Genomic DNA, 57671 nt, shown 5'->3' with positions numbered 1-57671 from the left:
AATTCTATACAGCTTCTTACAGAATTATGCGCAACTCAAATCAATTGAGATACTATTTTTTAGGGAATCCGTTATTTGATCTGATTTAGTTTGAGCAAAAAAACCCAATCTGCCAGTTAAGTAATAATTAATACCTAAAGCAATGAGATACCCCATACCGAGCAGTGCAAGTGCCATCGCTGTTTCAGCCAATATCCAATGAGCATCACGATGAACCGTTAATGTCTTTTTTGCGCCGTTAATATCTGACAAACATTTTTTTCGATATCGTAGCAGAACGGATGGATTAAGATGATCCTCAAGATACTCTGTATTTCGAGTAATTGTTTTTACCAAATGCTGCATTACATCTGCTGCAGCAATACAATTTCTGTTACGTAAATCCTTCTCTTTATTTCTCATTATATTCAAGTGCTTTTTTATGAGGATAATCTGTGATTTAATTTTCTGTTCAAACTCATTTGAACAGGAAATTTCATATTGTGTTGCATCCTCATCTTTATAGCGTGCCCTATCAATTTTTGAAAACAGAGTAATTACCTCATCTATTGATGGTCTGTCTAAGGGGTGTTGTGCCAGCATACTACTCAGGCACCCTTTAATTTTGTTTTGATCTGCCTCATCAAGGTACAATTGAATTTCAGGAAGAGAAAACAACTGTTCATTGGTGGATTTGGTTTTTATATAATCATAATCTTTTGTACGATTGATGTAATAATTCTGATGATCATCACCCCATAAATAACTTAATACCCTGCCTGCTGAATAAATATCTGAGCTGGTTGTATATATAGGTTTATTCTCAAACGATTCTGGTGAACGATAGGCTCGAGTACCAAGCCTTCGAAAATCTTGTTGCTCCTGATCCAATGCAAAACCATAGTCAATCAAGATAACCTTGGGAGGATCTTGACTGAGATCAATCATTATATTTCCAGGCTTTATATCTCTATGTACCAGTTTGCGTTCCATAACTTGTGATTTGATTGCATTCAAGATGGCTAAGGATATTTCAAGACGTTTATCAATGGATAATCGGGGAATTGTATCACGAATTCTTGAGCGTTTTTGGGGATTTAATATACTTTCAAGTGTATAACCCTTTGCCTGCTCAATAATCAAATAACTCTTTTTACCACTAACATGCTCAGAAAAAATGGGATTCTTAACGCGTAAATGTCCTGCCTGAACCAGTTTCTCATATTCATTAAATACAGATTGCGTCTTATCTATATCACTATGATCCTGAATTTTAACCAGTTTAGCTCTTCCAGATTTAGCCTGTATCTGTCTTTCACCATATCGAATAAATGTAGCAATAATTGGATAAACTACTGCAAAACCGCCCTTGCCAAAAGGAGTTTTGCTGGTATCAAATATTGATAATTTATATCCGGACTTACCCTCTTTTCGCTGTCTCTTAATGAACGACTGGGTAAAATTGAACTTATATTGAATATTATTAAAGGTGTATTCATAATTTTGATTACTGTGCCACACCCCATCTGAGGCACTGCTCTGTAGAAAGGAATTTAGAACCAACTCATCATCACTACTTCCTGCATTCCAGTTATAAAATTTTTCTGGATTAATAGTAATTTGCATCATTGGAATCATAAATGGTCATTGAGATGAATGAGATCAAGAGTGTTTATAATACAGTAGCCCTGAATAATTGTTAAATTATTTGAACTCATCGATAAATTCTCATTCAATCTTTCATTAATTTATAGTATAAAATGAATTTTTTATATCAAGGAGAGAGTTGTGAGTAAACTGAATGCTGGTGGAATGGCGGCAATTGAAACTGAGCGCGCAAAACGAAGAGACGAAATAGCAACCTTAGTATCAAAACCTTTTGACTCAAGTAATGTAGAACAGCAAAATACATTGAAAAAATACATTAATGAGTTTGAATACAGCGCAAACCAAATGTATGTATATCAGGCCTTAAGCAATGGTTTAAAAGCTTGGGGAGCTTCATTTGTTGTCGCCAGATTTTTACCCATACCTGATTTTATTAATCCAATCCTGTCCGCTTGTCTATACTTTGGTGTTTCCGGTTTTATTCTTGAGCGATTCAGTATTTCTGATTTTTATAATCAATTAACCGAGATGAAACAACTGTATAACTGGTGTTTAAAAAATGGTAATGCACATTATGATGAACGCATTGATAATACTCAAAATCTTTTAAACCCGGATATACAAAAAATGATACAATTAATGGCGCCTTTATGTACAACCGAGTATATGATGGCCTGGCCTAAAGAAACAGAACGGGTTGAGGAAAGTCCGAGTTTAGTATCCAATGTCTTTTCATTCGGTTATACATTAGTAACCTCACCTTCTTCTTTTTTCCAAAAATCGCCACAGCCTAGCGGTGACCAGCAATTAAGGTTACATGATTTAAAAACAAGTGTTGAAACACGAAGATTAGATCTCAATGCCTATACTGGATTTAAGCAAGCAATTGATTACTTCATGACAAACCTGACCAATACTGATTACAAAGCATTGTTGTGGTCAAAATGGGAAGATTTAAAGAAGATGGCGCCTGCTCCTGTCACTGCCCTTCTTTCTTCTCCTAAAATGGATTAATAATGATACCAACCGGCCAGTTTTTAGGGTCGGTTGGTATAGTGATAATTTAATTGATGTAAGATAAAGGTTGAATAAAATGGCATGTATTTTTACCAATAAACCACTACTTGAGAATGAATACAAACGCTTATTTTTAGAAAAACTATCAACCCTGCCGAAATTAAAAGAGTGTTTATCGGCTCGCTATGACAAAAAGGAAATTACTGATACTGAATTAAAGGGGCTTTTTTCAAATAATCATAAAAAGATATTTGATTTTATTGGACGCAGTAATGAAAATCGACTTCGTCATTTTTTTGGACACTCAGCACAGAGTGATTTTCGCGACGCGCAAATAAGACTGATAGATCGATTAATACTTGACAGCATCCATTTTGAAATAATCAACATGCTGATGTTACAGTTCGCCAATGAATACACCGACAATCAAACAGAAATTGAGAAAGAGTGGCAAAACGAACTGGAAGATCATGCGAAACTTGGTTCGCTACCGAAAATAGTTATTATTCAAAATGCAATTAAATCAATTAAAAACAACGTATTTAAAGATCTGGTTTTCCCTGAAAACAAATCTGTCGCCCTTTTTCATTTGAAAGGCCAAAATGTCAGCCCTAATGAATACGTATTTATAAATTGGTTATCTCTATCAAATACCAAGTCACAAGTTAAAACAGATCACTCTATTTATGCCATTGTAGCTGCTGCTCTAATTGCATTATGCGCGTTTGCTTTTTTTATAGTTTCATGGAGTTTGAAGGGAGCCACGACTGCAGGAATTGGGGTAACTTTTGCGACATCACTAAATCCTGCTAGTTTTGTTGTCGGCCTGTTTATTGCACTGCTATTAAGCGGTTTGATAAGTTATGCTTGCTCTAAGTCGATAAAAGGTACGATTGATACTATTGATCCGTCACTATCCAGTCCAGAACAATTCCCAAATCGACCGTCTACCGAGTTTATAATCAGTAAATTACCCAAAAAAGAACAGAATGAGACATCGCATAATGAAACTCGAACAGATGGATTTAATGCATTATTTTCTAATACTAAAATGGTGTTAGAAGATGCTATTCATAGTGAAGGACTGGATACGAGACTAAATCCAAATCTATAAATGCTTCGCTCTACAATGTTTTTCATTAAATTCACTCACAGATACTTCTGTCAAATATGTGTTTTTGGAGAAAAAGCCCGTGGTTTCTGAAAAATTTCTTACCCCGGCGTTAGGTACAACTCTTGTTGATGATTGGTTATTTTCAGATGACGAGCTGCAGACCGCATTGACTGTTTGATCAGATGTCTCAAAAGACTGAGTTTTATTGTTAACACTACTGAGAACACACCAATCATAATCAATATTGCCAAGATCTATAAACGTTTGTTTAACATCTGCAACTGCCTTAACCATTACATATTTGTTGCCAGAATAAGTCCCTTCTGATTCCGCCTGTAACTCGCGCACTACTACTGGAGCACCGGTTTGTTTACAATATTTTGCTGCAAGTACCAGAGTTTGATGAGTTAATTCGTTCACTAACTTATCATCTATAGAACCTAGCAGGTTTTTAAACACTGACTGTACATCTTTAGAAATAGATTCCAAATTTGAAAAACAACGAATTAAATCTGCATTATGAACCAATTTAAATAATTGCTTAAATACTCCGATTTTGATTTTATCGACTTCGGTAAATGGCTCAGAAAATTGATTTTCCAATGGAACTGGACTCTTATAATCAAAACTACTCACAATCGCATCTACTAGTTTTGAATTATACCCCAACTTTAACGCAATTATTCTAAAAATTTCGTGCGAACGATGACTATAACCTGGATCACTTGACCAACCGGTTTCATTGGTTCTCCCGGATCGATATAAAAACAAAGCCAACTCGAGACAGCCCCTTTCCTCATCAGTAAGCATCAGGACTGGAGCTAAAACATCCGGAGCAAGTAGTTCTATTGTAATAAAGAGCATACTGTTTAGCACTGAATTAAGTAATTGAACCAAACGAATGCTGTGTGCAGTCCCATGATTTGGACGAAATACAAATTTATTCCAACGAATGTCATATTCCAGGGGCATATCCACGTAGGGTACTTCGATAATGTCTTCGGATAGAAGTTGAAATAATTTATATTTGATGAGCTCCGCATTGGGTAAGGTCCAATAGGCTATAAATTCGTTGAGTTTTCTATGAGAAATTAGAACGGGACGATTAAACTCCCCTGAGTTATGTAAACCATGAGGTAAGTCTATAAGCTCACGATCTGGCCCTATTAATATAAGGTCTGTAAGTTCATTACATTGGGTATCGGTTAAATCTAGATTCAACGGAACACCAACCTTCAAATGATCCAATCGAACAACAGATGAATAATTAAGTTCGTTTAGATATCGAGTCAAAATATGATTCAATGCGTCCAAATCTGTTATTTTTATATATTTTTGAAATTCATTTTGTATATTTAAAGCAACAATATTTGAATCTACTAAATCTAATTTAATCGTAAACATTCCATTTCCTTTTTCTCTGCCCAGAGCTAAAGACAGTATTTGGTTGGGTCTTGCTCAGAAATACTCAATTAGTACAAACTCATTCAAGAATCAAGATCTTGCTATATAACAGCGAGCATATTGTATCAAAAATGAGCTAAAAATTCCACTAAATAATATAAATGAATATAGATGAACCTTAATTCGTAGTGAATGCCAAAAACGAAGCGCTACCAGGCTCAGAAAATAAAAAACACTCTACTTCATCTTCTGCAGGTACAACATCCCTTTTAACCACATGCTTGCTCAAATCACGATCGCCCTTGATGAAGCTACCAAAAAACTTGGGACTATACTGAGATTCAACTTCTAGCGCTTCTTCATCAAGATCCTGTGTTGGTCCTTTAACAGCCATCACCGACAATTCATTAACAGTTTTTTCAAACTCATCACGAAGTTGATCCTCCATATTAAGATAGTTGGTAACAACCAAATGTTGAGCAATTTCAGTGGTTAATAATTTGGGAACGAACAAGCGTACTTGTAATGTATGCTGGTTTGGTACTTCACCACCAGAGGCTTTTAATTGCACTAAGGTTTCAAGAGCGCTTGGATTGTCATTGTCTACGATTCCATTTTGTTTTGATATATAGGCAATCTCATCAACTAAATGATGTGGAATTAAATATTGATAGAGAACCCCTTGTTTCCCAAAGCGTTCATCTGTAACCAGTTTATTAAACTTGGCGAACAACTCCTCTCTTAGTGCTTCCTGTCCAATCAATAAACCCATTTTGTCTAAAATAGTATTGATTAAATGTTTAAAATCCAGTTGAGTGACCGATGAATTATTATAAAAATAATCAACAGTAGATTCATCAGATGCATAATCTGCATTTTGCCATAGGCTCGGATTACAAGATAATAAATGCCATAAATTATATTCACTATTATCCAATGCTTTATCTTGAGACATAATATATTTGATGCGATCGATACTATCACAGGGTTTACCCGAGGGTTTTGATTTAATCCCACGTATCCAAACAATAGGATTGGGACCTTCAGTCAACTGTGTTAATTTCCTACAGAACAGATCCAACGCATAGCTAGCTTTGGTCGTTGAGTGATATACACTGACATGAGTGTCCAGATGTTGCTGTTCTAAATTAATGCATCGAGCTGTCGGTATCATATCAATACTTTTTCTATCCCATCCCTCAACGTAGTCAATATCCTGGCCTTGTTTATTATGCGCTTTAAGAACAAAGGAACCTGAAGTCTTATTAAATTGAGTATGATGCTCATGCTGAATCCATAATTGTGTCGGTGGTATAAAACCAGGATTACATTCTGGCTTCACACCTATCAACCGAAAAAGCACTAATTTAGGATAATTGGCTGATTCTACAGCCAATTTTCGATTTCCTGTAGTATTGAATGCTTTGGACTGTGCTCCACTGACAGTGGCTCCTGTCAGTTTACAAAGAGTTACAGCATATGACAAAAATTGATCAGAGATGGCACTGACTTTAACTTCAGGATCAAGCAACTTGCTTAATTCTTCTTCGATAGGTTTTTTTATCTCTTCATAATTCTCGAAACATCGAACCAAATCGCTTTCATGACTTAACTTCAATAGCTTGGTGAATAAATGTGCTTTCTCTCTGGTGTCTTCAATACTATGATTGTTTAGTTTATTTTTAATTGTAATTTCTTTATGATAATCAAAACAATTTGCCATAAGATCAACTAACACAGGATTAAATTCTAATTCCAAAGCAATTTGTTTAAATAGAGCTGCAGATCGAGGTCCATAAGTAAGATCGCCCTGCCATCCTGACTCATTTGTTCTACCCGAGCGAAATAAAAAAGCCGCTAACTGCAAACATGCGCTCTCTTCAGCAGAAAATGATTGAGCAAGGAAACTGTTCTTCTTATTTCCATTCAACCGAATACAGGTGAGATAATTAGTAGCTAATTCCATTTGCCTGATGGCGTGAGTTGTACCATGATTCGTATGAAAGGCTACATTAGCATGAAATTGTGAAAAATCGTTAGGTTCATCTACATAGGGATTTTCAATAAGATCTTTTGATAAGTGTTCATAAAGGGAAAATTTTAATTCTCTGGGAGATTCCCAGTATCTGTGGAATCGCTCAAGGCTCCCATAAGTAAATAGTACTGGTAATTTTTTACCTGTAGGCGAATGCTGTAGATCAGTTGGCAGTATCACTGCTTTTTTACTTCTACCAACAGATAATACATGATAAAAACTGTCTTCAAGCGATACAGAATCCAGCTTTAATTCATAGGTTTGATTCGATGCCAAATCCAGTTCTGGTGAATCAACTTTATTATCAGAAAACCATAATTGTAGATCAGAAATTAAGGTTGGAACATCCGTTTTCTTAATGTATTTTACAAAGTTATCATTAATGATTAATTTACAGAATACTGAAGTTGGATCACTCAAGGAGAATTTTATCATAATAATATTTATACACCTAGATTAAATAAAGAACAATCCGTGAGATTATATCAAAATATTATTAAGTATTTCTTAACAACTGTAATTAAGTAAGATTTGAGCGGTAAAGCTGCTACGTAAATAAAATCCTCGTGGCAAAGTCTTCACTTTATTTCCTTCTGCATCATAACAAAAACATAAAGACTTACCGTGTGCTGCTTTTGGTCTGACTTGCAAATAATTTCCAACTGCTGCATTAATGAGTTCTAGATCTCCAGTACTGATTTGCAAAGTCAAATAATCCCAATCGGCTGACAAAACAGCCTCCTCCTGCTCATTTGGTGACCATAAAAATCCTTTCCCTATTCGACGGTGTTCAAATGGAATGTCTTTGTCTCCTTCAATGGGGATCCATAACACTCGCTTCAGCTTGGCATAACACTGTGATGACTTCCAGTTTTGGTGATTAATCGTCAATAATGGGATGGACGTAACAAAAGTTGATTCTGCCGGCTTCCCTGATTTCGCTATGGGCAGAGTCTTAAGCTCGATACTCAGTTGCTGGAAATCAGGTTCTGATTTATTGTTGGCATCAGTTCCCAAGGCAAGCTCAAGAGCCATACCAACCCACCCTTTTCTGTGAACTGGATTAGAGGGTATCGCTAATTTTAAAACCATACTTAACTGAGCAAAACTTAATCCTTGAAGACGGTTACTTCGTACGAGTAACTCCTCCTCAGTCTTGGGTGGTTTGATTTTTGGGGTAGAAATCTGCATGTCCTTCTTTAAACTCCACAGTAATCGGTTCGATCGGTGGCTTGATCCCTGCTGCTTTGAACTGTGCTGTAATAGCAAACAAAACCTTGGAGCGTATTTCAACACGATTATGTGCCTGAACATTGATGAAGTAGCGTGCCTCAAACTCAATTAATGCCGTATCAATTTTCTTTAAAAAAACCTGTGCGGGGGGATCACCTACTATTTCAGGAATGATGGCAAGAACATCAAGAATCAATTGTTGAATCATGACCGGATCATCGGCTCTACTGACTTTAATTGGAATTACTGTTCTGACGATTCCATCCTGGTGAGTCCAGTTAGTAAAGGGCTTATTAAATGTTTCCGCATTGGGTATTAATACTTGTGTATTATCCCAGGATGACACGCGCATTGAGCGGATGCCAATGTGAGCAACCTGACCTTCGTATTCACCTATGGTAATTAAATCGCCTTCCCTTACAGGACGCTCAATAAGTAGCATAATTCCACCCACTATGTTTGAGGCGAAATCACGTAAACCAAATCCCATACCTACTGCCAAGCCCCCCAAAATCATGGACATACCACTAAAATCCAGACCCAGAACATGCAAGGTGATAAAACTGCCTAGCAAGATGACAGCGTATTGGGTAAAAACAGATAAACTATTCCGTATCCCCACATCCTTGGCGTTTTTGAAAAGCCAGCGATAGCAAAACTCGCGTGTCCACTTTGCAGCCCAAACAAAAATTGCCAAGAGAATGAAAAACTCTATAACGCTGAACACAGTAATATGTATTCCAGTGAAATTAACAATACTGTACTGTGCCAACTTTTCAATGCTAATAATAACCAATGAGTCAGAATGCCAGCCAAACAACTGAAATAAAACAAGAACACTCAATAAAAATAATACAATACGAAGAATTCCATCAAGCGGCTTGAGAAAGACCTCAATCCACAACCAACCGTTTGTTAATGACGAAATCATCCATTCAGATAAAAGCTCCAAAGCATCGAATACTAATCCTCTGGCAAGAATGTACCCTACAAGCACAGTAAGAATGTAAGCCTGATAACGACTCATAGTCCATGCTAAATTTACAAACCCCAATAAACCAATAATCGCCGTTGTAAATAAAGTGATGGGAACCAGAATAACTAAAAGTGAAATAGCATTTTTAAAATACCTTTTTTTACCTTTTAACAAAGGTCGTAGCAAATAAGGAATAACATCCTTGCTTTTCCATGCGACCAAAGACACCGCAAGAATAAACAACATGAATAATCGGTTAAAAATATCCTGAAGCAATAAATTCAATGGAAGTATGTGGCTGAATACCATCAACGCAGTAGTCCACCCACCGAACAGTAACAACCATTTAAGCCGATAATACAGTTTTACATCTTTCCCGGAAGAATCAGAAATTCGCTCTAATAAGACTAACCGTGCAATTAAAATTAACATCCGAAAGGTAAACCAGACTGTAATCAAATTAAATAACAGTTGATAATTGGAGAACGAAATATTGGTAATATAAAGTACAACCCACAGCATAGTAAAGATACAGAGATAGGGCACATTTCTTTGTACCAGGGTCAAAGCACCATCATAGAGATAACCTGTTAATCGGGATCGTTCTTTATCACTTCTCAGCGTTTTCAAAAATCGGTTTAAAATATAAAAAATACCAATGATTAAACCCAGTGCCGTCCATAAAATGGCTAGCGGTAAAGAGTCCAGCCACGTATAACTGTCATAAACCTTCAATGTTAAGGTTTTAAGGTATTTATAAAATAAATTAGGCATATCAATCAGCTTATGCAGTATTATAGGCCAGCTATTAATATTGTATTCTGCAAGGGATTGGCGCGATGAAATCTGTTTTTTAAGTTGATTTTGATAGTCATCCAGACTTTTAATCAATTGGATTTTTTGGGCTTCCGCATCCTTAATTTGTTCTTTAATATCAAGTTGCAATGAATTAAGTGATTTCTTCAGTTCCGGTTTTATTGAGAGACTTGCTTCTGTATTTAGCGTTTCTAATATCTGTTGTAACGATTTTTCTATGGTTGCGTATTGATTAATGGATTCTCTATAAGTATCTGTCACAAACTGCAGTGTTTTGGTATCCGAATTGTTTAATAATAATATTCTGGCTTTAACTACTTTTTTCTGAACCGATAATGCATCCAGATATTGATGAATTATTGCAATATGTTGATTATTAATAAATAAACGTGTTTCATGATCAATTTGTTCATCCGCATTGCGTTCCGGTTGCATACCACGCTGTTTAAATACATTATTTTGGTATAATAAGCCAAGCTCCTGATTCAACTCTGTTCTCAAGGTCTTGAAGTGTACTAATTTTTGTTCAAGCTCAAAATTAGATTTCCAGAGTTTTAATTTCTTAATTTCATCGGCTAACACGATTTGAAACTGTTTTGCCAAATCGAGATTCTCGTTGATCAACTCTATAGTTTTTTTATTTACTGTCAGTAAAGTTTCCACTTTACCAACCCGTTCCTGAACAGTTACTTCTCCATTAGCAATGGGTAACTGCTGTAGATGTTTTAAACGTTGATTTAGATAAATTTGTTGTTTGTTCTGGTTTTCAAGAAATCCTTCAAGGCTTTGAATTTTAGCATTGGTCATGGTCAGCAAAGCAGATGTCTGCTGCATTTTAGTGTTGTACTGCTGCTCATCCTGAGGCGCAGTCTGTTGCTTGGCATCATTTATGGATATGGTTAAATGTGTTTTTTCCTGAGCTAAATACTCCACAAGAGTGGCATTGATTTGTTTATCGGGTAAGGTAACGGGTTTTGACGACGGCGCAGAGCTTATCTGCCCACTCAGCCCCAGGCACAGCATGAAAAAAAATAAAGGCATACACCACCAGCTCTTCAAGCTGGAGGTGTATCGAAACAACTTATTTTGTCGTAGTTGTAGGTGCAAGTCGTATTCCCAGTTCATTCAGTTGCGCATTACCTGTAGGAGATGGCGCACTCGTTAAAGGACAGGATGCTGTTTGCGTTTTTGGAAATGCAATGACATCCCTGATGGATGCAGAGTCAGTAAGCAACATGGCTAATCTGTCAATTCCTAAAGCAATTCCACCATGTGGCGGAGCACCAAATTGCAACGCATCTAACAAGAAACCAAATTTCTCTTGAGCCTCATGTTCATCAATGCCCAGCAGATCAAATACTGTCTGTTGTAATAAAGGCTGATGAATTCGAATAGATCCGCCACCAATTTCATAACCATTGATTACGATATCATATGCTTTGGCTAAAGTGTTTGTTGGGTTCGCACGAAGCTCTTCTGGTGATAAATCCTGTGGTGAAGTAAAGGGATGGTGCATGGATTGTAACCGATTGTTCTGATGATCCATCTCAAACATAGGCCAGTCAACTACCCACAATAACTTCCAATCAGCACTCAACAAAGTTCGATCATGTCCGAGCTTCACTCGCAAAGCACCCATCGATTCATTCACTATATGAGTCTTATCAGCACCAAAGAAGATAACATCACCGGTCTGGGCACCTACTCTTTTAAGAATAGATCCAACAGCTTCTTCGGAGAGGAACTTTAATATGGGTGACTGCAGTCCAGCCATTCCATCTTCCAGATTATTTACTTTAATGTAGGCAAGACCTTTAGCTCCATAGATACCTACAAATTGTCCATAGCCATCCAGGTCCTTACGACTCAGGTCACAGCCATTTGGAAGTTTTAAAGCAACAACTCGTCCATCACTGGAATTTGCAGCAGTTGAAAATACGTTAAAATCACAATCTTTTACTAAGTCAGCAACATCAATCAATTCCAGAGGGTTACGCAAGTCAGGTTTATCACTACCAAAGCGTTGCATTGCCTCAGCATAAGACATTCTGGGTAATTTCTCTGGTAACTCTATATTTAGGATGTTCTTGAATACAACTTTTAATAGGCCTTCAATCAATTTCAAAATATCTTCTTCATCGATAAATGCCATCTCAATATCAAGCTGAGTAAATTCAGGCTGCCGGTCAGCGCGTAAATCTTCATCGCGGAAACAACGGACTATTTGATAATATTTATCAAAACCGGACATCATCAATAATTGTTTGAACAATTGAGGAGATTGAGGCAATGCATAAAACTGTCCGGGATGAACACGTGATGGAACCAGATAATCACGGGCACCCTCAGGAGTGGCTTTAGTTAACATGGGCGTTTCAATATCAAGAAAATCTTGTTGATTCAGATAGTTACGTATGCAACTGGTTAACTTATGTCGTAACATGAGTTTATTCTGCATTGAAGTACGGCGTAAGTCGATATATCGATATTTATAGCGCAAATCTTCATTAACAATTTGGTGATCATCGGGTAAAAATGGTGGGGTTGGCGACTGATTCAGGATCTCCAGCCTGGTTCCGATTACCTCAACTTGCCCTGTAGCCATTTTATCGTTCACCATTCCTTCTGGTCGATTACGAACGATACCTGTAACACGAACGACAAATTCAGATCTCAATTTTTCGGCAATAGAAAATGTATCCTGGTTCTCAGGCTCATAAACCACCTGGAGCAAACCGGAGCGATCACGAACATCAAGGAAAACAACTCCGCCATGATCACGTCTATGATGTACCCACCCACATACAGTGACTTCTTGATTTAAACATGATTCATTCACAGTTGAACAGTAGTGTGTACGCATAAAACCACCTTTATATTTTTATTGTGTTTTTGCCAATGCTGCCAACTGCGTTGGTCTGCATTACGCCGAGAGATATTATAAATTTTAAAGCTTCGTCTACAGTCATATTTAATTCTATTGCATCCTTTTTTGGAACCATCATCAAAAAACCGGATGTAGGATTAGGTGTTGTAGGAATAAATATTGAGACCAATTCTTCATTTGCTTTTGCATTAATTTCTGATTGCCCAGCTCCTGTCTGGAATCCTACACTCCAGACCCCCTGTCGTGGGTATTCAATTAGTAATACTTTGCGAAACGCTTCACTATTAGAAGACAATACGGTATGGATTATTTGCTTGACCGCATTGTAAATCGATCGAACCAATGGAATTCTTGCAAGTATTGATTCGCCCCAACTCATTAACCTTTGACCAAAAAAATTGGTCGCGAATATTCCTGTGGAAATGAGTAACAACAACGATATAACGACGCCTATACCCGGTATATGAATACCCAGTAATTGTTCGGGCTGGTATGCTTTAGGAACTAAAGCCATTGTATTATCGAGCAAATCAATAATAAAACGAAGTACGCCTATTGTGACCAATATGGGTAACCAAACTACCAGACCTGCCAGCAGATATCGTCGTATAGATACAGACTTCACTCAGAATCACCTTTTGTTGATTTTGATGAGTCAGCTGTTTTTGCGGAAGTATCCTTGCTTGCGGCATCAGCAGTCGGAGAAGCAGCGTCTTTCTTTGATTCGGAAGAAGTCTTCGGCGCTGAGCCTTTATCTTTGAAATCCGTTGCATACCAACCTGTACCTTTTAGTTGGAATCCAGCAGCCGAAATCAATTTGACCACTGTGTTTTCAAAACATTTAGGACACTGTGTGACTGGTTCATCTGTGTATTTTTGCATCAAATCAAAATGATGATGACAACTTGTGCATTGATATTCATAAATTGGCATCGAAAATGGCTCCGTTAACTTCAAATAACCCTGATTTAACCTTGTATTATAACCAAGTAGTGAAAGATGAACAACCTTTAAAATGAGATAGGTCCTGATGAATAAGCAAGAAATGCCTGAATGTACACGAAGACAGAAATTGAAGCTCTTCGATGTACCTTTTCAACTTGAAACAACGGGTCAAGGGTTAATATTGGATAATTGAATATCAATCAGTTCACTGCCAAATGGGAGAGTCGCTAATAAGGGGTACTCCAGAAGGTTTTTTAGCGTTTCAATATTCTCATCCAGGAGTAACATATCCGGATCGAGGCAATTAGCTATCCATCCAGCACACTTAATATTATGTGTCTTAAGAGCCAGTCCAGTGAGCAATGCATGATTAATACAGCCTAATTGCATACCAACAACTATAATAACGGGAATCTCACTTGTCTTCAGGAACTCTATCCATGTATCACGATCATTCAAAGGGACCATTAACCCTCCAGCCCCTTCTATAAACATAATATCCGCTTCCTGTACTTCCAAACCCAAACAATACTGAGACAATTCATGAATATCCAAAACTTCTCCGGCATCCTGGGCTGCCAAATGAGGAGAGACAGGTAGTGGAAAACGCCAGGGATTAATTTGATCCATAGATAAGGAACTATTTTGCATCAAATGCTGTGCATCAGAACTTACTAATTGATTCATGACTACAGAACAGCCACTAGCAATCGGTTTTATAGCTATCGCATTTGAAAAATAATCAACTAATTTACCTGTGACGAATGTTTTTCCACAATCAGTATCAGTGCCGGTTATAAAATATCGTTTCATTGTATAAATCCTGAAAACTGTTCAATAAATACGTCTGTATGGGATAAAAACGGCATATGTGCTGCTTTATTAAACAGAACGTAGTTAAAATCCGGGTATATTTTCTGCATATAATGCATGGTCCTTACCGGAGTGATAGGATCCAAACGTCCAAACATAAAGCACGTTGGTGTGTTCAGTGAGTTTAACCCAGGCCTAAGATCCCATTCATCCAGAATTTTAAGTCCAGATTCCAACCCACTTTTAGAAGGAAGTACTCCAGAATTAAATTCAAATTTATGCTTATTTAATTGGAGGGTGACAAATTCCTGCAGTGTTTTATTGATATCCAGTGAAAGATTTTTATAGAAATGAGCGAATACCTCTCTGGAAACACCTGGCCATTCAACGTCAGAAATAAATCGTGGTGAACTGGTTATATTCACTAACTTTATTACCCGCTCTTGCTCCTCTATTGCCAGCCGGGTAGCAAATAATCCCCCCAAAGACCATCCCGTCACAATGAATTTGGGTGGTAATCTGGAGAGTAAGTTCGACTTAAAACTATTCCAATCCTGCAGGGGACTTAATCCAAATCCTGGTAAATCAACCAATATCAATTGGTAAGACTCTTCAAAATAAGGTATTAGAAACTTCCAAACCTGACTGTCGAAACCCCATCCATGAAAAAATACCAAAGGTATTCCAGTTCCATAACTAGTGATGTGTATAGTCATAAATTTTATCTAATGTTGTAAACAGCTTATTAATATGCTCTTCCTGATGATTGAAATTCAGAATGATACGTAATCCTGTCTGTTTGATATTGACGGTTGGAGACCGTATAGGCGAACAACTGATTCCAGCTTTTTTAAGCTCGCGATCATAATGTAATGCTAAATGAGGGCATCCTAATTGAAGTTGTTGAATTGGGGAGTTTGAATCGCTCCAGTGTAATTGAGAGTTGTTTATCTGCCTTTTAAAATGGTCAATCAACTGAGATAATCTTCTTCTTCTATCATCTGCAAGCACGACCACATCCAGCGTTTTAAGTAAACCATAACTAAAAGCAGGACTTAAAGCGGTGGAATAGATTAGGGATCGCGCTGCTTGCAATAGCGCAGTAATCCATTCTTTTTTTCCAGCAACCAGAGCGCCTTGAGAAGCGAAAGATTTTCCAAATGGAATAACTCGTAAGGGCACTACATTCTGAGACAGGCCATGGTGCGCAACGGCCCCCTTGCCCTGTTCACCTAAAATACCAAAAGAATGAGCTTCATCGACTAACAGTACCGAGCGCGCGCCATCACACAGCTCAGATAAGCCAGACAGTGGCGCAAGGTGTCCACTCATACTGAATATCCCTTCTGTAATGATAACATTATCATCATCCCTGTTCTTTAGTTTACGGACAAGATCCACCATATCATTATGCAGGTACCGGGTGAATTGAACTTGAGATAAAAGTAATCCATCATAAATAGAAGCATGTATCCCTTTATCTATAAGACAATGGACTTTAATTTTGCCCATTAAAGAGGCCACTGCGAGATTTGCTGCATAACCTGAAGAAAATAAAATACAGTCATCAACAGCCAATAACTCCGCGAAAGCCCGTTCGACTGCCTGATGATTCGCATGATAACCGCTCAGTACCATTGATCCGCCACTGCCAGTTGGATGCATGGTATAGCCCTCTTGATAGGCTTTAGCGATACGATTATCTGTACTTAAAGATAAATAATCGTTGCTATCAAAATGTATCAGAGCAGTAGGCGCCGATTCAGTTACTTGACGAGTTCTCAATAATCCTTGTTGACTCAAGCTCTCAGTATAATCTGTAATTTTATGATTTAGAGTCATTAAACCATCTCGGTTAAACCCAGTTTATTAAACAGCGCCTTATCTTTAACTCTCTGAGGATTTTCTTCAGTTAATAATTTATCGCCGATGAAGACAGAATTTGCGCCTGCAAAGTAGCATAAGGCTTGTAATTCATCGCTCATTTCAGTTCTTCCTGCCGTTAAACGGATGGCACTTTGCGGCATTAATATTCGTGCAGTAGCTATAGTTCGAACCAATTCGATGCCTTCAACTGGTTCTGCCTTGGCAAGTCGGGTTCCCTCAACTGGAATCAGGCGATTAATCGGCACACTCTCTGGAGGAGTTTCCATATTGGCTAAAGTGAATAAAAACTCAATTCGATCTTCTCGTGTTTCTCCCAAGCCGAGGATGCCGCCACAACATACATTAATTCCAGCTGCCCTAACATGCTCCAATGTATCCAGTCGGTCAGTGAATTTACGGGTTGTAACTACTTTTTCATAATAGGAAGGTGATGTATCAATATTATGATTATAATAATCAAGCCCTGCTTCTTTTAAGCACTTAGCCTGTTCCTGATTCAACATCCCCAGAGTCATACAGGTTTCCAAACCGAGCGCTTTAACTCCCTCTATCATTTCTTTTAGTTCAGGCATGACTTTATCAGGTGGGCAACGCCAAGCGGCTCCCATACAAAATCGTTTGGCACCACCATCTTTTGCTTCCTGAGCGCTTTTCAGAACATCGGTTACTGACATGAGTTTTTCTTTCTCAACATGAGTTTTAACATGTCCACTTTGAGAGCAATAGCCACAATCCTCAGGACATGCTCCTGTTTTAATACTGAGCAAGGTTGCAAATTGTAACGAATTTGCATCATGGTGCGCTCTGTGCACAGTATGTGCCTGATGCAATAAATCATTGAATGATTGTTGATAAATCGCTGCAATCTCAGAAATTGTCCAGTTTTTCTTAGCCTCAGTCACAACTACCCCCTTTTATTCATAATAATGAACATGATAAAGTCACGCCAACACTTGTCAACCAAAATTTGAAAAAATGGTCAACGTAAACAAACTCATTTCCAGAGATTTAAAACACATCTGGCATCCCTGCTCCCAAATGAAGGACTTTGAAACGTGTCCACCAGTGATCATTGAACGAGCACAGGGGAGCTATCTCTATACGAATCAGGGTCCAATGATCGATGCAATATCCAGCTGGTGGTGTAAATCCCTGGGGCATGGTCATCCTGCTGTACTGTCCGCAATTAAAAATCAAATGAATTATTTTGAGCATGTGATAGGTGCCAATACAACTCATCCTTTGATTGTAGAGTTGGCGGAATTATTAACTGAAATGACCGGTAAGCAACATGTGTTTTTTGCCAGTGACGGCGCCAGCGCAGTAGAAATTGCAATGAAACTGGCAATTCATGGAACGCAAATAAAAGGATTCAAAAATAAAAATGAATTTATTGCGCTCAAAAATGGATACCATGGAGAAACGCTGGGCACCATGAGTGTCAGTGATTTAGGTCTATATAAGGCACCTTATGAAACTTTTGGAGTAACCTGTCATTTCATAGACAATATTCCTTATCTATCTTCTCAAAAAGATCCCTTATGGAATAATTGCGACGAGCATTGGTCTGCTGTGATGAATCAACTGGAACAGATCAGTGATAATGTCTGCGCTGTTATTCTCGAGCCAATTATCCAGGGAGCCGGTGGCATGCTGTGTTATAGCCCTGCTTTTTTAAAAAAACTGTCAAGCTGGACTCAATCCAAGGGCATTTATCTGATCGCTGATGAAATAATGACTGGAATGGGACGTACGGGTGAATGGTTGGCATGTCATCATGCTGGCATAGAACCCGATCTGATCTGTTTATCCAAAGGATTAACTTCAGGAACTTTGCCCTTGAGCTGTGTCATGATTGACAGCGAAATATTTGATCTTTTTTACGCTGATTATAAATCAGGTAAATCATTCCTGCATTCCCACACCTACAGCGGTAATCCTCTGGCAGTATCTGCCGCTCTGGCCACAATTAAAACCTTTCATAATGAGCAGATAATCAATAAAACCAAAGCATTAGGTGACATAATGCTCCAAAAAATACATCAGGTATCTGAGCGATCAGGCAAGTTAAATAATATACGTGGATTGGGCGCTTTAGTTGCTGCCGATTTAATCAGTGCGGGTGATTATCGTATTGGCAATGAAGTCTATCAACATGCATTAAACTTTGGCGCATTAATTAGACCCATTGGGAATACTTTATATTGGATGCCTCCATTAAATACTGAACCAGAAACTATTGGGAAATTAGCTGAAATAACACTAAACTCTATAGAGGCGGCCTATTTTAAAGCTCACAAATATGAGTAAGGTATTAAAAGAGATATCACAACTTATTGTAAAGCAATTCAATTATTTTTGGATTTTAATCACTATTCTCGTACTTTTATTTTCCCTGTACACCAATTGGCATTTAAGTATAAACAGGACTTATAAAAAAATTACAGATGTAGCGACATTGGTAAGTAATCGTGTTGATGGATTTATAGAAGATTTGTTTCAGGAAGTGTATACCTTGCCAGTATATGGAAAAAGCTTTACTGATTGTAAATCCGGCTTGTATCCCTATTTAGAGCATATTACTTTAAATAATGAGAATATTGCGGGCATTTCGATAAGTGATAACCGTCAACAATTAATATGCTCTTCATTGCCGAATAACGAATCAATCATCTCATCAACAACTCATGCTCGTACCCTGACAGGACCTTTTAAATTGCCCCTGTTCGATCAGCCGTTATATCTGGTCCAGCAAAAAATGGGAAACTATCATATTGGGATACTTGTAGTATCGTCTATTTTGCAAAATATACTCAAAATATCAGATAAAAATGTGAATTCAGTGGCCTTATATAATAACTTCGAAAAAAGAAACATCATTCGAGTTGAACGTACTGATGATAATAGAAGCTGGAAGTTGAGTCAGCTCATCAATGAACAAACGCCAACCAATACGAAAGAATTGTATGTTATTGATAAAACACAAAGTATTGACGGAGTGGTCGTTGTTGTTTTTGAGAATCATCAAACATTAATTAGTAACCTACTGTATAGTGAACTACTGGTAACCTTAATTATATTATTGAGCTCTGCCCTCATATATCACTTATTAAAAAAAGTGATTTCAAAGCGCTACTCCTTGCAGGGAGCTATTAAGCTTGCGATAAAAAACAATGAGTTTTATCCCGAGTACCAACCACTGTTTAACTGCAAGAAAGGTTCATTTACAGGAGTAGAAGTCCTGGTGAGATGGAGAGATAGCGAAGATCAGCTCATTATGCCCGATTTTTTTATAGCTGAGGCAGAAACAACCGGGCTTATAGTACCTTTAACACTACAGATTATCGAAATTTCATTGAGAGAAACACAATTCATACTGCAAGAAAACAGCGAATTTCATCTTGCATATAATCTTTCAGCACTCCATTTTACAGATCCTTCTTTTTTTACCGAGTTCGATCTACTCGCTCGACAATTCGCCATATCTCCCAGCCAGATCATCTTTGAGATCACCGAGCGAGAATTGTTAGATAAAAATAACAGTGTGTTCATCGGAACCATGAACCGATTAAGAGAAGTCGGCTATTCACTGGCCGTTGATGATTATGGCACGGGACATGCAAGCATCAGTTACTTGCAACATTTTCCATTTAACTATTTAAAGATCGATAAACTGTTTGTGCAAGCAATAGGTACCAAAGCAATTACAGAATCTTTAAATGATGCCATAATACAGATGGCTAAAGGTTTAAACTTAATTATTATCGCTGAAGGTGTGGAGACAAAAGAGCAAGTCGATTATTTGTCAAACAATGGAGTACGATTTCTGCAGGGTTGGTATTTTTCAAAGGCATTACCTATTGATAAATTAGTAACTCTTTTAAAGGGAGAAAAAGAATGAACTATTATACTGGTTGTTTGCTTGTTTTGATTTGCTTACCTGGTTTAGGAATTTCGGCTCCTGTTAATGAAAACTCCAGTTATTGGCAGTGCATGACCCAGGACAAAGCGAATAAACAATGGACGGCTAGAAACGGTTATCAAAAAGTTGCGCTGAACATCGCCTTTGCCATGTGCAAAAAAGAGAGTGAGTTTCCTACCAGTTGTAAAGCATCCAAATCCAACTGTGAAGGATTCTACATGGGCATGAGTACAAAACCCTTATGGCGCTGTACTGCTATAGATCATACTGCCGCACCATGGAACAGTAATTTTTACCCTCAGCGAGATGATGCCGCTCTAGCAGCTGAAGCTTATTGTAAAGAAAACAGCAGCGTTCCTGATACTTGCTATATTAATATGGTGACCTGTAGAAACTTTAATGAAGGATTGAACTATCCATGATTTATAGTATTGGATTAACAGGTAATATAGCCAGCGGCAAAACAACCGTTGCGCAGATTTTTTCTGAATTGGGAGTTGAGGTTTTAAGTGCTGATCACATATCAAGAGAATTAACAGCAAAAAACACTGTTGCGTATTATGAGATAGTTAAACACTTTGGCCCAAAGACTCTTTTGGAAAACGATGATATTGATAGAAGACACTTGAGAGAACTCATTTTTACTCATCCTGAAGAGAGGCTCTGGCTAGAAAACTTGTTACATCCGCTTATCAGGAATCAACTGGAAAAGAATATTAAAAGGTGTACTACGCCTTATTGTGTAGTAGAAATCCCTCTCTTGCTCGATAAGAAACACTATCCTTATCTTAATAGAATTTTATTAGTCACCGCGCCATTAGAACTCCAAATCACCAGAGTAATGGAACGTGACCACTGTACCCAACAGCAGGCGATGGCTGTTTTATCGACACAACCCGAGATAAACGAACGGTTAAAAATAGCGGATGATGTCATTATCAATGATTCTGGATATGAGCAATTACACGAAGCGGTAATCCATTTACACTCCAAATACTTAAAATCAGTCAGCCAAAGTTCAACTTGATCATCAACAGCAAACAGAAATTCCCAAGATCGTAACCTGTATCACGGATGCGCTTAATACAGGTTACGATCTGCCATTATTTATCATGTACATAGGACAATGATAAGAACTCTTTTATTTTCAATATCATTTATGTTAGTCTAATCACACAAACCAGCCTTTAGTACTTTAGTATCTAAAAAATATTATAAAATCAACGGGTAAACTGCTAAACAGAGTTGTAAGGTTATTTTGAATAAATACTCAATTAGATTGAAAAACATACTAAATACAGAAGGTCGGATTATGCTAAGGATGGCCTTATTATATGTATAAAAACACAATTACTTTTCAACTTGCAACGCATTTTCTATCTCGGATAGCGCTACGTTTGGAATTCTTATTTAAAACCATTAATCAAGCGTGCAATGAGTCACATGAGGTAATTCATCGATTTGCTTTAAAAAACATCATAGAAATCATCGATATTGTTGAAAAACCTGAGTTAAAAAGCCGTTTTATCAAAGAACTGATTCGAATTGAGCATGTGTTAAAAAAACCCAACTTATTGAATAATATGGTGCTTTTTGATGATTTAGCTACCCAGATTCACATTTTGAATCACGTACCTGGACGCTTTAGCAACCCCATAGACGATGATGAGTTTCTTAAAACGTTGAGACAGATCCATCATCCGAATACCAAAGAATGTGAGTTTAATTCGCCCCATCTGGTGCTTTGGTTTGAATCAGATGCTCTCCTCCGACAAAAAACAATTAGCCAATGGGTAAATTCCTTAAAAGATTTGGAAGACACCGTTCGAATTTATTTATCGTTACTTCGTGAAGCAACCCAATACATTCCTATAACCGCATGCAATGGCTTTTATCAACACAATATATCCCCCAAATCCGTTAACCATTTAATTTTATTAAAAATGGATAAATCTATGGGAATTACACCAAAACTGCAGTTAGGACATCATAGTTTAACCATCAGATTATATGAATTAACTACAGCACATGAAATTAGAGATAAATCAGTGGACATGGAAATTGCCTTCTGCCAAATATAACAACTTCAATTTCTATCAGAGAACTAAGCATAAATGAAATTAATCACTTTAAATATTTGGGGCGGACATCTGAGAAATCCTCTACTGAAATTTATTCATAACAATCGAGATACTGACATCTTTTGTCTCCAGGAGGTCTATTTCAACGCACACCGTACTCTTACGGATAAAGAACGAGAGATCAGTCTTAATATATTTTCTGATTTACAAAAATTACTTCCCAATCATTATGCGATTTTTAAACCTGCAGTAGAAAATGTATATGGAATTGCAATATTGATTAAAAACACGATCGATATTATTAGTGAAGGCGAAATCAATATTCATCAAAAGCAACACTATCCCGGAATTGGATTGAATCATGATAGAAATTTGCAATGGATAGAATGTGAAATAAACAACAAGCTCTACGCAATTGTCAACGTCCACGGGTTATGGAATGGAAAAGGGAAAAAAGATACTCCAGAACGTTTAAATCAATCCCATCGTATTCGCCAATTTATGGATACCATAAATACGCCTAAAATATTGTGTGGTGACTTTAATCTAAGACCCGATACAGAAAGTATCCACATCCTGGAACAAGGAATGAATAATTTAATTAAAACGTATAATATTCGCTCAACCAGAACTCGATTTTATACTAAAGAAGAGAAATTTGCGGATTACATCCTAACCTCACCTGAAATTATTATAAATCAATTCACTGTGATGGATGATGAAGTATCAGATCATGCTCCGCTGATGCTTGATTTTATATAAATAAATCAAATATCACTGTAGAGGTCAGGCAATTGATTCCGAAAGTTGGATCAGATTAATAATACCTATATTTGCTTGAGGAAAATCTTCAGGATTAAGATCATCTTTATAAACCCATTTCATATCCAATTGCCCCTCATTACAGCATGGATTTCCAATAAAATGAGTCACATGAAAAAGAATTAATTGAACGGTCTTATCTGAATATTGATGTTTAATCTCACCAAGATAACGAGAATTTAATACGGTTAAACCAACCTCCTCCTTAATTTCTCGGACTAAAGCTGCCTCGGGAGACTCGTCTTGCTCAAGTTTACCGCCGGGAAATTCCCAACATCCTCCATGTGGAACATGGAATGGACGTTGGGTTACTAATATGCGTTGCTGTTCATCAGTAATTATTGCTACTGCAACTTTCACGCTAAACTGCCATGACACGCTTTATACTTTTTACCTGAACCACAAGGACAAGGATCATTTCTGCCAATTTTCTTTTCATGACGTCTGAACGTATGATCAGCATCTTCCTCGTCACTATTTGGATTCTCATGCTGCAGATTCATTTTACGAATCTGCTCTGCACGTCGCTGTTCTTCAACAGCATTGGCATCTTCTTCAGTTTGAATCTCGACAGATAAAAGTAATTTAATGACATCATACTTTAAATTATCCAGCATCATCGTAAAGAGACTGAATGCTTCCTTTTTATATTCCTGTTTTGGATCTTTTTGAGCATATCCACGCAAATGTATGCCCTGGCGTAATTGATCCATTGAAGCCAAATGTTCACGCCAATGATTATCCAGGGTTTGTAGAATGACCGATTTCTCAAATTGAGATATAACAGGCCTGCCAGTTTTACGTACTTTTTCATCATAATGTTCTATTACCAAAGCAAGAATTTTTTCTTTGATTTGCTCTGGCTGAATACTGTGATCCGCATCTATCCATTCGTGAACTGGTGCTTTGATTTTAAACTCATCCAACAGAACATCAGATAATGCCTTGGGATCCCACTGATCTTCCAAACTTTGAGGAGGAATATAAGTGTCTACGAGACTATTTATTACTTCATCCCTCATCATGGCGACAACTTCTTCTGTATCGGTCATCTCCATAATTGATGCACGTTGAGTATAAATTACTTGTCGTTGATCGTTTGCGACATTATCATAATCCAGCAGTTGCTTTCTGACATCAAAATGATGTCCTTCCAGTTTGCGTTGCGCATTTTCAATAGCTTTAGTTACCAAACTATGCTCAATTGGCTCACCTGGTTTCATTCCTAATCGACGCATCATTGATGCTACTCGTTCCGAAGCAAAAATACGCATTAGATTGTCTTCAAGAGACAAATAGAATCGGCTGCTTCCGGCATCACCCTGTCGACCAGCACGGCCTCTTAATTGATTGTCAATACGTCGAGATTCATGACGTTCCGAACCAATAATTCTTAAACCTCCAGAAGCCAGAACTTCATCATGACGATTCTGCCATTCAGTTTTTAATGCATTTTTATCAGCATCAGTTGCCGTATCAGGCAATTGAGCCAAATCAGCTGACAAGCTACCACCCAAAACGATATCAGTTCCGCGACCAGCCATATTAGTTGCTATGGTGACTGCTCCAGGACGACCCGCTTCAGCGATAATCTGCGCTTCTTTTTCATGAAACTTGGCATTCAATACCTGATGTTTTATATTTGCTTTCTTTAAAAGCTGGCTTAAATATTCTGATGCTTCAATGGACGCAGTTCCCACTAGAACTGGTTGCTTACGAGTACTGCATTCCCTGATGTCTTCAATAATTGCCTGATATTTATCCGATTGGTTTAGATAAACCAAATCAGCTTCATCCTTACGCATCATGGGTTTGTTGGTTGGTATCACAACCACTTCAAGATTATAAATTTGTTGGAACTCATAAGCTTCAGTATCAGCTGTTCCAGTCATACCGGATAATTTATTATACATACGGAAAAAATTCTGGAATGTAATCGAGGCCAGAGTTTGATTTTCATTTTGAATTGACGCACCTTCTTTTGCCTCTACAGCCTGATGCAAACCTTCAGACCAGCGTCTTCCCGGCATTGTACGGCCGGTATGCTCATCGACTATCACAACCTGATTATCTTTTACTATATAATCAATATCACGATGAAACATTGCATGTGCCTTTAATGCAGCATTGACATGATGCATCAGCATAATATTACTGGCGTGATACAAACTTTCACCGGGATCCAACAGATTGGCCTTGGTAAGTAACTCTTCTATATGCAAATGACCTGCATCGGTTAGATGAGCCTGTTTCTGTTTTTCATCTATAGTATAATCACCCTGATCCCCCTCTTCTTCCTGTTTCTTTAATTGCGGGATCAGCTTATTAATTTTAATATACAGTTCAGAACTGTCCTCTGCTGCTCCAGAGATAATGAGTGGAGTTCGAGCCTCATCAATTAATATCGAATCGACTTCGTCGACAATAGCAAAATTCAATTCTCTCTGAACTTTATCTGCAAGGCTAAACGCCATGTTATCGCGCAAATAATCAAAACCGAATTCATTGTTAGTACCATAAACGATATCTGCTTTATATGCTTCTTGTTTATTCGTATGTGACATATCAGGATAAATAACGCCTACAGTCAAACCTAAAAACTCAAATATGGGCTTCATCCATTGACTGTCACGCTTGGCAAGATAATCGTTGACTGTAACTACGTGCACACCACGACCGCTGATGGCATTAAGATAGGCAGGCAAGGTTGCAACCAAAGTTTTACCTTCCCCGGTACGCATTTCTGCAATATTACCTTCATGCAGTACCATTCCACCGATAAGCTGTACATCAAAATGACGAAGTCCTAAAGTTCGAACAGACACCTCTCTAACCGTAGCGAAGGCTTCAGCAAGCAACTCGTCCAGGCTTTCCCCTTCATTATAACGAGCCTTAAACTGTTGTGTCTTGGCGGCTAACTCCGCATCAGTTAATGCCTGCATTTGTGACTCAAATGCATTAACAGCCAATACTGCCTTTTCCATACGCCGTAATGTACGTTCATTTCGGCTTCCAAACATTTTCTTAATCAACGTATTCAGCATGGCCTGGATAATCCTCTGGATGTTCTAAATAACAAACTCATTAATGTACTAGAAATCAAGATAAAATGCCACGAATACATGAGATTTGGATAATTAATTGCAGAATGACTTCTATTTAATGAGCATTAAACCGCAGAACGATAAAATATCTTGCTTAGCTGGGTTTAAAGATAAAATATACAGCTCCAAGCAAACAAAAACCTGCCCAAAGATAATTTAACGTAATTTTTTGATCCATATAAAGCATGGCAAATGGAACAAAGATTGATAAGGAAATGACCTCTTGCATCAATTTAAGCTGAGAAAGGCTAAAATTAGCTTCAGTATATCCAATTCTGTTGGCTGGTATTTGCAGCAAATATTCGAAAAATGCGATTGACCAGCTGATGAGTACAACCCACATAATGGGTTTATTAGTAAACGATTTCAGATGACCATACCAGGCAAAAGTCATAAAGGTATTCGAAAAAATCAATAACACAACAGTGAGTAATGAACTATTCATAGTGCCTCATATTCCCTTTTAAGTTCCATATCAAGTAAGTAGTCAATTAACTCCGCCAAGAGATCAGTATTTTTAGATTGCAAAACCTGCATTAATTTTTTTTTCCATTGACTAGCTCCGGGCAAGCCATGTGCTAAATTGAATATAGGTTTAATCAGTACACTTAATGGAACACCTTTACTTCGTTCAACAAATAAATAATCCAAATAGTGAATCAATACCTGGCTGCGTTTTATTAGTAGTGATTCCGGATAGAGAGCATGATGTAATTCCGCTATACGATAAGGATTATCACAAGCAAGACGACCTAACATCACCCCATCAACTTGATGTAAATGCTCACTGATTTCGCTTATAGACAGAATATTTCCATTAATGACTACCGGAATATGCGGAATTTCCCGTTTTAGTCGATAAACATACTCATAATTGACGGGTGGAATGGTTCTATTTTGCTTTGGGTTTAATCCATTCAGCCAGGCCTTACGAGCGTGAACGATTAATTTATCACACCCGGCTTCAATCAAACCATGAGCAAAATCACTAAAAAAAGCATAACTGTCCTGATTGTCTATGCCTATTCGAGTTTTCGCTGTAACAGGAATGGTAACTGCCTGTTTCATTGCACGTATACACTCAGCAACCTGAACTGGTTCGTTCATTAAACAGGCGCCAAAACGACCTGCCTGAACTTTATCACTAGGACAACCAAGATTTAAGTTTATTTCATCATACCCCTTCTGCTCAGCAATTACGGCACATGAAGCAAGAGCCTGTTTATCAGAACCACCCAGTTGAAGGGCAATTGGATGCTCCATAGCAGAAAAAAACAAAGCTCTTTCGGGATTATTAACCACTGCGCCTGTAGTCTGCATTTCTGTATATAACAGCGCATGAGGAGCCAGTAAGCGCATCAATACTCGAAAATGGGTATAGGTCCAATCTATCATAGGAGCAATAGATAATTTAGAGTACAAAGTAAATCACCATAAAATTAAAGTTAGGGAGAAGAAAAGCAGAATTATACCTTAAAACACACCAACTGAGCAAAAATTAAACTCAAATAAGGTCATTCCTGGTTAATAATATTCATGGCTTGAATTAATAATTGCAATCGAGATCTCCCCATAAAAAAATTAATATCCAGTTTGTAGGCTGCGTGTACGTATTTGATACGATGATTAGGCCAGGACTTCAAATCGACATTAAAGGCAATTGCATCCACCTGAACCCCGCCTTTTGAAACCGCGAGCGTCATTTTTAGATGATTTTTACCAACAAGGCGCTGATCCAGAATTTCAAACACATTATCAAAAACTGGCTCGGCAAACTGTTGCCCCCATGGCCCTGCCTGTTGAATTAACTGAGCTGTTTCCAAATTAAATTCTTCTGGCTGTAATGGTCCATCAGTTAATAACACACCTTCACATTGGGACAGTTCCAGATGCTTGTTCACTTCGGTTACTAATGCCTCGCGAAATGCGTCCAGGCACTCGGGTCTGATACTGAGACCAGCAGCCATGGCATGTCCACCAAATTTGGTTATCAAACCGGGATGATCTTTATCAACTGCGGCCAACACATCTCTGATATTTAAATCAGGTACTGATCGAGCGGAACCCTTCAATTCAGCTTCACTTACTGAAGCAAAGGCTATGACTGGTCGATGATATCGCTCTTTCATACGCCCGGCTAAGATACCAATGACCCCCTGATGCCAAGTTTTATCAAAAAGGCACAATGCAATTGGTAAATGATTATTCTTATCAGGATTAATAGATAATTTATCCAAAGCAAGCATTGCCTGCTCTTTCATTTCAGTTTCTATGTGCTTTCGTTCCTGATTCAGTTCATCCAATTGTCTGCAATAATTTTTTGCCTGTTGAGGATCTGATGTAATTAAGCACTCTATTCCTAAAGCCATATCATCTAATCTACCGGCTGCATTCAATCGTGGCGCTATGGCAAAACCCAAATCAGATTCCCTTAACCTGGAACACTCTCTTCCTGAAATCTCAATTAAAGCCTTGATACCTTCCCTACATAGTCCTTGACGTATTCTGGCCATCCCCTGATTAACCATGATTCGATTATTTTGATCCAACCCAACCACATCAGCTACGGTTCCCAAGGCAACTAAATCCAGAAAAGAGGCCATGTTAGGTTCTTGAATATTCGATTCAGCAAACCAATGCGTGTTTTTTAAATGGCGTCGCAAAGCCAGCATGACATAAAATATTACCCCAACTCCCGCAATTGATTTACTGGGAAATGCACATCCGTCCTGATTAGGATTTACTATAGCAAAGGCATTGGGTACTGTTTCAGCAGGAAGATGATGATCAGTAATTAATACATCAATACCCAGTTTATTAGCCTGTTCCACTCCATCAAAACTGGCAATACCGTTATCCACGGTAATAATTAAATGGGGTTTCCATTTATTTGCCACGTCAACTATAGCGGGCGTTAAACCATAACCGAATTCAAACCGGTTAGGTACCAGGTATTCAACATATTGAGCGCCCATAGCCTTTAATGCCGTAATTGCCAAAGCAGTAGATGTAGCACCATCCGCATCAAAATCGCCAATAATAAGTATTCGCTGTTGTTCTCTAAGCGCTAGTTCCAGACGCGTACACGCCTCCGTGATCCCTTTTAGAGTGTTAAATGGAAGCAGCGTTTGTAATTGTTTGTCCAGTTGCGATTCATCACTAATCCCCCGACTCGCATAGATACGTTTTAATACATCAGGAACATTAGGTAGATTTAAGTTATGCGCAGGTATGAGGCGCTGTTTAATGAGCATGGGTCAGATTTCTCCAGATTCGAGTAAACCAATTGTAATTTTTATGAGCATAAGCAGAATTAAGCCAATACCAATGAGCTGAAATTGTACTTAGTTCCTGTTGATGTTTAGGATCAAGTATTTCAATATCATTAAGAAGGATAATCTGAAAATCCCGAAGCCGTACTGAAGGACTGTATAGAGTGACCTTATTCGAGCAGGCTTGAGCCATTGAGAAGAATGTTTCATCAGCACAAACAGGTATCGATTTTTTGGCGGCTAAAGTACCGCCATGCCAAGCCCAGACACCGTTCAATAAAGATGAGTTAGGCTGTGACGCAAAAAACATTTGGCATTCTGTAAAAAACTTTTGCCAATACATTGTGGAGTCCAGTTGCGCTAGTTCAGGCATTAGTGAGTGACTGAACAGGCAATAAACCGGTTTTGCATTTAAAAGAGGTTTATTTGCTGCATGCAACAACCACGTACTCGCATCATGATAATACAGAGTCAGACCATCAACATGAAGATAGTCGGATAGTAATTTAAACCAGGAGAGTGACTCTTGTTCACTCAACTGCAAATCACTCCCCGCAGCAATGATCATGGCATCATTATGAGATGCCTGCCAATGAATTGGACTCAGAACCACCCAGCTGCCTTCTAGATGATGTGTGATCCGAAGAAGATCAGCTAATGGCAGATTTAACCGGTCATAACCAAGACTAGCCAATAAATGAAGTGATACCTGTCGCATGGACGTTAATGGTGTAACGTCCATGGGCACTGAAGCACAGTCTGCATTAATAATAACATCCATTTTTATACGGCCTTAAGTAAACCATCTCGCTTGAATAATGCTTTCAGATTTCGTAAAGCCTGTCGGGTTCGATCTTTATTTTCTATTAATCCAAATCGTACAAAACCATCGCCCTGTTGACCAAAACCTATGCCTGGCGATACAGCAACATGGGCTTCTTTTAATAAATATTTACTGAACTCCAACGATCCCATAGACAGATAATGCGGGGGAATAGGCGCCCAAACAAACATTGTTGCCTTGGGTCTGGTCACATCCCATCCAATTTCATTCAGACCATCACAAAGCAGGTTCCGACGTTGTTCATATCGGTCTCTGATTTCTTTAACACAATCATCAGAGCCTTCCAATGCAGCAATTGCCGCAACTTGAATTGGTGTAAACGTACCGTAATCCAGATAAGATTTAATTCGAGTCAAGGCCGCAACCAATTCTTCATTTCCGCAGGCAAACCCCACACGCCAGCCTGGCATATTGTATGATTTGGACATTGAATAGGTTTCAATGGCTATGTCTATAGCTCCAGGAACTTGCAGGATTGACGGTGCTTTATAACCATCAAATGCAATATCCGCATAAGCCAGATCGTGAATAATCCATATACTATTTCGTTTAGCCAGATCAACCACTCGTTCAAAAAATGAATACTCAACACAATGAGTACTTGGATTGGCTGGAAAATTAATTACCAAGGCCTTTGGTTTTGGCCAGCTTTGATTAATCGCATCTTCAACAGCTTCAAGAAACTGCGTTTCATCAATTAAAGGAATTTGTTTTACGTTGGCGCCAGCAATAATAAATCCGTATGTATGAATAGGATAAGCAGGATCAGGTACTAATACTGTATCACCGGGACCACTGATTGCCAAAGCCAAATGCGCCAGCCCTTCTTTTGAGCCTATAGTAGCCAGAATTTGTGTTTCACTGTTTAAGTGAACGTCATAATTTCGAAGATACCATTGCGCCATGGCTCGTCTTAACCGGGGTATCCCCTTGGACATAGAGTACCTATGAGTATCGGGTCGTTGAGCCGCTTCAATCAGTTTGTTTACAATATGAGGCGGAGTTGGTTGATCAGGATTCCCCATGCCAAAATCGATAATATCCTCTCCACGCGCTCGCGCCTCTGTTTTTAATTGATTCAAAGTATTGAAAACATAAGGGGGCAAACGATTGATACGTGGAAATTGGCTCATAATTTTAACCTCTGTGATATACTGTAGGCACTATAACCTAATGAAATTTCTAAAACCATGAATATCAATCTAGAAGCAGCGGAACAGCATGCTATTCAGGCATACGGAGAGAATGCGATTCAGATCGATTCCATCATTTATGAAAATAGTTTAATTGTTTCACGAGAAGAAATCATTATAGATGTTGCAATAAAAAACATTCAGGAAATAAACGAACAATATTTGGGTCTATTGACTAAATTCAATCCTGAAATAATCATCATCGGTCATGAAAATACGGGTAAATTTCCCCCTCTATCAATAATAAGTGAGTTATCACGGCTTGGAATTGGTATCGAAGCGATGTCTATAGGCGCAGCATGTCGTACCTTCAATGTTTTATTAAGTGAGTTTCGTAAGGTAGTCGCGGGTTTTATTTTTAAATGAGTAACCATAATCCGAACTATAACAATGCAACGATTTAACTTGTTTATCTCAAGTTATCTCAAAAAATCTGGCTTAATCCAGAATTAGGTCAAACAAATAGCCCCCAGATTGGACGTTGAATTGACAACCACTCACGTAATGATTTAAAATTGCGCAAATTTTACAATCCGTCCGCAATATGTGTGTTCTGCAGGGATTTGATAACGTAACAAGGGATGATTACCGCATTTATTGTACTATACCTATGGAGTACAAATGACTGGCAAGAACGACTCTCAAAATTCGACACAATTGAATCCAATGGAGCAGAAGCTAATTATCCTAAGAATGCTTGATGACGCTAAAAGTTCGTCTACTCTTGAAATTCAAAGATTAATTGCACTAACCCAACATAAATTACAAGACAATAAAATTAAAACCATGAGCGAAATAGTCAAATTGACTAATTATTTGATAGCTCAAATTGAGAATGAGGATAAATCTGGGCCTACACTTGATTATTTAAGGAAAAAAGGCTTATACCGAATGCTGTACCGACACCCAAAAACACTGGGTCAACAAGTACCGGAGGATGATATACTTAAGACCCTCCTTCGTAATGGCTTTCTTGGCGTCGGTATTGCCACTGTGTTGATCCCGGTTTTCGTTACCATCATGATGCTTGGTGCCCCGCTTTGGCTTGTCGCGATTTCAAGCGGCTTATTTGTCGGTTCATCAGTGTATTTAAGCGGACTACTTTATGGTGTGGTCAATGATATTTTTGCTACTCATGCCAACTTACCTTATTTTCTTTTAGGTCATCAACCGCAACAGAAAAGTTTACTCCAGACTAATGACAAGTATGCCCAGGGTATCGCATGGGGGGTTGCAGCAACTTTTGGCCCCGTTGTTTTGGCAAGTATCTTATTTACTGTAGTGGCAACAATAACCGCGTTTTTTGTTCCACTGGCGACCTTTGTGATGCCAGTATTTATGATAGCTATTCCTTTAATCGCGGTTTGGGCTGAGTTTAATACGCGCAATAATACAAAAGAGCGCCTTAATGCTGGTTCTAACTTGTATCAAATTGAAGGATTGAACTTCATGTCTCCAACACCCAAAGAAAAAGGAGCATGGTGGGCAAACAGTGATCGCAATATGTTTGGTTTCACCAAAGTTCCCTTGATTGGATTAGGATGCCTTGCCGCTGTTGTGACGCTTAGCTCTGTAAGTATGTTCCTTCCGTCCGTTCTTTTTGCATCACCACTAATCGCAGTTCTCTTACCATCCGCTTTCGCAGTCGCCGCTACCATGACTCTGATAGGTTGTGGTTTGTACATGTATGCCAATCGTAATAACCACCTTGATGACCGATATAATCTTGAGTTTGATCGTGACGAGGTGATCTATGATTTATATTTGGATGAAGATTTAGATTATGCTCATGAGTTGTTAAATAGAAAAGATAACTATACAGCGTTATCTACTGAGCCCGAGTTAGTTGAGAAACAGAAAGAGGCTGATCGAAATAATTACACTATGATATTTCCTTTTAGAAAGGATAACGATTCAATACCGCCAATCCCAGTAGAACAGCCCAGAAACTCATTATAAATAACCGTCATCCTGAGTGAAACGAAGGATCTCCTGAATGTGGCAAGAATACAAATACAGTGCCACTCGCAGGGAGATCCTTCACTGCGTTCAGGATGACGAATCAATTCAGGATGACGAATAAATCCATGGTGACAAATAAATCCATGGTGGTGAATAAATCCATGATGCTGAATAATAGCCGTCATCCTGAGTGAAAGGAAGGATCTCCTGAATGTGGCAGCAAATCCCGCATTTAACAACCGGGAAGCACTTATTGTGACGCCCTACTCCTACAACTGACGCCTGGCCTCCAAAACATTAGGTATTTGCTCCAGCTTAGCCAATAGCCTTGATAAACTGTTTAACCCATCAATTTCCACTGTCAAAGTTATATAAGCCATGTTTTCGTGTTTATTTGTACTAGTTTGCAAAGAATAAACATGCGCTTTTTCGTTAGAGAGCAATGAGGTAACATCCTTCAATAATTCTGATCGATCAAAGGCTTTAATCAACACATCAACAACATAATTTTCACGAGTAGAAGTTCCCCAGCTCACTTGTAAGAATCTTTGTTTCTGCTTCTCGCTAGCATGAATAATATTAGGACAATCCTGACGATGAATGGAGACTCCACGTCCTATAGTAATATAACCAATAACCTCATCACCCGGCACCGGTTGACAGCATCGAGCCATAAAGGTCAGCAGATTACCAACACCTTCTATACGTAAATCACTTCCTGTTACTTCGGGCTTATGTTGCTGTTTGGCAAATTTAATAATATTGTGTTCCGAGGCCTCAGGAGGGGCTAATCGATTGACAATTTGCCCTATCTTAATATCGCCCCGACCAAGGCTGGCGTAGAGATCATCTGTTTTTTTATAATTGAGGGCAATTGCCACCTCATTAAGTTTATCTGATTTTATGCCAAGGGATTTCAATTCCTTATCTAACAACTCACGACCATCCAGCACATTGTCATCATAATCCTGCATTTTGAACCAGTGCAGTACTTTTGCTTTTGCTCTGGCTGTTTTTAAATAATTAAGATGAGGATTTATCCAGTCCCTTGAGGGTTTGATTTCCTTGCCGGTCAATACTTCGACTTTGTCACCAGTTTTCAGCTGATAAGTCAAAGGGACAATATGTCCATTGATTTTAGCACCTCGACATCGGTGACCCAAATCACTATGAACATGATATGCAAAATCCAATGGAGTTACTCCTTGCTGCAAATCAAGAACATCCCCGTCCGGAGTGAATACATAAACCCTGTCTTCAAGAAACTCAGTAGCAATATGTTCTGAAACCCCTTTGTTGGCAGCCATTTCCTGATGCCAAGCCAATACATCGCGAAGCCATTCAATTTTTCTCTCATGACTTTCTTTTTGTTGAACGCTGCCTTCTTTATATTTCCAATGTGCAGCAACCCCCATTTCAGCCAAATCATGCATGTGAAAGGTTCTGATTTGTACCTCAAAAACTCGACCTTCTGGTCCTTCAACCGCAGTATGCAGGGATTGATAACCGTTGGGTTTAGGATTGAAAATATAATCATCAAATTCGGCTGGAATTTGCTTCCACAAAGTATGTACCATTCCCAGAACTTCATAACATTGGGCTTCAGAATCGACTAAAACACGAACAGCCGTCGCATCATAAATCTCATCAAGAGATACGTTTTTCCTCTGCATTTTTTTATAGATGCTATGAATGTGTTTGGATCGCCCATAAACTGCGAAATGATGGGCGCCAGTAGCTTTAATTTGAGTATTCAGTTGTTCCACAATCATATTAACAAAATTATCTCTATCCAGCCGTTTGGCTTTAAGCCCCTTTGCTATGGCTTTATACTCATCAGGATGCAGATAGCGAAATGCCAGATCTTCCATTTCCCATTTTATGGCTCCTATACCCAACCGGTTGGCAAGGGGGGCGTAGATTTCCATGGCTTCTGTTGCAAGCTGTTTGCGTACAACTTCCGATAAATGACCCGCAGTTCGTAAAACACATAAACGCTCCGCGAGTTTAATCAGTACAACCCGTACATCATCAACCATGGCCAACAGCATTTTTCGAATATTATCGATCTGATTTTTATTTTGCGGGTATTTATTCAGGGCCTGAAAATTATTCATGGCGCCCATCTTTTCAATGCCCTTGACCAATTTTGCTATGTTATGGCCTAATTGCTCTTCAACATCGTCATTTGATAAATCAGAATAATGAACGTTTTCAAATATTATTGCCGCAGCAAGTGTTTCTTGATCTACTTCTAGATCTGCAAGTAAATCAGCCATAGACAGACCTTGCTGAAGACAAGACTGCCCTGTTTCTGTACCGTGATCCTGACCAGCAAGTTGACTTAAAGTACAGGCATTACGAATGAGTTCAAGATCTTCCAAATACCCTTTGGAACTAAGCTGATGCAGCCACATTTCAACGTCAATGCTTCCATCTGATAACAGTGGCGTAGTATCTTTTACTCTAACCATGAAATTTATCCTTTTTCAAACAAGGCTATAGATTCAACATGCGCAGTATGCGGAAACATGTCCATCACACCTGCTTTAATCAATACATAGCCTTTTTGATTTACAAGTACATCGGTATCTCTGGCTAATGTTACGGGATTACATGATACATAAACAATACGCTCGGGATTAATGGAATCAATCTGTTTTACTATTTCCAAAGCACCCGAACGAGGAGGATCAATCAGTATTTTGTTTACTGACTGGTGCGTCAGATTATTGACTTCCATGATATCGTCTAAATTTGCCGCATAAAATTCCACATTGGACAGGCCATTCGCCTTGGCATTCATATAAGCGCGATCAACCATGGTTTTACTGCCTTCAACACCAATAACCTTCGAACAGAATTTTGCCATAGGTAAGGAAAAATTACCTAACCCACAAAATAAGTCTAGCACTTTATCAGAACTTTTCAGATCCATAAGCTGTAATGCCAGGGTCACCATCTTTCTATTCAATTCCGCATTGACCTGAGTAAAATCGGTCGGATGAAATTGAAAACTAATGTCATATTCAGGCAATTGATAGGTTAAATACTCACTGGCCTGTTCTGGATAATAACAATATACAGTATCCGGACCACCGGGTTGCAGAAATATTTTATAATGATGGCGTTCCGCGAACTGTTGGATCTTCAGTTCGTCACTGGGGTTTAAGGGAGACAAATTGCGAAAAATCAATGCTATTTCAGTATCTCCAGCTGCAACTTCAATTTGAGCGATGGAATGTTTATCCTCCATTGAATCAATTAAATTCCTCAAAGGTATAATATCCGCATGCAGCTTGGCATGTAATACTGGGCATTGACTAATTTCAGTGATGTATCTCGGATTGTTACGCTCTCTGAACCCAACTAGCGCAGACTGTTTCTTTTCAACAAAACGAACACTCAGGCGTGCTTTATTTCTGTAATTCCAGTGAGTGCTGGTTAATGGAGGCAATATTGTTTGAGCACTGGTATGCCCAAATCGGGTTAATAAGTCCAATAACTGATCCTGTTTAAAATGAATTTGTTCTTGTTCGCTCATATGCTGTAAAGAACAGCCTCCACATAATTGATAATGAGGGCATTTAGGCTCAACACGTAAAGGAGATGGTTCAATAATTGAGATTAACCGTCCCTCATCAAAATCTTTTTTTACCCGCGTATATTGAAATTCAACTTGCTCGTCTGGCAGTGCACCAGGAATAAAAGTAGCCTTACCATCAATACGTGCTACCCCCTTTCCATCATGACTTAAATTAACAATGTGCGCTCTTTGAGGGGTGGGATCTGGCCTGGATTTAACTCTTTTCATGGAAATAATCTCATTTAATTATCACATTATACAAATATTGTGCTATTTATTAATATGCTGCATGGATGCAAAACATGAAATAAATGTTCATAAAGTTAACATCTTAATCAAGGGAATGCATAATGTTGAAGAATATCACACGAGCTTTACCTTTGTCATTGTTAGTTGCTGTACAGATTCATGCTAATAATGCCTCTAATAACATGTATTTAACACCTAAAACTCCTACACAGCTTATGGAACACTATGGGCCTGGCTTTGCCAGTCTGGAGCACAAAAATTTAGGAGACCTTGTGCGATTACAGTTCTCTTCAACAAATTCATCTGATGAGATAATAAAGTTAACCCTGCCAAATGGGTTAAAGCTAAGTTATGGAGAAATTGTAATGTATGCGGGCGATATGTTTGGAGATCCGAACAAAACCATTTCCAGTTGTGCCGAAAAAGATAGACTTTCCTGTTTTCAGGCTCAATTTGAAGCCTTGGGAATCAAAGGAACATTAAAGGATAAGCGTTGTTCTAATCCAGTAAATCAGGCTGCTAATATTGGTAACTACATGAATGATATCGAAAAAAAGCTTGAATTATCTCGCCAGACAGGACAAAGTGATTGGGATTTTTATGATAAAGAAGATGTGGCCATTACCAAGAAACTAAATAAACTGACCTGCGGCGGATCTGTTATTAGTTCATTCATTCCATTTGGTACCTATATCAAACTGGCGGAGGTCAATTATGATCATTTTGCACCTGATTCCTTAATTGCCTATAAAACAGGCCACAGATATGCATTGGAAACTGCGTTGAAAGGATTTGCAAAAAAAGAAGCCGGACAACCGGAGGAGGCTGAGCAATTACTCGCTCTGGCCTATGCACAAAATGCATTTGCCAATCATTACCTCACCGACTCGTTCTCTGCAGGTCATATGAGAACACCACGACGCGCAATATCCGACAAAATCCACTTACCGGCATCATTAAATCTTCTCATTGCCAACTTGATGCATAATGAGGACAACCTGCATGGTTTAAACGTGGTGAATGCTGAAGGTACTAGTTGGATAGCTTATGGTGATGCGAATTTATACAAGCCGGAAGCTGAATTGCAAAGAGCGGTACTTCTTGATGCCATGCAACGATCAGCCGATGGCGTTTATACTACGTTTATGACGGGAGTAATACCCGACAATTATCCAGAAATGAGCTTATTTCCAGACTATGCTTCAATTGACCAGTTAAATCAAACCGCACCACTGTTTAAAGTAGAGAATGGAGAGCTTTTAAAACGTGTTAAAAATAATGATTATTATGATCACCATTGGACAAAGTACTGGAGCGGTTTCTTTACCCTATTGGAGTTTCAAATTAACCATTAAATTTCAAATTAAGTCATATAGAACGCAGTGAGCGATCTCCTGAAACGGGCATGATGCCTGCTCTTGGAGCTCCTTCTCTGCGTTCAGGATGATGAAATTTCAGATACAATTTAAAGAGTCCTTTTACCTCAAACATGAAGATTTGCTTAAGTACTGTCTTATTGTGTTACGTGACCCGCTTTAAATCCACTGCAAGTGGATAATGATCCGAATCACCAGCATAATAAACTTGTGCATTGGTCTCAACAAAGGAGTGATCGTAAAATATATGATCTAATTGTTGTTGTACCGTAAACAGACCAAAACTCCACCGCCATGTACTTTTCTTCCTTCCCTGTTTAAATTGTACATCAGTAAATCCATGCTGATTGAGAAACTGGGTAACTAATCCATGATCACCCTCATTAAAATCACCTGCAATCACAGTAGGTACACTGGGACGGATGAATTGATAATAAAACTCCATTTCCTGCTCCCTGATACCAGGAGTTGAAAAGTACGCACTCAAATTAAAATTCAAGTTGTCCTTACTGATTAATGGGGGCGTTAAATGGAGGTTTGCAATTTGCAACAGTCCATAAGGACTAGCAACATCAAAGATCCAACCCGGATGCCAGCCTATGGCCGAATGAGTGTATTCTTGATTACTTACAGGGTACTTGGTCAATACAGCAAGCCCGCCACCATCATCTTTGGGTTTAAATAATTGATAGGGATAAAGTTCAGACAGGTATTCTTGAAAATAATTTTGCCAAAAAGACGTTGCTTCCTGCAATAAAACAATGTCCCCATCAAGTAGTTTTATTGCATCTGCCGTTTTCTGAGGAGAAGTAATCGGCCAGGTACTTTCACCCCAGTTAATATTATAAGTTACAATTCGCAGGTTATTTTTATTTTTTTTATAAACACGGTCATTACCCATAAATTTTGCAGAACATGAGGGCAAAATTAGAAGAATGATAAAAATGCGAAACCATTTTACCCAATAGACCATTCTTTATCCTTAATTTTTATTTCCCGCTGCATCTCAAATTTCTAAAAACATTAGAACATGTGGACGTAATAAAAATCAATTCTCAACAATCCCGGGTAACGCTTCAACCTGTGTAGATTCATGGCATTTAAGCACCGCCCAATGCAACAAAGTGACTATTTTATTAATATGCACAATAAGATCATTTTTTTGTTTTGCGCTTCCAAGATTATTGAACGCACATTTTCTATATTAATTTCCTGAATTGCACGAAGCAGATTATCAATGACAGGATTATTATAAAAAAACATGATAGTTCAAAAGTTATTCCAATAGGTTCATTAATACAAAGTAACATAATAAATTTTATTGCAATCCACTCATATTAAAACTCTTACAAACCAACAACGTAAACCCAATTAATTATTTAATAATAGTTCTTATTATTGATTTAATAATTCACTCATAAGATACTCAAACGGGGTCCAATCAAAATAAAATACTCAATTATTATCTGGGAAGATAATTAATACAGGGGAAGAGCATGTCCATTAAAATAATAAAAGGATTTTGGTTATTAACACTTTGTTCGTTTCTATCGTCATACATTACTTCAGCAGTTGCATGTACCCGCGTTCTTGTTGCGGATAAAAATAATGCAGTTATGGTAGGTCGTAGCATGGACTGGAATGAGGACATGGGTACTAATTTGATAGTTTACCCCAAAAATGTCAGTCGTTCCGGACGTGATCCAGAAAGTAGTAGCGAAAACAACTGGATGTCATGGAGTTCCAAATATGGAAGTATCGTCGCTACTGGATATGAAGATTTCACTACAGATGGGTTTAATGAAATGGGGCTTGCTGCTCATGTTCTTTGGCTGGAGGAAACCGATTACGGTATTCGTGATCAGTCAAAACCCGGTTTATCGATTACCCAATGGTTGCAATACTATCTTGATAACTTTAAAAGTGTAGAAGATGCAGTTCAATTTACCCAATCGAATCCAATGCAGATAACCCCATACTTTCATCCAACTACGAAACAGTGGGGAAAATTACATCTGGTTCTGGATGATGCTTCAGGTGATTCCGCGATTTTCGAGTCTATCAATGGGATAATACACATCTATCATGATCGGGCTAATACTACAGTAACCAATGATCCATCTTATGAAAAACAGTTGTATAATTTAACTCAATACAAAGTATTTGGTGGAACCAAGCCTCTACCTGGTACTACAAGTTCCAAGCATCGATTTGTTCGCGCACACTTCTATTCCCAAGCCTTACCGGAGTACACCTCAACCAGAAAAGAATTGGCTGGGATATTGGGTATACTTAATAATGTGGCTTATCCTTACTCTACTAAAAATACATCCGTAACCATTTGGCGTGTGGTTTCAGACTTAACTAACAAAATTTATTACTTCCAATCCTCTGAAAACCAAAATTTAATCTCTGTGCGTTTGGATCAATTTGATCTGAACCAAAACACAATTAAAAAACTGGATTTGGTCAATCATCCAGAATATGCAGGTGATATGTCAGATAAATTTCAGGTCATTGGCTGATTATAAATCAATTGAACATTTAACAGCTTCCGGTTCAGTTATATATAACATCCCTATTGTTCAATCATTTTCGAACTGTTCAATAGTTGCTGTAACTGACAAATTATAGCAACTATTCTAAAATTATATAAATTACTTAAGATAGAAATCATTTATGACGTTAAATATAAACCAACTCAGAAATGACACACCAGGATGTCAGAATGTTCTTCATTTTAATAATGCCGGGGCGTCTCTACCGACCTTATCGGTAATGGAAGCCGTTAAAAAACATCTCGATCTTGAAGCAAACATAGGTGGTTATGAAGCCGCTCATTTAGCAGAGCCTGAAATCAATAATTTTTATAAAAGCGCTGCTCAATTAATTAATTGCAGTACTGATGAAATTGCCTTTATGGAAAATGCGACGCGGGCCTGGGATATGGCGTTTTATAGCCTGCGTTTAAAAAAAGGAGACCGGATTCTGACGGCCGTTTGTGAATACGCCAGCAATTATATTGCTTTATTGCATAAAGCCCAAACCACAGGGGTAATTATCGATGTGATACCCAATGATGATATGGGTCAATTAGACGTTACTCAATTGGAATCCAAAATAGACGATAAAGTGAAACTTATTGCAATAACCCATGTTCCTACTAACGGTGGATTGATTAATCCCGCTGAACTTATTGGAACTATTGCCAGGAAATACAACATACCGTATCTGCTTGACACAACCCAATCCATTGGTCAAATGCCCATTGATGTAAAAACTCTAGGTTGCGACTTTCTTTGCGCCACCGGACGAAAATATTTAAGAGGCCCAAGGGGAACTGGCTTTCTATATGCTGGAACCCAGATTATTGATCGCTGTGATCCGCCCTTTCTGGATTTACATTCAGCAAAATGGCTTAATAATAACTCATACGAAATCCTCAAAAATGCGCAAAGATTTGAAACCTGGGAACAATACATCGCGGGAAAAATAGGACTCACTGCTGCAATTGATTATGCTTTAAATCTGGATATTAACCTTTGCTGGCAGCGAATTTTAGATTTAGCCGCTTTATTAAGATCGAAGCTAGCCTCCATCCCGGGTATTCAACTGCATGATTTAGGATCTCATCAATGCGGCATAGTTACCTTTACCCATAGTACAAAATCAGCGCAGGAAGTGCAGAATTATTTGTCATCCCTCAAAATCAATACCTCTGTTTCATTATTGGAATATACCCGCCTGGATATGGCAGGGAGAAATTTATCCGCTCTCCTTCGTGCATCAGTGCATTATTATAATACTGAAGAAGAAATAGAGCGGTTTAGTGAAGAAATAGAGCGTTTAAAATAATCAGACCATAAAAAAACCAAGCTTAATTTTTAGCCCCAATTTATTCAATTTTGATTTGATTATAATAATGCGGCAGTGTTTCCGCTATCAAAGAATCAATCTCACGTGCATAGGGAATATTGTCCGCGGCTGTTCTTGGATACACTCTGTCGTTTACCCAATAACCCGACCAATTTGTCGTTTTTGTAATGCATTCTTTTGCAAAATGTTGAAGATGATATTTATTTTCAAGCTCAAAGCACCCGGATAAGAAGATATCAATATAAGATTGAACCAACGGGTACTTTGAAGAAGGCAAAGCGTCCCTGGCTAATGTTGTGTAGATCCAATACTGCCCCTGAGGTAGTTCATCACTGATAAGCGACTGGATTGAATTCCTTGGTACACTCACCCTGCAATAACTGTCCTCTCTTGCATCATATTTCAGAAGATCCTTTGGATTGTTTAATTGAAAAATTACCGCATTTATTCTAGCTCCGGGTTTTGACTTGACTCCTAAATAAGTAGTACCAAACCGAGTATCACCGCTATGCTCTATCCATCCTCGCTCAAACCCTGCAAGATAAACAGGGGTATTCTCTCCTACTTCAGCCCCTTCATCCTGCTTTGAATGCTCCTGCATTAATGAGCCGTAACCAATGATATATTGTGGCGAAGCAAAATCCGGATCAGGTCGACAATCAGTTTCATCAGGATTTTTTTGAGCCTGAATAGGAAACATGAACGAAATAAACAACAGGCCAACAATCAATTTTATATAGTTCAAATCTTTACTCCATGTTAAAGAGAGTTACAAAAATACAAGTTCAACACCAATAATGTATAAAATCATAACAAAGCCTCTCACAAAGACACAAGTTACTGATATAATTAAAACATTCATTCCTGCAAAACAGAATGTCAATTCATCAATAAAACAAAAGAGAGACAGGATTTGCCAAATCACGATAATGAGTTATTTCAGCTGGACCAATTCCCCTTATTTGATAAAGAACTGGCTATTAAAAATTGCGGTAACGAATCCATATTACTCGAGTTATTAACTTTAATGACCTCAAAACAAATTCCCGATGATTTAAACCGTATTAAAACTGCATTTGAACATCAGGATTATCCTTTAGTAGAACGAATAGCACATAAAATTAAGAGTGGTGCAATGTATCTGGGAACCACACGTATGAAATTTGCCTGCCAATATGTTGAGAGGTATTGGAAATCAGGGGAACGTGAATTATTCAATCAACTATACACACAAGCAGTCCAGGTGATTGAAGAGACCAGTCAATACATTTCTGATTGGCTAAATAGACAGATACCTCAATAAACTCACTATTCTTGAACACCTATCAATGCTGAACAATTTAAAGTGTACAACTCAACACCACAGCTACTCTCATAAAATCATCATAGAGGCATGCGGGTAATCCTCTCCGCACAATCAGCACTAACAATTTCAGGTTCAATAGCCTTCTCTTCAGGCTGGAAAAACCAATCACTTAAATTTCTTTTATTTAACTCTCCAAAACTTATACAGCGTTGCCTGGGAGCGCGGCTATCACTCAATAAATCAACTCGTCCATCAATAAGGATGGTCTCGATATCAGTGGAAAAAGATTGAATCGTCTCAAGAAATAAATCGCGATCTTTTTTATCATCTATCCACTCAGCAATATTGCTGAGATATACAGTATCAATTTGTATCGTATTAAAATGAAGTATCTGTACAATATGGCGAAATACGTCAGAAGAGCAAATATTTTCTGTAATTAATGCGATTTTATCCATTAACGCCAGTTTTTTAATATATTCATAGCGCTCATCGGTATAAAGCCAACTGGTCTCTCTATATAGTTCCAGATCAACCTCCTCGATAACTGAATAATGATCAGTGTATGGATATTCATCAACAACATTGAAACAGAATTTAATGCTCAAGGGGCTGACAACCCCCATCCATGGGTCTCTATCTTGATTAGATCGCAAGCCAATATAATTGTGTTTTTTAACAAATTTGGTGAATTCCTCTATAAATTGAAATCTATCACTGCAAGCACAAACATATTTTAATGCTGTAGATAGAAAAAGGGCATTTTCTGGATTTAAATCGCAAATCAAGGCAATTGAAGACCTTCTTTGGGCCATAATATCAAAATTATGCCAACCAGAAAAACCAATATGACACCCTTGTTTAATCTTAGGAAACTTAGCTAGAGCAACTGCGGTATCCATAACCCCACTTTCATTTGTATTAATATAAACACCCGACATATTTAAATCAGGAACAATAATCCTGGTATTATCAAAACGACGCAATCGCTTACTAAGAGGAGCCTGTACTGTATACTTAATTTCAGGTCGAGGGACAGGTATCAAATGATTTAAACTTTCTTTTAACAACCGTTCAATGCGAGCTACGGACATAAGAAAATACTCCTCTAAGCTAATACAAAGCGAACCTTATTAATTTTTCTGCGATTATAAACGCAGGATATTAAGTGAATATTAACGAGTAGATAATACGTTAGGGTGTATTGCAACTATTGAAACCAGCCAGGACTTTGTACTTTATTCAAAATCCATCAAAGTATTCAGATTCGAAAATAATGTGTACTGTAAAGGAGTATTGAGAATAGATACGAATCAATTTATAAGAAGAATTGAAATATACGCCACTTTGTTTAACTAAGTTCAATTAGACAATGAATAAATGAAGGCTAGCCATCAGTACACAAATAAATGAAATAATGAGAAACAATCTTATTTGAAGGTATCTTTGTGCTTTTTGAACGCCATAATTAGCCATTATTCTTAGATGTGCTAATCTTTTTTTTGACATTTTATTAAAACCTTTTATTTTTAAAGGTCGCCCATTTTTTTTAAATCTGATTGGAGAATACTCTTTAAAATACAAAGATCCATAATCAACAAGAATTTGTTCTCCGGGCATGATATCCCTTGTTGCAAAATATACGATAAAGGATAAACCGTTGAAATAATAAATACTGCTTTTTGAATTGGCAAAAAGTCGATCTGAAGTACCAGCAGATACTGTATTATTATCAGTATTTGGCGCATGATTAATAAATCGTGTAATATTACCCATGCTTCTTGCATCCAGAATCATGTTCAAACTGTCCTCATCCGATTTGTATGCAAAATTGAAGCTCGATGGAAGATTGACTCGTTTCATCCCAGAATATATTCCCAGCACCTCCTCATTCCTTATGAGAGTTTTACTAAAGACACCAAATCCAATTATTGGATTGATATAGCGTAATTCAAATCTGGATAAATCTGCTGGATTTTCAAAAATTTCGAAGAATGGTTCTTCACTAGGATAAAATAAGTCCCCATTTACTGATTCAGGTAGCTCATCAATAGTAAATGTATCATTAATAATTAAATCTTCTGAGTACTCATATGTGCCTCTTAGTAATGTGCTGACAATACTATTGAGTTGATTGATAGAAATGAACTCCGTGGCTGATTTAGTTCCATCAACAGAAAAATACAATCCCTCAGGCAGCTTTTTGTAATCATAGTTCATGGATTGATTTATTTTAAACACACAAAGTTTGGGATTATCTACGTGCAATAGTGTTTTATAAACAAAAATAGCTGAATAGAATAATTCTCTGATGTTATTGTACTCATAATGAAAAACATAATTAGATGATGGTGTAAAAGGTTCTGATAATAAGGGATGAACAAAATCCACCTGCTTCATAAATTGGAACAGAGGCATTTCTCGTTTATCAGAAAAAAAACATACTCCTGTATTCAGGTTAATTGTCACCTTATCATCTTTAGAATCAAGATTATTATTAGTAAGAGTAATAGTAACCAATTTTTCTCCCTGATTATTGCTTTAAGTCCCGGAAAAACGAAACGAAGATAAGACAGGACATACCAAAACCAACCAATAGAACCATCAAATTGCATTTTAATAATCAAATGTCTATATTGATTAATATAAGTTCACAAAACTCGACATTTGACCATGCCTGATCTATCCATAACACTAGATAATGCGCGATATGTGTTTAAAGCCAGTCCAGATATTTTAAAGAAAGTTAGAGGAAATCCATTATATGAAGACAGTAACTGTCATGTAAACATCATTGGCGATAAGATTTGTCTTGGTCTAAGCATTACTGAGTTTGATAATTATTTTCCAAACATCCTCGATGAGGAAAATGTCAGCAGAGTGTACGTATATGACACTCCCCTAAAGATGCGTCTTGAATCCGATATCGAAATTAGCCAATCTTTTGAATTGAAAAAAGTTCAGCAGGCTCTTATTGATGAAGGAACAATGTTCTTTCAAACGAAAACAATGCATCAGCCCAATCGTGAAAATCTACCTAAAGTCAGCGACAAAGAACACACTATAATCGCGGAACTATTAAAAAACCATGAGGGATTATGTATTGGAGAAGTCCATAAAAGCCTCGCATCAAAAAAATTTCTAATCGATAATATGGCCGAATTAAAAAAGCAAGGAGTAACCACTTTATTTCTTGAGCATTTATTTTCAGACACACAAACTTCTTTACTGAACGAGTATTTAGATCCTCTGTGTACTGAAATGCCCCAATTACTATCGCTGCATCTGGATCATTTAGATAAAGGTCATGGTTTACGAAACGTCACATATGACAACCCCTACTCATTTAAAGGGTTAATCATGTCAGCCAAAAAACATGGGATGCGAATTATCCCTATTGATACGTCCATAAGCTATGAAAGAGATAAAAATCAAATAGATTCACAGGATGAACACACTCAGCGTTGTGTGATGATGAATTACATTGCTTATCAACAGTTTTCAAAATTTAAAATGGATAGCTCTCACAATAAATACGTATTCTTTGTTGGTTCTGCACATATTAACGCGGTTACCAGCACTGTACCGGGAATTGCCGAGATTACGGGATGTCCTACAATTATTGTTGAAGATGCAGACAGCTACTACTATTCCACGGCCACAAAACATCATATCGCAGTACCTGATATTTTAATCAAACTCAATGGAAAAGTACTCTCCAAAGAAGCTAAAGTGATTCAACAAGAATTAGCAGAAAGCGCACCCAAAACTAACGCATTACTGCAAAATAATTATACTTATGTTCAAACTAATATAATGGATCCCGTAAAAAGCACTTTAACAAATCACAATAATAAACCAAAAGCATCAGATTTTGATATGATGTCCAAAAATTCATTTTCTAGCGAAAAATACACATCCAGTAAACCGATTAATAAACCACAAATACCCTATAAACCTCCACCGGATTCCGATTCTTCTGAGGAGGATGAAACCGCAAATTTTTCATTGAAATCATCACGTTTTTTTATATCAAGAAAGGATCATGAAAAATCCCTCAAAAAGGAATCGAAAGACAATAAAGAAAAACCGGGAGATTCTGAAACCCTGGACATGGGCAGTTAACACATAATAAAGGATAAATATCCTCTATTCAGTATAAAATTCGTGATTGCGAACGATGTGAAGCAATCCACAACACAGTTCCAATAAGGCTCAATTGTGGATCGATTCGCGTTGCTCGCAAAGACAGGGATTTATATGGTCTTTAAGACATTTTAAGCGCTATAAATTACAAGGGGATACCGCATACGCCCCTAATAAAAATAGACATCACTTAAAGCCTCTCCATAATCATGAGAGGATGACACAATTCACTCTTTAGGCAAAGAAGCAATAAATTCAGTCACTTGTTTGGGTGTTAATTCATAAGTCTGTCCTCGAGTCAGATATCTAGGCATAGACAGCATGCCATATCGAACCCGTATCAATCGGCTAACCTCGACCCCTTGCGACTCCCATAACCTTCTGACTTCTCGATTTCGTCCCTCATTTAGCGTTACGTGATACCAGCTGTTAGTGCCTTCTCCACCACGAAATTCAATTTTTGTAAATTGAGCAAGACCGTCATCCAGGTTAACGCCTTTTTGTAAATTAACTAATGCTTCTGGGCTTACTTGTCCATGCACTCTTACTGCATACTCACGCTCCAAACCGTATTTAGGATGCATAAGCTGATTAGCTAATTCTCCATTATTGGTGAATATGAGTAAGCCTGAAGTATTAAGATCCAAACGCCCCACCTGAACCCAACGACCTTGTCGAAGATGAGGTAAGTTATCAAATACCGTTTTTTCAAATTTCGGATCATGTCGACTGGAGATTTCCCCCACAGGCTTATGATAAAGGAGTATTCGTGTATTTTGCTTGATTTTTAAGGGATTAGGGATAAGTTTTCCCTTAACGGTAATTTTATCAAGTGGTCCTGCGGAGTCACCTAATTTGACGGGTTTACCATTAACCTGAACCCAACCATTCTCTATCCAACGTTCCATCTCACGACGAGAACCAAGTCCTGCCTGGCTTAATATTTTTTGTAACCTTTCGTTGCTCATTCAGTAATACACTCTTCATTAGGTTGGTTTGCAGTATGCAAAGTCAATGTTTCCAAAACTTCTGGTAAGGATGGAAGTTCATGTAAATAAGTTAAATTAAAATAATTTAAAAATTCTTTGGTTGTAGTATATACAGCCGGCTTCCCAGCGACATCTTTATGACCGGCAATGCGAATCCATTCTCTTTCCATCAAAGTTTTCATGATGTGACTGCTCACTGCCACCCCACGGATTTCCTCTATATCGGCACGTGTCACAGGTTGCTTATAAGCAATTATTGCCAAAGTTTCAAGTAAAGCACGAGAGTATTTACTCGGTTTTTCAATTTGTAATCGAGCTATCCAGTTACTGTATGCGGATTTTGTTTGCACTTGATACCCCCCAGCTACCTGAATGAGTTCAAATGCTCGAGTCTGATATTCATTTTGTAACTGAGAAATAATATCTTTTATTTGAGGCAGAGTTGGTCGCTGCCACTCATCAAAGACCTCCAACAATTGTTCCAGAGAAAGAGGATCATTATTGCTCAACAACAGTGCCTCAATAATATTTTTTAGTTCAGTTTCTTCCATATCATGCAGCCTGTAGATGGATGGGAGAAAAAGGTTGATTTTGAGTTATTACGATCAATGATTGTCTTGCCAACTCAAGGATGGCTAACAAAGAGACAACTAATCCCATTCGTCCTTCTTCAAAGCAAAACAACTGTGTAAATTCCACAACCTTATGTTCCTGTAACTTAAGTAAAACGATACTCATTCGTTCACGAACAGACATTGCTTCTCTCGCGATCTGATGATGAGTCATTTGCTCTTCTTTCAGTAACAATCCTTTCATAGCATCAATCAAATCAGCTAATTCAACTTCAGGATGAACTTTTATCGTTTCAATTTCATCTGGAGTAATTTGAATGATAAAATTATCTCTGTCTTTTCGAGGAAGCGCATCAAGTAATTGAGCAGCCTCTTTAATCTGTTCATAAGCCTGTAACTTTCTCACCAGGGTCATGCGTGGATCTTCCTCTTCTTCATCTTCAGAATTGGCTGTAACGGGTAATAATAATCTTGATTTTATTTCCGCTAACATGGCTGCCATGAGTAAATAATCAGCGGCTAATTCTAGACGTCGGCATTCCATCAATTGAATGTATTGCAGATATTGTCTGGTAATGCTTACCATGGGAATATCCAATATATCGATATTTTGTTTGCGAATTAAATATAAAAGCAAATCCAAAGGCCCACTGAATGAATCCAGCAATACTTCCAAAGCATCCGGAGGTATGAATAAGTCATCAGGAACCTGAGTAAGTTCCACGCCATCAACAATGGCTCTTATCTCAGGCTTATTTGATAACTCGACATTCATTAGTAATCTAGTCCCATAACTTCCCGGACTGTATTCAGATTTTTAATGCCCTCTTCACGAGCAGCCTCACTTCCCTCGGAAACGATGCGTTTAACAGAACCCAGATCCGATTCATAATCAACTATAGATTCCTGAATGGGTTGCAATTCCTGATTAATTGCATCAATTACAGGTCGTTTGCAATCAACACACCCGATACCCGCAGTTCTGCACCCTGTTTGTACCCAGTCCTTTACATCATCCTTGGAGTAAATTTTATGAAATTGCCATACTGGACATTTTTCAGGCTCACCTGGATCAGTACGCTTAATTCGAGCGGGATCCGTAGGCATGGTTAATACTTTCTTCTCCACTTGCGCCGGCTCTTCCCTCAACATAATCGTATTATGATAGGATTTAGACATCTTTTGGCCATCGGTTCCAGGCATTTTGGCGGTTTCAGTAAGCAATGGTTGTGGTTCGGGTAATATTATTTTACCGCTCCCCTCCAGGTAACCCAATAAGCGCTCTTTATCACCTATAGAAAGATTTGATTGATCCTCCAAAAGAGCCTGTGCAGTCTTTATTGCTTCATGTATGCCATTTTCCTGAAATTGCCTTCGTAATTCACTGTAAATTTTGCCATTTTTTTTGCCCATTTTTTTTATTGCTTCAATCGCCAATTCTTCAAAATTAGCTTCTTTCCCATAAATATGATTAAAACGACGGGCAATCTCACGTGTTAATTCAATATGAGCGACCTGATCCTCACCCACAGGAACGTAATCAGCGTGATACAATAACACATCAGCGCTTTGCAATAAGGGGTAGCCTAAAAAGCCGTAGGTAGCCAGATCTTTTTCTTTTAATTTCTCTTGTTGATCTTTATAACTGGGTACCCGTTCTAACCATCCAAGTGGCGTTATCATCGATAAAAGTAGATGAAGTTCGGCATGTTCTGGTACCCAGGATTGTATAAATATTTTAGACAGGCCGGGATTTACACCACAAGCCAGCCAATCAATAATCATATCCCATAGGTGTTTTTCGATAAAACTTGAATGTTCGTATTGTGTAGTCAAGCCATGCCAATCAGCAGCAAAAAAAAAGCAATCGTATTGATGTTGTAATTTAATCCAGTTTTTTAAAACACCATGATAATGTCCAAGATGTAATCTTCCACTGACACGCATTCCAGAAACAACTCGTTTGTTGGAAGTAAATAATGCTGACATCAATATCCTCTTTTGTTGTTGAAAATGATACAAAAACCTGAAACTTTTCAAAAATCTCTGGCGTTTCTCGTTATTATGCAAACGTCACTTTATCTAAAAGGTTCAGGATCCCCCTTCCCTTCCCTTATAATTACCGGATAATCACCGGTTAAATCGACTACAGTTGTAGGTTCATGTCCACAATTACCACCATCAATAATCAAATCAGTCTGATTACCTAAAAGATCCTTGATTGCTTCAGGTTCACTCAGTGGCGCTTGAGCTCCGGGAAGAATCAGTGTAGTACTCATCAAAGGAGCTTCCAGACTCTCTAATAACGACAAAGTTATAGTATTATCAGGCACTCGAAGACCTAAAGTTCTTCTTTTAGGATGAAGCATCAAACGAGGGACTTCATGTGTTGCGTTAAGAATAAACGTATAGGATCCTGGTGTAAAAGCTTTTAAAAGTCTGAAAATGGAATTGGATACTTTGGCATAAGTACCCAATTGAGACAGATCACGACAAACCAGTGTCATATTGTGATTTTTATCTAACTGCCTCAAACGTCTGATCCGTTCAAGAGCCGATTTATTACCCAGGCTACAGCCCAAGGCATAACCGGAATCAGTTGGATAGACAATTAATCCACCATCTTCAATAATGGATACCGCTTTTCTAACCAAGCGAGCCTGTGGATTATCAGGATGTAATGCATAAAACTGACTCATAAAGTCCCCTGTTAAATGTTCCATTCTTGCCAAATAGGCGTACAGTTTACTGGTAGTTGCTGCTGACGTCCAAGATTTATCCGTGATAATGCATCACTATGAAAATCAGAACCGGAGGAGGCCAACAAATTAAAACGCAGGCATGTTGCTGCCATTTCTTTAATTTGAGTCACGTTCATTTCTCCGGACACCACTTCCATACCTTCTCCACCAGCATCTTTAAACTCATTGATTAACTCATGCAATTTTGAACGCGTCAATCCATATTTAAGAGGATGGGCAATAACAGCCTGTCCTCCTGAATCCGTAATTCCCTCCACCGCTTCTTGAATACTAATCCATGGTGTAGGAATATAAGCAGTTTTACCTCGTCCCAGATATTGTTTAAAAGCCGATTTCATATCCCGGGTCTTACCTTCATTTATTAAAATCTGAGCAAAATGAGGACGTCCCACTCGTTTATGTCCTGCAAGTTGACACGCTTTTTCATAAGCATTATCAACACCAACCAATTGAAGCGATTCACCAATTTGTTCAGCACGCGCCACTCGACTGTTATTCTGATGAATAATTAAGTGATTTAACTCGCTAGTATGATTAATTTGATAACCAAGAATATGAATGTCGTATTTTTTCCACCGGGTACTCAACTCAATGCCATTAACTATTTTAATGCCAGTATCTTGTGCTGCCTGATTTAAAGCCACATATCCAGCAACTGTATCGTGATCAGTAAGAGACAGACATTTAATCTGATTATTTTGCGCTTTTTGAATTAACTCTTCTGGGCTTAACGCTCCATCAGAAAAATAACTGTGGCAATGAAGATCAATCATAGAGTGGTTAACTACTTAAAAAACAAAAATTATAGCATATTTATACGTTTTATTAGACAGATTATGGCTTTTTAATTCATGAAATAACCCTCAGAATCCGTGAATTACTTGCAGATCATAGCACTTTTGCACTATTCTTAAAGTACGGTTAGTAATTAAATAAATCACATTGAGTAGTACACTGAACAGCGACATTGTAAAATTACCTATTCTCAGTAACCAGGAACTGGCAAATCTGTGCGGCGTTTTACATAGCAATCTTAAGTTTCTTGAAGAACAATTTAATGTAACCATTAAACTCAAACAGCAATCACTTCAACTTTATGGTCAATCTGAACATCAATTTGAAGAAATTAAAAACATTTTAACCCTACTCTATCCCCTAAGCAAAGAACCCATCAATATTACAACCATCCGTGGTTTAATTCATGAGGATTATCAGACAGCAATGACTCATCATATTAAATTAACTCGCAAATCCATATCAGCACGAAATAATAAACAGGCAGCCTTTCTCGATTCCATCGATAAATGTGATATTACTTTTGCTGTTGGTCCTGCAGGAACGGGCAAAACATACCTTGCAGTTTCCAAAGCAATAGAATGTTTTGAAAAAGGTGAAGTACAAAGACTGATTTTTGTAAGACCCGCTGTGGAAGCAGGCGAAAAGCTGGGATTCCTGCCGGGAGACTTGGTAGAAAAAGTACTTCCTTACTTAAGACCAATTTATGATGCTTTGTATGAGATGATTGGATTTAAAGAAACCCAGAAAATGATTCAAAGCGATATCATTGAAGTATTGCCGCTGGCATTTATGAGGGGACGTACCTTAAATGAGTCATTTATCATTCTGGATGAAGCCCAAAATACAACTGTAATGCAAATGAAAATGTTTTTAACCCGAATGGGCTTTGGTTCTAAAACTGTCATTACTGGAGATATAACTCAGGTTGACTTGCCTAAAGGAATTGAATCAGGGCTTGCTCATGCAATACACTTGTTTAAATCAATTCCTGATATCAGTATCAACACATTTACCAGCCGGGAAGTTGTACGCCATCCATTAGTATCCCAAATTATTGATTGTTATGACCACGAGCATTCAGGAAAAAAGAAATGACCTTTCACATTGACATACAAAATGCGACAAACGAATCTCTACCCATTTCAGAAACTGATTTGACTGCCCTGGCAAGCCTGGCACTTCGAGATCACCAGAATGATGCGGAGTTAACTATTCGATTGGTTGATGCTGAAGAGATGACTTATCTGAATAATACCTATAGAAAGCAAAACAAAACTACCAATGTTCTTGCATTTCCATGTGTATTACCCGACGCCATTGAATTAGAATGTCCACTATTAGGCGATATTATCATCTGTCCTCCGGTGTTATTAGAGGAGAGCAAACAATTTGATAAATCGCTTCATGAACATTGGGCCTTGATTGTCATTCATGGTGTCCTGCATTTATTAGGCTATGATCATATTAAAGACGATGATGCACGGATTATGCAGGATCTTGAGATTAAATTATTAGCTGAATTAGGATATGTCAATCCTTATGACTTAGAGGGAAATTATCTTGAGTAAAGAGGAAGAAAGCGGTTCGTGGTTTGTTCGATTGAAACACTTTATACAGGGTGAACCACAAAATCAGGAAGAATTGGTTAGCTTGTTACGAGATGCTCAGATTAGGTCACTGATCAACTCAGAAACCCTGGCGATGATTGAGGGCGCCATTTTGTTTTCGAAAATGCGTGTCCGGGATATCATGCTACCTAAAAATCAAATGGTTTATATTAATCAGGATGATGAATATGCTGAGATTATTAAGGTAGTTACCCAAACCGGTCACTCTCGATTTCCGGTAACAGGTGAAAATACCAATGAAGTCATAGGTATTCTTCATGCAAAAGATCTATTACGATATCAAATGGATAACATTGAATCTTTTGATCTGCTTGATATTTGCCGACAGGTTACCTTTGTTCCGGAAAGCAGACGACTCGACAGCTTGCTTAGCGAGTTTCGCAGTAATCGCAATCATATGGCCATTGTTGTAGATGAATATGGAGAAGTTTCAGGATTTGTTACTATTGAGGATATAATAGAGCAAATTATTGGTGATATTGAAGATGAGTTCGATATTGATGAAGATGCATATATCAAAGCACATGATGATCATTGTTACATCATCAAAGCGCATACACCCATAGAAGAGTTTAATGACCAGCTCCACGCTAATTTTAGCGATGAGACATACGATACTATAGGTGGTATAGTTATGAATAATTTTGGTTATTTACCAACTCGTGGTGAAATTATCACTATAGATAATTTTGAATTTAAAATAATTAATTCAGATGCCAGAAGAATTAAATTATTAGAATGCATTGATAAACGGACTTTAGAGAACACCAATATACCTGTTGAAGGATAACTAATGAATAGCACTATTCTCATAGTAGATGATGACGCAGAACTCACCGATTTATTAGCCCAATACCTGGAACCGGAAGGGTTTAATGTTGTTTGTGTTCATGATGGCGAAAGTGGTGTTAAAAAAGCACTGAATCAAGTATTTGACGCAATAGTATTGGATGTAATGCTTCCTAAGCTGAATGGATTTGAGGTATTAAAAGCAATAAGAGAACATCTTGAAACCCCGGTCCTAATGTTAACCGCGCGAGGCGAAGACATTGACCGCATCGTTGGATTGGAAATCGGAGCGGATGATTATTTACCAAAACCATGTAATCCCCGGGAACTGGTCGCTCGGCTAAGAGCCATTTTGAGGCGAACTCAAAAAATTCCAACCCCTAAACCTATTATAGAACAGCACAGTATCGTAGTTGACTGCTCCAAACGGCACGTTACGATGGCTGGGAAATATCTTGAATTAACCAATGCTGAATTTAATATTTTAGAAATGTTAATTAAATCACCCGGACAAGCTTTTTCTAAAGAAGAACTCACCGAATACGCGCTGGGACGAAAATATACTGCTTATGATCGCAGTATTGATGTTCATATCAGTAATTTAAGAAATAAACTGGGTGATAACCCGCAGGGCGAACCCATAGTTAAAACCGTACGTGGCTTTGGATATATGTTTAATGCGTAGTTTGTATTGGAAAATATTTGTTTCATTTTGGTTAGCAACAATTTTAATCATTTTCACCACTGCCTGGGTCACAAGTCAAATCGCTCAAAAATCCTCTCAGCCTGCACGAGAAGAAATGTTTATGGACAGTTACGCAAACGCGGCTGTAGCAACTTTCGAATCGGGTCAACAATCAGCTTTAGTGAAATGGCTAAACCAAATAGGCCTGTCTCGCCATATGTCAATTTACCTGTTATCAAATACTGGAGAAATTATTGGAACTCAGACACCACCTGAAAATGTGAAGATGGTGTCCAAAAATCTTATTGATGATCAGCTTCCCAGTGAAGGAATTTTCAAATCCGGGAAGTTAATTGTAAGCCATGAAATATTATCAACTTCAGGGAAATATTATCGTCTTGCCGCAGTCAGCGAAAAACCGATTTCCTATTTTGTTCAGATCCCGTGGGCAGGTCTTACTATTCGTCTAACCCTGGCTACGGTAATTAGTGGACTCATATGCTATTTATTATCACTATATCTGACTCAGCCACTTCGTTCATTAGGTATGGCTGCAAAATCAATAGCGACAGGCAAGCTCAACACCCGAGTTGGTCATTTTAGAGGTCATAATAAAGATGAAATAGCTGAGCTCAGCAGTGAATTCGACAGAATGGCAGAACGATTAGAGACCTTGATAACCTCAAAAGAGCGTTTACTTCAAGATATTTCACACGAATTGCGCTCACCGCTCGCACGATTAAATATTGCCATTGAGTTGGGTAGAAATAAAACCAAAAATTTAGCAGATCAAGAATTCAACCGTATGGAATTAGAAAGTTCACGGTTGAATAAATTAATCGGGGAAATATTGGATTTCGCACGATTGGATAAATCCACGACCGATCTGGAAATCACCAAAGTAAACCTGAATGAACTTCTGGCTGATATTGTCAAAGATGCTAATTATGAATTTGAGAAAGAATCAGTTCATATATCAACTGAAGCGACTGTTC

At 38.0% G+C, this 57671-nt stretch carries 52 protein-coding genes (1 of these 52 cut by a window edge); 20 read left to right on the top strand and 32 right to left on the bottom strand.

Annotated features, from left to right (window positions below):
* Window positions 1-24 precede the first annotated feature (24 nt).
* Complete coding sequence (legK1, locus tag Lqua_RS05410; protein ID WP_065240154.1) at window positions 25-1608, bottom strand: Dot/Icm T4SS effector kinase LegK1; 1584 nt, start codon at window positions 1606-1608, stop codon at window positions 25-27.
* Window positions 1609-1767: 159 nt separating this feature from the next.
* On the opposite strand from legK1, the gene Lqua_RS05405 reads away from it, so the two are divergent.
* Window positions 1768-2601, top strand: coding sequence for a hypothetical protein (locus Lqua_RS05405; RefSeq protein ID WP_058473266.1), 834 nt, complete (start codon window positions 1768-1770; stop codon window positions 2599-2601).
* Between the two features lie 79 nt (window positions 2602-2680).
* Window positions 2681-3718, top strand: coding sequence for a hypothetical protein (locus Lqua_RS05400; RefSeq protein ID WP_058473265.1), 1038 nt, complete (start codon window positions 2681-2683; stop codon window positions 3716-3718).
* Here Lqua_RS05400 and Lqua_RS05395 read toward each other — a convergent pair.
* The 11 genes from Lqua_RS05395 to bioB all read right to left on the bottom strand — a co-directional run bounded on the left by Lqua_RS05395 (window position 3713) and on the right by bioB (window position 17616).
* Window positions 3713-5122, bottom strand: a complete 1410-nt coding sequence (locus tag Lqua_RS05395) for a SidE phosphodiesterase domain-containing protein (protein WP_058473264.1) — start codon at window positions 5120-5122, stop codon at window positions 3713-3715. The two genes, Lqua_RS05400 and Lqua_RS05395, sit on opposite strands and share 6 nt — an antisense overlap.
* 178 nt (window positions 5123-5300) lie before the next feature.
* Entirely contained in the window at window positions 5301-7592 is a 2292-nt protein-coding gene (locus Lqua_RS05390; RefSeq protein ID WP_058473263.1) for a SidE phosphodiesterase domain-containing protein, read from the bottom strand.
* 72 nt (window positions 7593-7664) lie between these two features.
* On the bottom strand, window positions 7665-8348 hold the full coding sequence (gene mutH, locus Lqua_RS05385; RefSeq protein WP_058473262.1) for a DNA mismatch repair endonuclease MutH: 684 nt from the start codon (window positions 8346-8348) through the stop codon (window positions 7665-7667).
* On the bottom strand, window positions 8308-11289 hold the full coding sequence (locus tag Lqua_RS05380; RefSeq protein ID WP_238585536.1) for a mechanosensitive ion channel domain-containing protein: 2982 nt from the start codon (window positions 11287-11289) through the stop codon (window positions 8308-8310). Before Lqua_RS05380 ends, mutH begins: the two co-directional genes overlap by 41 nt.
* Window positions 11264-13045 carry an aspartate--tRNA ligase gene (gene aspS / locus Lqua_RS05375; RefSeq protein ID WP_058473260.1) on the bottom strand — a complete coding sequence of 594 codons (1782 nt, stop codon included), beginning with the start codon at window positions 13043-13045 and terminating at the stop codon, window positions 11264-11266. Before aspS ends, Lqua_RS05380 begins: the two co-directional genes overlap by 26 nt.
* Window positions 13046-13055: 10 nt before the next feature.
* Window positions 13056-13694, bottom strand: a complete 639-nt coding sequence (locus Lqua_RS05370) for a DUF502 domain-containing protein (protein ID WP_058473259.1) — start codon at window positions 13692-13694, stop codon at window positions 13056-13058.
* Entirely contained in the window at window positions 13691-14002 is a 312-nt protein-coding gene (locus Lqua_RS05365) for an FmdB family zinc ribbon protein (protein ID WP_058473258.1), read from the bottom strand. Before Lqua_RS05365 ends, Lqua_RS05370 begins: the two co-directional genes overlap by 4 nt.
* A gap of 180 nt (window positions 14003-14182) precedes the next feature.
* A complete protein-coding gene (bioD, locus tag Lqua_RS05360) occupies window positions 14183-14827 on the bottom strand; it encodes a dethiobiotin synthase (RefSeq protein WP_058473257.1) in 645 nt (214 codons plus the stop codon).
* The gene (locus Lqua_RS05355) at window positions 14824-15543 is read right to left on the bottom strand and encodes an alpha/beta fold hydrolase (RefSeq protein WP_058473256.1); all 720 of its coding nucleotides are present in this window, start codon (window positions 15541-15543) and stop codon (window positions 14824-14826) included. Before Lqua_RS05355 ends, bioD begins: the two co-directional genes overlap by 4 nt.
* Window positions 15524-16669, bottom strand: a complete 1146-nt coding sequence (locus tag Lqua_RS05350) for an aminotransferase class I/II-fold pyridoxal phosphate-dependent enzyme (protein WP_058473255.1) — start codon at window positions 16667-16669, stop codon at window positions 15524-15526. Before Lqua_RS05350 ends, Lqua_RS05355 begins: the two co-directional genes overlap by 20 nt.
* Window positions 16669-17616, bottom strand: a complete 948-nt coding sequence (bioB, locus tag Lqua_RS05345) for a biotin synthase BioB (RefSeq protein ID WP_058473254.1) — start codon at window positions 17614-17616, stop codon at window positions 16669-16671. Before bioB ends, Lqua_RS05350 begins: the two co-directional genes overlap by 1 nt.
* Window positions 17617-17689: 73 nt before the next feature.
* Between bioB and bioA the strand changes: the two genes are divergently transcribed.
* The 6 genes from bioA to Lqua_RS05315 all read left to right on the top strand — a co-directional run bounded on the left by bioA (window position 17690) and on the right by Lqua_RS05315 (window position 23479).
* The gene (gene bioA / locus Lqua_RS05340; RefSeq protein WP_058473253.1) at window positions 17690-19024 is read left to right on the top strand and encodes an adenosylmethionine--8-amino-7-oxononanoate transaminase; all 1335 of its coding nucleotides are present in this window, start codon (window positions 17690-17692) and stop codon (window positions 19022-19024) included.
* A complete protein-coding gene (locus tag Lqua_RS05335; RefSeq protein ID WP_058473252.1) occupies window positions 19017-20615 on the top strand; it encodes an EAL domain-containing protein in 1599 nt (532 codons plus the stop codon). The genes bioA and Lqua_RS05335 overlap by 8 nt, the downstream gene beginning before the upstream one ends.
* Entirely contained in the window at window positions 20612-21058 is a 447-nt protein-coding gene (locus Lqua_RS05330; protein ID WP_058473251.1) for a hypothetical protein, read from the top strand. The genes Lqua_RS05335 and Lqua_RS05330 overlap by 4 nt, the downstream gene beginning before the upstream one ends.
* Window positions 21055-21663: a dephospho-CoA kinase gene (gene coaE / locus Lqua_RS05325; protein ID WP_058473250.1), complete on the top strand. Its 609-nt coding sequence runs from the start codon at window positions 21055-21057 to the stop codon at window positions 21661-21663. The genes Lqua_RS05330 and coaE overlap by 4 nt, the downstream gene beginning before the upstream one ends.
* Before the next feature lie 307 nt (window positions 21664-21970).
* On the top strand, window positions 21971-22717 hold the full coding sequence (zapD, locus tag Lqua_RS05320) for a cell division protein ZapD (RefSeq protein ID WP_058473249.1): 747 nt from the start codon (window positions 21971-21973) through the stop codon (window positions 22715-22717).
* Window positions 22718-22750: 33 nt separating this feature from the next.
* On the top strand, window positions 22751-23479 hold the full coding sequence (locus Lqua_RS05315; RefSeq protein ID WP_058473248.1) for an endonuclease/exonuclease/phosphatase family protein: 729 nt from the start codon (window positions 22751-22753) through the stop codon (window positions 23477-23479).
* A 24-nt stretch (window positions 23480-23503) separates the two neighbouring features.
* Here Lqua_RS05315 and mutT read toward each other — a convergent pair whose 3' ends face one another.
* The 7 genes from mutT to alaC all read right to left on the bottom strand — a co-directional run bounded on the left by mutT (window position 23504) and on the right by alaC (window position 31892).
* Window positions 23504-23899 (bottom strand): 8-oxo-dGTP diphosphatase MutT, encoded by a 396-nt coding sequence (gene mutT, locus Lqua_RS05310; protein ID WP_058473247.1) that lies wholly within the window; start codon window positions 23897-23899, stop codon window positions 23504-23506.
* Window positions 23896-26583, bottom strand: a complete 2688-nt coding sequence (gene secA / locus Lqua_RS05305; protein ID WP_058473246.1) for a preprotein translocase subunit SecA — start codon at window positions 26581-26583, stop codon at window positions 23896-23898. Before secA ends, mutT begins: the two co-directional genes overlap by 4 nt.
* A gap of 154 nt (window positions 26584-26737) precedes the next feature.
* A complete protein-coding gene (locus Lqua_RS05300) occupies window positions 26738-27088 on the bottom strand; it encodes a DMT family protein (RefSeq protein WP_058473245.1) in 351 nt (116 codons plus the stop codon).
* Window positions 27085-28065, bottom strand: a complete 981-nt coding sequence (gene dusA / locus Lqua_RS05295; RefSeq protein ID WP_274519353.1) for a tRNA dihydrouridine(20/20a) synthase DusA — start codon at window positions 28063-28065, stop codon at window positions 27085-27087. The genes Lqua_RS05300 and dusA overlap by 4 nt, the downstream gene beginning before the upstream one ends.
* Window positions 28066-28157: 92 nt before the next feature.
* Window positions 28158-29897, bottom strand: coding sequence for a single-stranded-DNA-specific exonuclease RecJ (gene recJ, locus Lqua_RS05290; protein WP_058473244.1), 1740 nt, complete (start codon window positions 29895-29897; stop codon window positions 28158-28160).
* Complete coding sequence (locus Lqua_RS05285; protein WP_058473243.1) at window positions 29887-30696, bottom strand: hypothetical protein; 810 nt, start codon at window positions 30694-30696, stop codon at window positions 29887-29889. The genes recJ and Lqua_RS05285 overlap by 11 nt, the downstream gene beginning before the upstream one ends.
* A gap of 2 nt (window positions 30697-30698) precedes the next feature.
* Window positions 30699-31892: an alanine transaminase gene (alaC, locus tag Lqua_RS05280; RefSeq protein WP_058473242.1), complete on the bottom strand. Its 1194-nt coding sequence runs from the start codon at window positions 31890-31892 to the stop codon at window positions 30699-30701.
* A 57-nt stretch (window positions 31893-31949) separates the two neighbouring features.
* Between alaC and Lqua_RS05275 the strand changes: the two genes are divergently transcribed.
* The gene (locus Lqua_RS05275; RefSeq protein WP_058473241.1) at window positions 31950-32318 is read left to right on the top strand and encodes an Mth938-like domain-containing protein; all 369 of its coding nucleotides are present in this window, start codon (window positions 31950-31952) and stop codon (window positions 32316-32318) included.
* 255 nt (window positions 32319-32573) lie between these two features.
* Window positions 32574-33911, top strand: a complete 1338-nt coding sequence (locus Lqua_RS05270) for a hypothetical protein (RefSeq protein ID WP_058473240.1) — start codon at window positions 32574-32576, stop codon at window positions 33909-33911.
* Between the two features lie 272 nt (window positions 33912-34183).
* On the opposite strand, the gene relA is transcribed toward Lqua_RS05270, so the two are convergent.
* Both relA and rlmD read right to left on the bottom strand, forming a co-directional pair.
* Entirely contained in the window at window positions 34184-36388 is a 2205-nt protein-coding gene (gene relA / locus Lqua_RS05265) for a GTP diphosphokinase (protein ID WP_058473239.1), read from the bottom strand.
* Window positions 36389-36393: 5 nt separating this feature from the next.
* The gene (gene rlmD, locus Lqua_RS05260) at window positions 36394-37728 is read right to left on the bottom strand and encodes a 23S rRNA (uracil(1939)-C(5))-methyltransferase RlmD (RefSeq protein WP_058473238.1); all 1335 of its coding nucleotides are present in this window, start codon (window positions 37726-37728) and stop codon (window positions 36394-36396) included.
* A gap of 122 nt (window positions 37729-37850) precedes the next feature.
* Between rlmD and Lqua_RS05255 the strand changes: the two genes are divergently transcribed.
* Entirely contained in the window at window positions 37851-39104 is a 1254-nt protein-coding gene (locus tag Lqua_RS05255; RefSeq protein WP_058473237.1) for a hypothetical protein, read from the top strand.
* Window positions 39105-39117: 13 nt separating this feature from the next.
* On the opposite strand, the gene Lqua_RS18880 is transcribed toward Lqua_RS05255, so the two are convergent.
* Both Lqua_RS18880 and Lqua_RS05250 read right to left on the bottom strand, forming a co-directional pair.
* The gene (locus Lqua_RS18880; protein ID WP_274519352.1) at window positions 39118-39240 is read right to left on the bottom strand and encodes a hypothetical protein; all 123 of its coding nucleotides are present in this window, start codon (window positions 39238-39240) and stop codon (window positions 39118-39120) included.
* A gap of 30 nt (window positions 39241-39270) precedes the next feature.
* On the bottom strand, window positions 39271-40098 hold the full coding sequence (locus Lqua_RS05250; RefSeq protein ID WP_058473236.1) for an endonuclease/exonuclease/phosphatase family protein: 828 nt from the start codon (window positions 40096-40098) through the stop codon (window positions 39271-39273).
* A gap of 523 nt (window positions 40099-40621) precedes the next feature.
* Here Lqua_RS05250 and Lqua_RS05245 point away from each other — a divergent pair.
* Complete coding sequence (locus Lqua_RS05245) at window positions 40622-41650, top strand: linear amide C-N hydrolase (protein ID WP_058473235.1); 1029 nt, start codon at window positions 40622-40624, stop codon at window positions 41648-41650.
* A 154-nt stretch (window positions 41651-41804) separates the two neighbouring features.
* Entirely contained in the window at window positions 41805-42980 is a 1176-nt protein-coding gene (locus Lqua_RS05240; protein ID WP_058473234.1) for an aminotransferase class V-fold PLP-dependent enzyme, read from the top strand.
* Window positions 42981-43020: 40 nt separating this feature from the next.
* Here Lqua_RS05240 and Lqua_RS05235 read toward each other — a convergent pair whose 3' ends face one another.
* Window positions 43021-43746: a hypothetical protein gene (locus Lqua_RS05235; RefSeq protein ID WP_058473233.1), complete on the bottom strand. Its 726-nt coding sequence runs from the start codon at window positions 43744-43746 to the stop codon at window positions 43021-43023.
* 168 nt (window positions 43747-43914) lie between these two features.
* On the opposite strand from Lqua_RS05235, the gene Lqua_RS05230 reads away from it, so the two are divergent.
* On the top strand, window positions 43915-44304 hold the full coding sequence (locus tag Lqua_RS05230; protein WP_058473232.1) for an Hpt domain-containing protein: 390 nt from the start codon (window positions 43915-43917) through the stop codon (window positions 44302-44304).
* Between the two features lie 80 nt (window positions 44305-44384).
* Here Lqua_RS05230 and Lqua_RS05225 read toward each other — a convergent pair whose 3' ends face one another.
* Together Lqua_RS05225 and Lqua_RS05220 are read right to left on the bottom strand one after the other, a co-directional pair.
* Complete coding sequence (locus Lqua_RS05225) at window positions 44385-45401, bottom strand: LIC_10091 family protein (RefSeq protein ID WP_058473231.1); 1017 nt, start codon at window positions 45399-45401, stop codon at window positions 44385-44387.
* A 271-nt stretch (window positions 45402-45672) separates the two neighbouring features.
* On the bottom strand, window positions 45673-46827 hold the full coding sequence (locus Lqua_RS05220; RefSeq protein WP_058473230.1) for an SET domain-containing protein-lysine N-methyltransferase: 1155 nt from the start codon (window positions 46825-46827) through the stop codon (window positions 45673-45675).
* Window positions 46828-46980: 153 nt separating this feature from the next.
* On the opposite strand from Lqua_RS05220, the gene Lqua_RS05215 reads away from it, so the two are divergent.
* The gene (locus tag Lqua_RS05215) at window positions 46981-48432 is read left to right on the top strand and encodes a membrane-targeted effector domain-containing toxin (RefSeq protein ID WP_058473229.1); all 1452 of its coding nucleotides are present in this window, start codon (window positions 46981-46983) and stop codon (window positions 48430-48432) included.
* Between the two features lie 248 nt (window positions 48433-48680).
* On the opposite strand, the gene rluB is transcribed toward Lqua_RS05215, so the two are convergent.
* The 6 genes from rluB to Lqua_RS05185 all read right to left on the bottom strand — a co-directional run bounded on the left by rluB (window position 48681) and on the right by Lqua_RS05185 (window position 53549).
* On the bottom strand, window positions 48681-49421 hold the full coding sequence (gene rluB / locus Lqua_RS05210) for a 23S rRNA pseudouridine(2605) synthase RluB (RefSeq protein WP_058473228.1): 741 nt from the start codon (window positions 49419-49421) through the stop codon (window positions 48681-48683).
* On the bottom strand, window positions 49418-49993 hold the full coding sequence (scpB, locus tag Lqua_RS05205; RefSeq protein WP_058473227.1) for an SMC-Scp complex subunit ScpB: 576 nt from the start codon (window positions 49991-49993) through the stop codon (window positions 49418-49420). Before scpB ends, rluB begins: the two co-directional genes overlap by 4 nt.
* Before the next feature lies 1 nt (window position 49994).
* Complete coding sequence (locus Lqua_RS05200) at window positions 49995-50789, bottom strand: segregation and condensation protein A (protein WP_058473226.1); 795 nt, start codon at window positions 50787-50789, stop codon at window positions 49995-49997.
* Window positions 50789-52003 carry a tryptophan--tRNA ligase gene (locus Lqua_RS05195; protein WP_058473225.1) on the bottom strand — a complete coding sequence of 405 codons (1215 nt, stop codon included), beginning with the start codon at window positions 52001-52003 and terminating at the stop codon, window positions 50789-50791. Before Lqua_RS05195 ends, Lqua_RS05200 begins: the two co-directional genes overlap by 1 nt.
* A gap of 89 nt (window positions 52004-52092) precedes the next feature.
* Window positions 52093-52713, bottom strand: coding sequence for an L-threonylcarbamoyladenylate synthase (locus tag Lqua_RS05190; RefSeq protein ID WP_058473224.1), 621 nt, complete (start codon window positions 52711-52713; stop codon window positions 52093-52095).
* 11 nt (window positions 52714-52724) lie between these two features.
* Entirely contained in the window at window positions 52725-53549 is an 825-nt protein-coding gene (locus Lqua_RS05185; protein ID WP_058473223.1) for a PHP domain-containing protein, read from the bottom strand.
* A 169-nt stretch (window positions 53550-53718) separates the two neighbouring features.
* Between Lqua_RS05185 and Lqua_RS05180 the strand changes: the two genes are divergently transcribed.
* The 5 genes in view from Lqua_RS05180 to cpxA are tightly spaced (at most 3 nt apart) and all read left to right on the top strand, a layout consistent with a single transcriptional unit that may run on beyond the window.
* On the top strand, window positions 53719-54669 hold the full coding sequence (locus Lqua_RS05180) for a PhoH family protein (protein WP_058473222.1): 951 nt from the start codon (window positions 53719-53721) through the stop codon (window positions 54667-54669).
* The gene (gene ybeY / locus Lqua_RS05175) at window positions 54666-55142 is read left to right on the top strand and encodes an rRNA maturation RNase YbeY (protein ID WP_058473221.1); all 477 of its coding nucleotides are present in this window, start codon (window positions 54666-54668) and stop codon (window positions 55140-55142) included. Before Lqua_RS05180 ends, ybeY begins: the two co-directional genes overlap by 4 nt.
* Window positions 55135-55992 carry an HlyC/CorC family transporter gene (locus Lqua_RS05170; RefSeq protein ID WP_058473220.1) on the top strand — a complete coding sequence of 286 codons (858 nt, stop codon included), beginning with the start codon at window positions 55135-55137 and terminating at the stop codon, window positions 55990-55992. Before ybeY ends, Lqua_RS05170 begins: the two co-directional genes overlap by 8 nt.
* Window positions 55993-55995: 3 nt before the next feature.
* Window positions 55996-56676, top strand: a complete 681-nt coding sequence (gene cpxR, locus Lqua_RS05165) for a two-component system response regulator CpxR (RefSeq protein ID WP_058473219.1) — start codon at window positions 55996-55998, stop codon at window positions 56674-56676.
* Window positions 56669-57671 carry the 5' portion of a two-component system sensor histidine kinase CpxA gene (gene cpxA / locus Lqua_RS05160; RefSeq protein WP_058473218.1) on the top strand. The gene runs 377 nt beyond the window's last position, so only the first 1003 of its 1380 coding nucleotides appear in the window; its start codon is at window positions 56669-56671; its stop codon lies off the right edge, out of view. The genes cpxR and cpxA overlap by 8 nt, the downstream gene beginning before the upstream one ends.

Source organism: Legionella quateirensis, from assembly GCF_001467955.1.
In the GTDB taxonomy this organism is placed as follows: Bacteria; Pseudomonadota; Gammaproteobacteria; order Legionellales; family Legionellaceae; genus Legionella; species Legionella quateirensis.
This window is presented reverse-complemented; position numbering and strand designations above follow the sequence as displayed.

What these genes read in the sequence shown, in the direction of transcription:
- legK1 (WP_065240154.1), bottom strand. Translation starts at nt 1,608, where the DNA reads ATGATGCAAATTACTATTAATCCAGAAAAATTTTATAACTGGAATGCA.
- Lqua_RS05400 (WP_058473265.1), top strand. Translation starts at nt 2,681, where the DNA reads ATGGCATGTATTTTTACCAATAAACCACTACTTGAGAATGAATACAAA.
- Lqua_RS05395 (WP_058473264.1), bottom strand. Translation starts at nt 5,122, where the DNA reads ATGTTTACGATTAAATTAGATTTAGTAGATTCAAATATTGTTGCTTTA.
- Lqua_RS05390 (WP_058473263.1), bottom strand. Translation starts at nt 7,592, where the DNA reads ATGATAAAATTCTCCTTGAGTGATCCAACTTCAGTATTCTGTAAATTA.
- mutH (WP_058473262.1), bottom strand. Translation starts at nt 8,348, where the DNA reads ATGCAGATTTCTACCCCAAAAATCAAACCACCCAAGACTGAGGAGGAG.
- aspS (WP_058473260.1), bottom strand. Translation starts at nt 13,045, where the DNA reads ATGCGTACACACTACTGTTCAACTGTGAATGAATCATGTTTAAATCAA.
- Lqua_RS05365 (WP_058473258.1), bottom strand. Translation starts at nt 14,002, where the DNA reads ATGCCAATTTATGAATATCAATGCACAAGTTGTCATCATCATTTTGAT.
- bioD (WP_058473257.1), bottom strand. Translation starts at nt 14,827, where the DNA reads ATGAAACGATATTTTATAACCGGCACTGATACTGATTGTGGAAAAACA.
- Lqua_RS05355 (WP_058473256.1), bottom strand. Translation starts at nt 15,543, where the DNA reads ATGACTATACACATCACTAGTTATGGAACTGGAATACCTTTGGTATTT.
- Lqua_RS05350 (WP_058473255.1), bottom strand. Translation starts at nt 16,669, where the DNA reads ATGACTCTAAATCATAAAATTACAGATTATACTGAGAGCTTGAGTCAA.
- bioA (WP_058473253.1), top strand. Translation starts at nt 17,690, where the DNA reads ATGGTCAACGTAAACAAACTCATTTCCAGAGATTTAAAACACATCTGG.
- Lqua_RS05335 (WP_058473252.1), top strand. Translation starts at nt 19,017, where the DNA reads ATGAGTAAGGTATTAAAAGAGATATCACAACTTATTGTAAAGCAATTC.
- Lqua_RS05330 (WP_058473251.1), top strand. Translation starts at nt 20,612, where the DNA reads ATGAACTATTATACTGGTTGTTTGCTTGTTTTGATTTGCTTACCTGGT.
- coaE (WP_058473250.1), top strand. Translation starts at nt 21,055, where the DNA reads ATGATTTATAGTATTGGATTAACAGGTAATATAGCCAGCGGCAAAACA.
- zapD (WP_058473249.1), top strand. Translation starts at nt 21,971, where the DNA reads ATGTATAAAAACACAATTACTTTTCAACTTGCAACGCATTTTCTATCT.
- Lqua_RS05315 (WP_058473248.1), top strand. Translation starts at nt 22,751, where the DNA reads ATGAAATTAATCACTTTAAATATTTGGGGCGGACATCTGAGAAATCCT.
- secA (WP_058473246.1), bottom strand. Translation starts at nt 26,583, where the DNA reads ATGCTGAATACGTTGATTAAGAAAATGTTTGGAAGCCGAAATGAACGT.
- Lqua_RS05300 (WP_058473245.1), bottom strand. Translation starts at nt 27,088, where the DNA reads ATGAATAGTTCATTACTCACTGTTGTGTTATTGATTTTTTCGAATACC.
- recJ (WP_058473244.1), bottom strand. Translation starts at nt 29,897, where the DNA reads ATGCTCATTAAACAGCGCCTCATACCTGCGCATAACTTAAATCTACCT.
- Lqua_RS05285 (WP_058473243.1), bottom strand. Translation starts at nt 30,696, where the DNA reads ATGGATGTTATTATTAATGCAGACTGTGCTTCAGTGCCCATGGACGTT.
- alaC (WP_058473242.1), bottom strand. Translation starts at nt 31,892, where the DNA reads ATGAGCCAATTTCCACGTATCAATCGTTTGCCCCCTTATGTTTTCAAT.
- Lqua_RS05275 (WP_058473241.1), top strand. Translation starts at nt 31,950, where the DNA reads ATGAATATCAATCTAGAAGCAGCGGAACAGCATGCTATTCAGGCATAC.
- Lqua_RS05270 (WP_058473240.1), top strand. Translation starts at nt 32,574, where the DNA reads ATGACTGGCAAGAACGACTCTCAAAATTCGACACAATTGAATCCAATG.
- relA (WP_058473239.1), bottom strand. Translation starts at nt 36,388, where the DNA reads ATGGTTAGAGTAAAAGATACTACGCCACTGTTATCAGATGGAAGCATT.
- rlmD (WP_058473238.1), bottom strand. Translation starts at nt 37,728, where the DNA reads ATGAAAAGAGTTAAATCCAGGCCAGATCCCACCCCTCAAAGAGCGCAC.
- Lqua_RS05255 (WP_058473237.1), top strand. Translation starts at nt 37,851, where the DNA reads ATGTTGAAGAATATCACACGAGCTTTACCTTTGTCATTGTTAGTTGCT.
- Lqua_RS18880 (WP_274519352.1), bottom strand. Translation starts at nt 39,240, where the DNA reads ATGTTTGAGGTAAAAGGACTCTTTAAATTGTATCTGAAATTTCATCAT.
- Lqua_RS05250 (WP_058473236.1), bottom strand. Translation starts at nt 40,098, where the DNA reads ATGGTCTATTGGGTAAAATGGTTTCGCATTTTTATCATTCTTCTAATT.
- Lqua_RS05245 (WP_058473235.1), top strand. Translation starts at nt 40,622, where the DNA reads ATGTCCATTAAAATAATAAAAGGATTTTGGTTATTAACACTTTGTTCG.
- Lqua_RS05240 (WP_058473234.1), top strand. Translation starts at nt 41,805, where the DNA reads ATGACGTTAAATATAAACCAACTCAGAAATGACACACCAGGATGTCAG.
- Lqua_RS05225 (WP_058473231.1), bottom strand. Translation starts at nt 45,401, where the DNA reads ATGTCCGTAGCTCGCATTGAACGGTTGTTAAAAGAAAGTTTAAATCAT.
- Lqua_RS05215 (WP_058473229.1), top strand. Translation starts at nt 46,981, where the DNA reads ATGCCTGATCTATCCATAACACTAGATAATGCGCGATATGTGTTTAAA.
- rluB (WP_058473228.1), bottom strand. Translation starts at nt 49,421, where the DNA reads ATGAGCAACGAAAGGTTACAAAAAATATTAAGCCAGGCAGGACTTGGT.
- scpB (WP_058473227.1), bottom strand. Translation starts at nt 49,993, where the DNA reads ATGGAAGAAACTGAACTAAAAAATATTATTGAGGCACTGTTGTTGAGC.
- Lqua_RS05200 (WP_058473226.1), bottom strand. Translation starts at nt 50,789, where the DNA reads ATGAATGTCGAGTTATCAAATAAGCCTGAGATAAGAGCCATTGTTGAT.
- Lqua_RS05195 (WP_058473225.1), bottom strand. Translation starts at nt 52,003, where the DNA reads ATGTCAGCATTATTTACTTCCAACAAACGAGTTGTTTCTGGAATGCGT.
- Lqua_RS05190 (WP_058473224.1), bottom strand. Translation starts at nt 52,713, where the DNA reads ATGAGTCAGTTTTATGCATTACATCCTGATAATCCACAGGCTCGCTTG.
- Lqua_RS05185 (WP_058473223.1), bottom strand. Translation starts at nt 53,549, where the DNA reads ATGATTGATCTTCATTGCCACAGTTATTTTTCTGATGGAGCGTTAAGC.
- ybeY (WP_058473221.1), top strand. Translation starts at nt 54,666, where the DNA reads ATGACCTTTCACATTGACATACAAAATGCGACAAACGAATCTCTACCC.
- cpxR (WP_058473219.1), top strand. Translation starts at nt 55,996, where the DNA reads ATGAATAGCACTATTCTCATAGTAGATGATGACGCAGAACTCACCGAT.